The sequence below is a fragment of the Pseudomonas sp. NFACC05-1 genome (assembly GCF_900100135.1).
GTDB lineage: Bacteria > Pseudomonadota > Gammaproteobacteria > Pseudomonadales > Pseudomonadaceae > Aquipseudomonas > Aquipseudomonas fluorescens_Q.
In genome coordinates this window covers 1-55861 of sequence record NZ_FMTR01000001.1, presented here as the reverse complement: position 1 = coordinate 55861, position 55861 = coordinate 1, and the positions used below count along the sequence as shown (strand labels likewise).

General features: G+C 59.0%; 56 protein-coding genes, 3 tRNA genes and 2 pseudogenes (1 of these 61 cut by a window edge). 24 read left to right on the top strand and 37 right to left on the bottom strand.

Annotation, left to right across the window (positions count from 1 at the left end):
- Positions 1 to 698 carry the 3' portion of an AraC family transcriptional regulator gene (locus BLO97_RS00305; RefSeq protein WP_092145417.1) on the top strand. Its footprint begins 340 nt before the window's first position, so 698 of the gene's 1038 nt are visible here — the last part of the coding sequence; the start codon falls outside the window, past its left edge; it ends in the stop codon at positions 696 to 698.
- A gap of 303 nt (positions 699 to 1001) precedes the next feature.
- Here BLO97_RS00305 and BLO97_RS00300 read toward each other — a convergent pair whose 3' ends face one another.
- From BLO97_RS00300 to BLO97_RS00250, 10 genes are all read right to left on the bottom strand, one after another.
- Positions 1002 to 1895, bottom strand: coding sequence for a DUF2242 domain-containing protein (locus tag BLO97_RS00300; protein ID WP_092223873.1), 894 nt, complete (start codon positions 1893 to 1895; stop codon positions 1002 to 1004).
- Between the two features lie 375 nt (positions 1896 to 2270).
- The gene (locus BLO97_RS00295) at positions 2271 to 4142 is read right to left on the bottom strand and encodes a SurA N-terminal domain-containing protein (RefSeq protein WP_092145413.1); all 1872 of its coding nucleotides are present in this window, start codon (positions 4140 to 4142) and stop codon (positions 2271 to 2273) included.
- A gap of 224 nt (positions 4143 to 4366) precedes the next feature.
- The gene (locus BLO97_RS00285; RefSeq protein WP_002552737.1) at positions 4367 to 4639 is read right to left on the bottom strand and encodes an HU family DNA-binding protein; all 273 of its coding nucleotides are present in this window, start codon (positions 4637 to 4639) and stop codon (positions 4367 to 4369) included.
- A 148-nt stretch (positions 4640 to 4787) separates the two neighbouring features.
- Positions 4788 to 7184 (bottom strand): endopeptidase La, encoded by a 2397-nt coding sequence (lon, locus tag BLO97_RS00280; protein WP_057448844.1) that lies wholly within the window; start codon positions 7182 to 7184, stop codon positions 4788 to 4790.
- 161 nt (positions 7185 to 7345) lie between these two features.
- Complete coding sequence (gene clpX, locus BLO97_RS00275) at positions 7346 to 8629, bottom strand: ATP-dependent Clp protease ATP-binding subunit ClpX (RefSeq protein WP_063322129.1); 1284 nt, start codon at positions 8627 to 8629, stop codon at positions 7346 to 7348.
- A gap of 107 nt (positions 8630 to 8736) precedes the next feature.
- Positions 8737 to 9378, bottom strand: a complete 642-nt coding sequence (gene clpP / locus BLO97_RS00270) for an ATP-dependent Clp endopeptidase proteolytic subunit ClpP (RefSeq protein ID WP_003183177.1) — start codon at positions 9376 to 9378, stop codon at positions 8737 to 8739.
- Between the two features lie 93 nt (positions 9379 to 9471).
- On the bottom strand, positions 9472 to 10782 hold the full coding sequence (gene tig, locus BLO97_RS00265) for a trigger factor (RefSeq protein ID WP_063322130.1): 1311 nt from the start codon (positions 10780 to 10782) through the stop codon (positions 9472 to 9474).
- 422 nt (positions 10783 to 11204) lie between these two features.
- Positions 11205 to 11289 (bottom strand) — tRNA-Leu (locus BLO97_RS00260).
- A gap of 58 nt (positions 11290 to 11347) precedes the next feature.
- Positions 11348 to 11423 (bottom strand) — tRNA-His (locus BLO97_RS00255).
- A 41-nt stretch (positions 11424 to 11464) separates the two neighbouring features.
- A tRNA-Arg gene (locus BLO97_RS00250) sits at positions 11465 to 11541 on the bottom strand.
- Positions 11542 to 11822: 281 nt separating this feature from the next.
- Here BLO97_RS00250 and folD point away from each other — a divergent pair.
- Positions 11823 to 12677, top strand: coding sequence for a bifunctional methylenetetrahydrofolate dehydrogenase/methenyltetrahydrofolate cyclohydrolase FolD (folD, locus tag BLO97_RS00245; protein ID WP_003199858.1), 855 nt, complete (start codon positions 11823 to 11825; stop codon positions 12675 to 12677).
- A 314-nt stretch (positions 12678 to 12991) separates the two neighbouring features.
- Positions 12992 to 13930, top strand: a complete 939-nt coding sequence (gene pbpG, locus BLO97_RS00240) for a D-alanyl-D-alanine endopeptidase (RefSeq protein ID WP_072346585.1) — start codon at positions 12992 to 12994, stop codon at positions 13928 to 13930.
- Between the two features lie 11 nt (positions 13931 to 13941).
- Here pbpG and BLO97_RS00235 read toward each other — a convergent pair whose 3' ends face one another.
- Positions 13942 to 14136: a DUF6021 family protein gene (locus BLO97_RS00235; RefSeq protein ID WP_060738326.1), complete on the bottom strand. Its 195-nt coding sequence runs from the start codon at positions 14134 to 14136 to the stop codon at positions 13942 to 13944.
- 100 nt (positions 14137 to 14236) lie between these two features.
- The gene (locus tag BLO97_RS00230; protein WP_092345076.1) at positions 14237 to 14914 is read right to left on the bottom strand and encodes a hypothetical protein; all 678 of its coding nucleotides are present in this window, start codon (positions 14912 to 14914) and stop codon (positions 14237 to 14239) included.
- Between the two features lie 224 nt (positions 14915 to 15138).
- Here BLO97_RS00230 and BLO97_RS31515 point away from each other — a divergent pair, with 224 nt between their 5' ends.
- Positions 15139 to 15303: a hypothetical protein gene (locus BLO97_RS31515; RefSeq protein WP_170862005.1), complete on the top strand. Its 165-nt coding sequence runs from the start codon at positions 15139 to 15141 to the stop codon at positions 15301 to 15303.
- Between the two features lie 71 nt (positions 15304 to 15374).
- Here the strand turns inward: BLO97_RS31515 and BLO97_RS00225 are convergent, their stop codons facing one another.
- A complete protein-coding gene (locus BLO97_RS00225) occupies positions 15375 to 16124 on the bottom strand; it encodes a TerC family protein (protein WP_092145405.1) in 750 nt (249 codons plus the stop codon).
- Between the two features lie 26 nt (positions 16125 to 16150).
- Entirely contained in the window at positions 16151 to 16402 is a 252-nt protein-coding gene (locus tag BLO97_RS00220) for a hypothetical protein (RefSeq protein ID WP_063322134.1), read from the bottom strand.
- A gap of 139 nt (positions 16403 to 16541) precedes the next feature.
- On the opposite strand from BLO97_RS00220, the gene nhaR reads away from it, so the two are divergent.
- Positions 16542 to 17438, top strand: a complete 897-nt coding sequence (gene nhaR, locus BLO97_RS00215; RefSeq protein WP_092145403.1) for a transcriptional activator NhaR — start codon at positions 16542 to 16544, stop codon at positions 17436 to 17438.
- Here the strand turns inward: nhaR and BLO97_RS00210 are convergent.
- Entirely contained in the window at positions 17435 to 18586 is a 1152-nt protein-coding gene (locus BLO97_RS00210; RefSeq protein ID WP_092344359.1) for an MFS transporter, read from the bottom strand. The genes nhaR and BLO97_RS00210 overlap by 4 nt on opposite strands.
- A 282-nt stretch (positions 18587 to 18868) precedes the next feature.
- On the opposite strand from BLO97_RS00210, the gene sstT reads away from it, so the two are divergent.
- Positions 18869 to 20101, top strand: coding sequence for a serine/threonine transporter SstT (sstT, locus tag BLO97_RS00205; RefSeq protein ID WP_092223871.1), 1233 nt, complete (start codon positions 18869 to 18871; stop codon positions 20099 to 20101).
- Positions 20102 to 20318: 217 nt separating this feature from the next.
- Here sstT and BLO97_RS00200 read toward each other — a convergent pair whose 3' ends face one another.
- A complete protein-coding gene (locus BLO97_RS00200) occupies positions 20319 to 20828 on the bottom strand; it encodes a DUF1993 domain-containing protein (protein WP_063322138.1) in 510 nt (169 codons plus the stop codon).
- 130 nt (positions 20829 to 20958) lie between these two features.
- On the opposite strand from BLO97_RS00200, the gene BLO97_RS00195 reads away from it, so the two are divergent.
- Positions 20959 to 21606 (top strand): YceH family protein, encoded by a 648-nt coding sequence (locus BLO97_RS00195; protein ID WP_092145395.1) that lies wholly within the window; start codon positions 20959 to 20961, stop codon positions 21604 to 21606.
- Positions 21607 to 21612: 6 nt separating this feature from the next.
- Here BLO97_RS00195 and BLO97_RS00190 read toward each other — a convergent pair whose 3' ends face one another.
- Positions 21613 to 22434, bottom strand: a complete 822-nt coding sequence (locus BLO97_RS00190) for a shikimate 5-dehydrogenase (protein WP_092223869.1) — start codon at positions 22432 to 22434, stop codon at positions 21613 to 21615.
- Between the two features lie 260 nt (positions 22435 to 22694).
- Between BLO97_RS00190 and BLO97_RS00185 the strand changes: the two genes are divergently transcribed.
- Positions 22695 to 23045 (top strand): hypothetical protein, encoded by a 351-nt coding sequence (locus tag BLO97_RS00185; protein WP_063322141.1) that lies wholly within the window; start codon positions 22695 to 22697, stop codon positions 23043 to 23045.
- A 110-nt stretch (positions 23046 to 23155) separates the two neighbouring features.
- Here BLO97_RS00185 and BLO97_RS00180 read toward each other — a convergent pair whose 3' ends face one another.
- From BLO97_RS00180 to BLO97_RS00155, 6 genes are all read right to left on the bottom strand, one after another.
- Entirely contained in the window at positions 23156 to 24676 is a 1521-nt protein-coding gene (locus tag BLO97_RS00180; protein WP_092145391.1) for a nucleobase:cation symporter-2 family protein, read from the bottom strand.
- A gap of 124 nt (positions 24677 to 24800) precedes the next feature.
- Entirely contained in the window at positions 24801 to 25625 is an 825-nt protein-coding gene (locus BLO97_RS00175) for an arylamine N-acetyltransferase family protein (RefSeq protein WP_092223865.1), read from the bottom strand.
- Positions 25626 to 25742: 117 nt separating this feature from the next.
- Positions 25743 to 26537: an exodeoxyribonuclease III gene (xth, locus tag BLO97_RS00170; protein WP_063322144.1), complete on the bottom strand. Its 795-nt coding sequence runs from the start codon at positions 26535 to 26537 to the stop codon at positions 25743 to 25745.
- A gap of 69 nt (positions 26538 to 26606) precedes the next feature.
- On the bottom strand, positions 26607 to 29183 hold the full coding sequence (locus tag BLO97_RS00165) for a bifunctional diguanylate cyclase/phosphodiesterase (RefSeq protein ID WP_092344357.1): 2577 nt from the start codon (positions 29181 to 29183) through the stop codon (positions 26607 to 26609).
- Positions 29184 to 29388: 205 nt separating this feature from the next.
- Positions 29389 to 30960, bottom strand: a complete 1572-nt coding sequence (locus BLO97_RS00160) for a sensor domain-containing diguanylate cyclase (protein WP_092223862.1) — start codon at positions 30958 to 30960, stop codon at positions 29389 to 29391.
- A gap of 335 nt (positions 30961 to 31295) precedes the next feature.
- Complete coding sequence (locus BLO97_RS00155; RefSeq protein WP_092223860.1) at positions 31296 to 31955, bottom strand: ribonuclease T2 family protein; 660 nt, start codon at positions 31953 to 31955, stop codon at positions 31296 to 31298.
- A gap of 179 nt (positions 31956 to 32134) precedes the next feature.
- Here BLO97_RS00155 and chrA point away from each other — a divergent pair, with 179 nt between their 5' ends.
- A complete protein-coding gene (gene chrA, locus BLO97_RS00150) occupies positions 32135 to 33493 on the top strand; it encodes a chromate efflux transporter (protein ID WP_092145381.1) in 1359 nt (452 codons plus the stop codon).
- Here the strand turns inward: chrA and arsN2 are convergent.
- The gene (arsN2, locus tag BLO97_RS00145; RefSeq protein WP_256571493.1) at positions 33490 to 33957 is read right to left on the bottom strand and encodes an arsenic resistance N-acetyltransferase ArsN2; all 468 of its coding nucleotides are present in this window, start codon (positions 33955 to 33957) and stop codon (positions 33490 to 33492) included. The two genes, chrA and arsN2, sit on opposite strands and share 4 nt — an antisense overlap.
- A 99-nt stretch (positions 33958 to 34056) precedes the next feature.
- Here arsN2 and BLO97_RS00140 point away from each other — a divergent pair, with 99 nt between their 5' ends.
- The gene (locus BLO97_RS00140; RefSeq protein WP_092145379.1) at positions 34057 to 34545 is read left to right on the top strand and encodes a hypothetical protein; all 489 of its coding nucleotides are present in this window, start codon (positions 34057 to 34059) and stop codon (positions 34543 to 34545) included.
- A gap of 30 nt (positions 34546 to 34575) precedes the next feature.
- On the opposite strand, the pseudogene BLO97_RS32070 reads toward BLO97_RS00140, so the two are convergent.
- Positions 34576 to 34887 (bottom strand): annotated as a pseudogene (locus BLO97_RS32070) (winged helix-turn-helix transcriptional regulator).
- On the opposite strand from BLO97_RS32070, the pseudogene BLO97_RS00130 reads away from it, so the two are divergent.
- Positions 34853 to 35038: pseudogene (locus BLO97_RS00130) on the top strand (helix-turn-helix domain-containing protein); the annotation flags it as partial. The pseudogenes BLO97_RS32070 and BLO97_RS00130 overlap by 35 nt on opposite strands.
- A gap of 143 nt (positions 35039 to 35181) precedes the next feature.
- Here BLO97_RS00130 and BLO97_RS00125 read toward each other — a convergent pair.
- Both BLO97_RS00125 and BLO97_RS00120 read right to left on the bottom strand, forming a co-directional pair.
- Positions 35182 to 36696, bottom strand: coding sequence for a cysteate racemase (locus tag BLO97_RS00125; protein ID WP_092223857.1), 1515 nt, complete (start codon positions 36694 to 36696; stop codon positions 35182 to 35184).
- Between the two features lie 10 nt (positions 36697 to 36706).
- Positions 36707 to 38002 (bottom strand): dicarboxylate/amino acid:cation symporter, encoded by a 1296-nt coding sequence (locus BLO97_RS00120; protein ID WP_072346540.1) that lies wholly within the window; start codon positions 38000 to 38002, stop codon positions 36707 to 36709.
- 184 nt (positions 38003 to 38186) lie between these two features.
- Here BLO97_RS00120 and BLO97_RS00115 point away from each other — a divergent pair, with 184 nt between their 5' ends.
- Positions 38187 to 39134, top strand: a complete 948-nt coding sequence (locus tag BLO97_RS00115; RefSeq protein ID WP_092223855.1) for a LysR substrate-binding domain-containing protein — start codon at positions 38187 to 38189, stop codon at positions 39132 to 39134.
- A gap of 10 nt (positions 39135 to 39144) precedes the next feature.
- Here the strand turns inward: BLO97_RS00115 and BLO97_RS00110 are convergent, their stop codons facing one another.
- The 3 genes from BLO97_RS00110 to BLO97_RS00100 all read right to left on the bottom strand — a co-directional run bounded on the left by BLO97_RS00110 (position 39145) and on the right by BLO97_RS00100 (position 40844).
- On the bottom strand, positions 39145 to 39981 hold the full coding sequence (locus BLO97_RS00110) for a nickel/cobalt efflux protein RcnA (protein ID WP_092344355.1): 837 nt from the start codon (positions 39979 to 39981) through the stop codon (positions 39145 to 39147).
- A 7-nt stretch (positions 39982 to 39988) separates the two neighbouring features.
- Positions 39989 to 40276, bottom strand: coding sequence for a metal-sensing transcriptional repressor (locus BLO97_RS00105; protein ID WP_053183374.1), 288 nt, complete (start codon positions 40274 to 40276; stop codon positions 39989 to 39991).
- 292 nt (positions 40277 to 40568) lie between these two features.
- Positions 40569 to 40844 (bottom strand): hypothetical protein, encoded by a 276-nt coding sequence (locus BLO97_RS00100; protein WP_013692639.1) that lies wholly within the window; start codon positions 40842 to 40844, stop codon positions 40569 to 40571.
- A 508-nt stretch (positions 40845 to 41352) separates the two neighbouring features.
- Between BLO97_RS00100 and BLO97_RS00095 the strand changes: the two genes are divergently transcribed.
- The 3 genes from BLO97_RS00095 to BLO97_RS00085 all read left to right on the top strand — a co-directional run bounded on the left by BLO97_RS00095 (position 41353) and on the right by BLO97_RS00085 (position 42937).
- Positions 41353 to 41523, top strand: a complete 171-nt coding sequence (locus BLO97_RS00095) for a YhfG family protein (RefSeq protein WP_092344353.1) — start codon at positions 41353 to 41355, stop codon at positions 41521 to 41523.
- Entirely contained in the window at positions 41523 to 42122 is a 600-nt protein-coding gene (locus BLO97_RS00090; protein WP_092223851.1) for a putative adenosine monophosphate-protein transferase Fic, read from the top strand. Before BLO97_RS00095 ends, BLO97_RS00090 begins: the two co-directional genes overlap by 1 nt.
- 92 nt (positions 42123 to 42214) lie before the next feature.
- Positions 42215 to 42937 (top strand): metallophosphoesterase, encoded by a 723-nt coding sequence (locus BLO97_RS00085; RefSeq protein ID WP_092145364.1) that lies wholly within the window; start codon positions 42215 to 42217, stop codon positions 42935 to 42937.
- 13 nt (positions 42938 to 42950) lie between these two features.
- Here BLO97_RS00085 and BLO97_RS31510 read toward each other — a convergent pair whose 3' ends face one another.
- A complete protein-coding gene (locus BLO97_RS31510; protein ID WP_175489818.1) occupies positions 42951 to 43310 on the bottom strand; it encodes a hypothetical protein in 360 nt (119 codons plus the stop codon).
- A gap of 241 nt (positions 43311 to 43551) precedes the next feature.
- Positions 43552 to 43863 (bottom strand): hypothetical protein, encoded by a 312-nt coding sequence (locus BLO97_RS00075; protein ID WP_092145360.1) that lies wholly within the window; start codon positions 43861 to 43863, stop codon positions 43552 to 43554.
- 427 nt (positions 43864 to 44290) lie between these two features.
- On the opposite strand from BLO97_RS00075, the gene BLO97_RS30455 reads away from it, so the two are divergent.
- The 5 genes from BLO97_RS30455 (at position 44291) to tal (ending at position 47699) form a co-directional block, all read left to right on the top strand.
- Complete coding sequence (locus tag BLO97_RS30455) at positions 44291 to 44731, top strand: hypothetical protein (protein ID WP_139197630.1); 441 nt, start codon at positions 44291 to 44293, stop codon at positions 44729 to 44731.
- 277 nt (positions 44732 to 45008) lie between these two features.
- Positions 45009 to 45251 carry a CopG family ribbon-helix-helix protein gene (locus tag BLO97_RS00065; RefSeq protein WP_092145358.1) on the top strand — a complete coding sequence of 81 codons (243 nt, stop codon included), beginning with the start codon at positions 45009 to 45011 and terminating at the stop codon, positions 45249 to 45251.
- Positions 45241 to 45525 (top strand): type II toxin-antitoxin system RelE/ParE family toxin, encoded by a 285-nt coding sequence (locus BLO97_RS00060; RefSeq protein ID WP_092145355.1) that lies wholly within the window; start codon positions 45241 to 45243, stop codon positions 45523 to 45525. The genes BLO97_RS00065 and BLO97_RS00060 overlap by 11 nt, the downstream gene beginning before the upstream one ends.
- Before the next feature lie 82 nt (positions 45526 to 45607).
- Entirely contained in the window at positions 45608 to 46594 is a 987-nt protein-coding gene (gene dusA / locus BLO97_RS00055; protein ID WP_092344349.1) for a tRNA dihydrouridine(20/20a) synthase DusA, read from the top strand.
- Positions 46595 to 46772: 178 nt separating this feature from the next.
- Positions 46773 to 47699, top strand: coding sequence for a transaldolase (tal, locus tag BLO97_RS00050; RefSeq protein WP_003199698.1), 927 nt, complete (start codon positions 46773 to 46775; stop codon positions 47697 to 47699).
- A 196-nt stretch (positions 47700 to 47895) separates the two neighbouring features.
- On the opposite strand, the gene rssC is transcribed toward tal, so the two are convergent.
- From rssC to BLO97_RS00035, 3 genes are all read right to left on the bottom strand, one after another.
- Positions 47896 to 48378, bottom strand: a complete 483-nt coding sequence (gene rssC, locus BLO97_RS00045; RefSeq protein WP_028237685.1) for an anti-sigma factor antagonist RssC — start codon at positions 48376 to 48378, stop codon at positions 47896 to 47898.
- On the bottom strand, positions 48378 to 49559 hold the full coding sequence (gene rssB / locus BLO97_RS00040; RefSeq protein WP_053120765.1) for a two-component system response regulator RssB: 1182 nt from the start codon (positions 49557 to 49559) through the stop codon (positions 48378 to 48380). Before rssB ends, rssC begins: the two co-directional genes overlap by 1 nt.
- 344 nt (positions 49560 to 49903) lie before the next feature.
- Positions 49904 to 50593: an MlaA family lipoprotein gene (locus BLO97_RS00035; RefSeq protein WP_092344347.1), complete on the bottom strand. Its 690-nt coding sequence runs from the start codon at positions 50591 to 50593 to the stop codon at positions 49904 to 49906.
- Between the two features lie 203 nt (positions 50594 to 50796).
- On the opposite strand from BLO97_RS00035, the gene BLO97_RS00030 reads away from it, so the two are divergent.
- On the top strand, positions 50797 to 51417 hold the full coding sequence (locus BLO97_RS00030) for an HAD superfamily inactivated hydrolase PcrP (protein ID WP_063322164.1): 621 nt from the start codon (positions 50797 to 50799) through the stop codon (positions 51415 to 51417).
- A gap of 104 nt (positions 51418 to 51521) precedes the next feature.
- Entirely contained in the window at positions 51522 to 51785 is a 264-nt protein-coding gene (locus BLO97_RS00025) for a DUF4404 family protein (RefSeq protein ID WP_018609983.1), read from the top strand.
- A 90-nt stretch (positions 51786 to 51875) separates the two neighbouring features.
- Here the strand turns inward: BLO97_RS00025 and queF are convergent, their stop codons facing one another.
- Entirely contained in the window at positions 51876 to 52706 is an 831-nt protein-coding gene (gene queF, locus BLO97_RS00020; protein WP_013692631.1) for an NADPH-dependent 7-cyano-7-deazaguanine reductase QueF, read from the bottom strand.
- A 61-nt stretch (positions 52707 to 52767) separates the two neighbouring features.
- Positions 52768 to 53313: a copper-resistant cuproprotein CopI gene (locus BLO97_RS00015; RefSeq protein ID WP_092344345.1), complete on the bottom strand. Its 546-nt coding sequence runs from the start codon at positions 53311 to 53313 to the stop codon at positions 52768 to 52770.
- A 157-nt stretch (positions 53314 to 53470) separates the two neighbouring features.
- Between BLO97_RS00015 and BLO97_RS00010 the strand changes: the two genes are divergently transcribed.
- Both BLO97_RS00010 and BLO97_RS00005 read left to right on the top strand, forming a co-directional pair.
- Positions 53471 to 54151, top strand: coding sequence for a heavy metal response regulator transcription factor (locus BLO97_RS00010; RefSeq protein WP_063322168.1), 681 nt, complete (start codon positions 53471 to 53473; stop codon positions 54149 to 54151).
- The gene (locus tag BLO97_RS00005; RefSeq protein ID WP_092145346.1) at positions 54148 to 55506 is read left to right on the top strand and encodes a heavy metal sensor histidine kinase; all 1359 of its coding nucleotides are present in this window, start codon (positions 54148 to 54150) and stop codon (positions 55504 to 55506) included. Before BLO97_RS00010 ends, BLO97_RS00005 begins: the two co-directional genes overlap by 4 nt.
- Positions 55507 to 55861 lie beyond the last annotated feature (355 nt).

Below are 55861 nucleotides of genomic sequence, written 5' to 3'. Positions count from 1 at the left end.
CCAACTATCGCGGCCAATCGAGTTTCCATGAAGATGCCCGAGGCGCTTGGCTACGGTTCTATTCCATCAGCCCGTATAACGCCTACAACCGCTTTGTCGTGGACTCGATCATTGCCGGCTGGCTTGCGCAACTGTCCAGCGTCAGCGGCATCGCGCTGCGGCCAGAACGCATCGAAATCGAATTCGAGGAGCCGGCATACGTGGAGGCCTACCGCACGCTCGGTGACTGCCCGATCCAATTTGGCGCCGAACAGAATCAACTGCGACTGGGCCTGGACAGCCTCGCCCAGCGCAACCCACAGCATTGCCCCAGCACCTGGCACCATCTGCTTCAATTGTGTGAACGGGAACTGGAACAACTGACCCGCACCCGCAGCCTGCGCGAGCGCATCATCCAACTGCTGGGACCGTTGCTCAACGGCGGCCGGGAACCCGACCTGGAAGAAGTGGCGGCTCGCCTGAAGCTGCCAACCTGGACCCTGCGTCGCAAGCTGGCCGAGGAAGGCACGCAGTTTCGCGCCATCCTCAACGACACCCGCCGCGACCTGGCCATGACCTACATACGCGATACCGAACTGGCGTTTGGCGAAATCGCTTATCTATTGGGATTCGCCTCAGCCGAGGCATTTCAACGAGCCTTCAAGCGCTGGAACAACCAGACACCCGGAGAGTTTCGTCGTAGTCACCGAGGGGTTTGAGCTTCAAGAACCTGGCTGGTGCTTACCATTTGTAGCTTGTCGCGATCCTTACAACTCCGTCGCATCTTCGGCGGGTTCCAACGGGTCCAGTTCATACGCCTGGTATTCCAGCAGCTCTTCCTGATAATCATCCATTACGTGTCCTTCCCCTGTCATTGAAACCGATGCCTTATGGCGCTGGCATCAGCATAAAGCTGCTTTATGAATAAAACATGAAGCAAAGGCTTCATGAATTAAACGTAGCACAGGGTCGGGAAATTACTGTGTAAAGAGTGACTGGGCATTACTCCCTGCCACTGAACCTCAGGATGACGGAAGCGGCTGGATCGGCTCGGTCGGTGCCGGTAACGAGCTGGACGGTGGTGGCGGTGGTGTAACGGTTTGCGTCGTCGGCGCAGACTCGAACGACTCGGGTGCAATCGACTCGGGTGCAATCGGCGCTGGCTCGCTCGGCGGTGCGACGGGCTCCGAGACCGTGGGAGTGGTTTCGACGGGGGCCGGCGCGGCCTCTTCCACCGGGGTGGCTGGCGCCGGGGCAATCGGCTCCGGCTCCGGCGCAGGCGCTGGAGCAGGCGCTGGAGCAGGCACCAGGGCAGCCGGTTCGACCTTGGTTTCCGGAATGCCCAGTTCAGTTTTCGGTTTCTCGGCGTTATCAGCCGCTTTCTTCGCCTCGGGAGGCAGGAACAGCTCCACCAGGGCAAAGAAGCGCTCATAGAACTTGGACGCCGACACGGTTTCGCTGGCGACCTTGACCATCGAATCATCCGAGGAGCCGATCGGCATCGATACCGAACCCAACACGCCCACGCCCAGGCTGGCGGAGTTGTTGATCTTCTTGAGGGCATAACGGTCCTGCAAGGCGTTGGCGAACATCGTCGCACGGTGGCCAGTACCGCCGTCTTCGGCACAGACCAGGTTGAAGCTGATTTCCATGTGGGTGTCGCCGGTCTGCTGGAAGCTCTTGTGACCGCTGACCAGCTTCGGATCGCTGCTGGTGATGATGTAGCCCTGGCTGAGCAACGCCCGACGCCCGGCCTCGCAGGTCGCCGCGTCGTTCACTGGATAAGTGCGCGAGAACGTGCCGGAGTCGTCGAAATTCTCGTGCTCGTAAATGGCTGCTTTCTTCGACGAGCAACCGGCTGCGGCGGCCAGCAACAGTGCAAGCCCGACGGTGCGCATGGGAAATGATTTGAACATTGAACATCCTGAGAAAAACGGTCCGGGGCGTATTGTGCAACAGAACGCGACTCGGCAGCGTGGCTAATCTTGTTTCAAGGGGGTTACAAGTTTACTGGGGGTTGTTTGCAGGAAAAAGACGCCAACCGGATAGATCGACGAACACCCGCTTTCCAGGCAACAAGCAGATACAAAAATCTGACGGTTCGGGCTAATGCTGTTCACTTCAGCGGTCAATGAAGTTTTTTATTCCGTTTCCAGAGACGTGGTTTATTTGGACATACACCCAAAATCCAAAACCCAAGCCAAAAAAAACGGCGCTTCCCATTTCTGGAGAAGCGCCGTTTTCTCTAAAGCGAACAGCATTACAATCAGGCTTGGCCAAACCTCAAGCAATTAGAAACGCTTGATATCCGCCTGGCTCTCCAACTGCTTGCGATACGCCGCAAAGTCCTGCTGACCAACACGGGACGCGAGGTAGCGGCGATATTCCGCCTTCTCTTCGTCAGTCGGTGCCGCTGCTTCGTTCACGCCATTCAAACGCACGACCATCAGGCTGCCATCAGGCAAGGTCACACTGGTGAACGTCGGTTTGTCCTTGGACTCAGGCTTAGGCATGCGGAACAGTGCTTGCAGCACCGCCGGGTCGATGCCTTCCTGGTTGCGGGTGGCCGCCTCGATGGCTTTCCAGCCTTGGCCGTCAACCGGTTTATCCAGTGCCGTCTTGCCGTCGCGCAGGCTGGCGATCAGCTCGTCGGCGCGGGTCTTGGCCGCTGCGCTGGCATGTTCCTTGGTCAATTGAGCACGAATCGGCCCTGCCACGCTTTCCAGCGGCAGTTGCTCAGGCTTGCGGTGCTCCTTGGCACGCAGCACTACGACGGTTTCCGGGTCCAGTTCGATGGCGGTGCTGTTGGCACCTTCATCCAGCACTTCCGGGCTGAACGCCGCAGTGACCACGGCGCGATTGGCCGCAATCCCTTCACCGCCTTCACGACCGAACGGGGCCGATGTATGAATGGTCAGCTTCAGGTCCTGGGCCGGCTGCGCCAGGTCGGACGCTTCGAACGAGGCATCTTCCAGTTGCTTGGTCGCCTCCACGAAACGCTGCTCCACCTGCTGAGTCTTCAGCTCGCGGGTCAGTTTGTCCTTGAGGCTGGCGAAGGTCGGCACTTCAGGCGCTTCGACCCCCAGCAGCTTGATCAGGTGCAGACCGAAATCGGTACGGACCGGTGCCGAGACCTGGTCCTTGTTCAAGGCGTACAAGGCCTTTTCGAACTCCGGATCGTAGACACCTGGGCCGGCATAGCCGAGATCGCCGCCGTTGTTCGCCGAACCCGGGTCCTGGGAAAACTCCTTCGCCAACGCTTCAAACGACTCACCTTTGGCCAAGCGAGCCTGGATCTCTTCGATCTTCGCCTTGGCCTGGGCTTCGGTCACCTTGTCGTTCACTTCGATCAGGATGTGCGCAGCGCGACGCTGTTCGGATAGGTTGGCGATTTCTTTCTGATAGGCCGCTTGCAGGTCTTCGTCCTTGACGCTGACCTGATCAAAGAAAGAGGCTTTCTTCAGCTCGAGATAATCGATGACCACCTGGTCAGGCGTCATGAATTCCTTGGCGTGTTGGTCGTAGTAAGCCTTGACCTCATCGTCGGTCAGCTTTACCGACGCAGGATCGGCCTTGATGTTCAAGGTGGCGAAATCACGCGTCTGTTTTTCCAGGCGTGCAAATGCCAGCACTTGGGCATCTGTGACGAAACCGCTGCCCGCCAGGCCGGCGCGCAACTGACCGATCAGCATTTCCTGAGCCAACATCTGGCGGAACTGCATACGGCTATAACCCAGCTGGCGGATCACCTGATCGAAACGCTCGGCGCTGAATTTACCATCCACCTGGAACTCAGGCGTCTGCAGGATGACTTGATCAAGCGCAGCTTCCGAGAAAGCGAATTTCGCATCGTGTGCACCTTGCAGCAGCAACTTGCGGTCGATCAGGCCCTTGAGCGCCGAATCGCGCAGCATTTTTTCGTCCAGCAGGGAGGCGTCGAAATCCTTGCCCAGCTGTTGCATGAGCTGACGGCGTTGCATGTCGACCGCCTGGCTCAGCTCGTTCTGGCTGATTTTTTCGCCGTTGACCTTGGCCGCGTCATTGCTGTTGGTGGTGGCTTGAAAAATGGCATCGAAACCGGTCAACGCCATCAATGCGACGATGACCCCGATGATGGTCTTGGCAATCCAGCCTTGTGAATTGTCCCTGATATTCTGCAGCATGCGTCCCCCAGAAACGGTTGAACTTCAAATTTAGGCAACCGTGGAGCGTGGGTAGAATCCGGATAGAAGAAAGGCGCATCCGAGGATGCGCCTTCTCGTAACTGGCGGAGCGGACCGGGCTCTAACCTGCAAGCCCTGGTGTGCCAGACCGGTTGCAACCGGCCGTATTACCGCTCCGCTGCCAAGCCAGGCATGACCCCGACCCGGATAAACTCAACGAAACCTTAGTTAACGGCTTCTTTCAGTGCTTTACCAGCTTTGAAGCCTGGCTTTTTGGCAGCAGCGATTTCCAGCGTCTTACCGGTCTGCGGGTTGCGACCGATACGAGCAGGACGATCGGTCACGGAGAAGGTACCGAAACCAACCAGAACAACGGAGTCGCCAGCCTTCAGAGCGCCAGTGACGGATTCGATTACAGCGTCCAGCGCACGGCCAGCAGCAGCTTTCGGGATATCAGCGGATGCAGCGATAGCATCAATCAGTTCCGACTTGTTCACTCTAAGTCCCCTTATATCTATTTGAGATGATTCTAAGTTTTTTTGGTGAAAGCAAAAACGAGTGCTGAATGGCCTGCAGACACTTAAGAGCCGCTTTATAACAAGGGCTCTAAAAAACTGTCAAGGAAGCCCCCCAGGCAAATGCGTATTAATGCGTGCTAATTCTTTCCTTAGAGTCAGACTCTCGCTTTTCTTCCTTCGCGACAATCTCCGGAGCCACATCCGGCAAGGGCTCCGGCGCGTATTGCAGCGCAATTTGCAGGACCTCGTCAATCCATTTAACGGGTTTGATCTGAAGATCTTGCTTGATGTTGTCAGGAATTTCCTTCAGGTCGCGGACATTCTCTTCGGGAATGATCACGATCTTGATCCCGCCACGGTGTGCCGCCAGCAGTTTTTCCTTCAGGCCGCCAATCGCCAGGACCTGGCCACGCAACGTGATTTCACCCGTCATGGCGACGTCGGCGCGCACCGGAATACCGGTCAATGCCGAAACCAGGGCCGTGCACATGCCTACACCAGCGCTTGGGCCGTCCTTGGGCGTAGCCCCTTCAGGCATGTGGATATGCGTATCGCGCTTCTCATGGAAGTCCAGGGGAATACCCAGGCTCCGGGCGCGACTGCGAACCACCGTCAGCGCAGCGGTGATCGATTCGACCATCACGTCGCCCAGGGAACCGGTCTTGATCAGTTGCCCCTTGCCCGGCACCACGGCGGCTTCGATGGTCAGCAACTCACCACCGACCTGGGTCCAGGCCAAGCCAGTCACCTGGCCGATCTGGTCCTGTTGCTCGGCAAGGCCATAGCGGAACTTGCGTACGCCCAGGAAGTGCTCCAGCAGGTCCGCAGTGACCTTGACCGCGAAGCGTTTTTCCAGCGCATGTTCCTTGACCGCCTTGCGGCAAACCTTGGCAATCTGCCGTTCCAGGCCACGCACACCGGCTTCGCGGGTGTAGTAGCGGATGATGTCGCGAATCGCTTCCTCGTCGAATTCCAGCTCGCCTTTTTTCAGGCCGTTGGCCTGGATCTGCTTGGGCGAAAGGTATTTCACGGCGATGTTGATCTTCTCGTCCTCGGTGTAACCCGGCAGACGAATCACCTCCATCCGGTCCAGCAACGCTGGCGGAATGTTCATGGAGTTGGAGGTGCAAAGGAACATCACGTCCGACAGGTCGTAATCGACCTCCAGGTAGTGATCGTTGAAGTTGTGATTCTGCTCAGGATCGAGGACTTCGAGCAACGCAGAGGCTGGATCGCCGCGCATGTCGCTACCCATCTTGTCGATTTCGTCCAAAAGGAACAGCGGATTGCGCACGCCGACCTTTGTCATCTTTTGAATCAATCTTCCTGGCATCGAACCGATGTAGGTACGGCGATGGCCCCGAATTTCCGCCTCATCGCGCACGCCGCCAAGGGCCATGCGTACAAATTTGCGGTTGGTGGCGTGGGCAATCGACTCCGCAAGGGAGGTTTTACCGACCCCTGGAGGACCAACCAGGCACAGGACCGGGCCACGGATCTTCTTCACGCGCTTCTGCACGGCGAGGTATTCCAGGATGCGTTCCTTGACCTCTTCCAGGCCGTAATGATCGGCGTCGAGGATGTCTTCGGCACGCGCCAGGTCCAGACGCACCTTGCTCTGGGCTTTCCACGGCACCTGGACCAACCAGTCGATGTAGGAGCGCACGACGGTGGCCTCGGCAGACATCGGCGACATTTGCTTGAGCTTGTTCAACTCGGCCTGGGCCTTAGCCAGTGCATCCTTGGGCAAGCCGGCAGCATCGATGCGCTTTTTCAGCTCCTCGATTTCGTTGTGACCTTCGTCGCCATCGCCCAGCTCTTTCTGGATGGCCTTCATCTGCTCATTCAGGTAGTACTCGCGCTGGCTGCGCTCCATCTGCTTCTTGACGCGACCGCGAATGCGTTTCTCGACCTGCAACAGATCGATTTCGCCGTCGAGCAGTGCCAGCACGTGTTCGACACGGGCCGACAAATCAATGATTTCGAGAATTTCCTGCTTCTGCTCGATTTTGAGGGCCATGTGGGCCGCCATCGTATCGACCAATCGCCCAGGCTCATCGATGCTGTTAAGCGACGACAGGACCTCTGCAGGCACCTTCTTGCCCAGTTGCACGTATTGTTCGAACTGCGACAGCAGGCTGCGGACAAACACTTCTGATTCACGCTCGGGCGCATCGACCTCTTCGATCAGCGACACCTCGGCCCGGCAATGGCCGTCCACTTCGCTGAAACGCTCGATAGCACCACGCTGCTCGCCTTCGACCAGGACCTTGACGGTGCCGTCGGGCAGCTTGAGCAATTGCAGAACCGTTGCAATCGTACCTACGCGATACAGTGCGTCTTCGCCGGGATCATCGTCGGCAGGATTTCTCTGAGCCAGCAGAAGAATCTGCTTGTCACCCGTCATCGCAGCCTCAAGGGCTTCGATGGACTTCTCGCGCCCCACGAACAGCGGGATAACCATGTGCGGATACACCACGACATCGCGCAATGGCAGGAGAGGCAATTCGATGGTTGTCTTCATGATTTCGCCTCTACGGCGGCCCTCGGGCCGGAAACAGATGGAAGTAAGCTTGAAACCAAGATGGGGGCAGCCTCGAAAAAAAACAAGCGCTAAGACACGTCTAAAACGCGCAAAAAGCAAAGGGGCCCGAAGGCCCCTTCTTTGTTCCGGCAGCGGGACGCTTAAGCGTCCGGTGCGGCCTTGGCAGCCGGCTCATTGTTTTCATAGATATACAATGGCTTGGACTTGCCTTCTATGACGCTTTCATCGATCACGACTTTACTCACCTCTGACTGCGAGGGGATCTCGTACATCGTGTCGAGCAATACGCCTTCGAGGATCGAGCGCAATCCACGCGCACCGGTCTTGCGTTCCAGGGCACGTTTTGCGACCGATTTCAGCGCGTCGGAACGGAACTCCAGGTCTACACCTTCCATTTCGAACAGCTTGGCATACTGCTTGGTCAGGGCGTTTTTCGGCTCGGTCAGGATCTGCATCAACGCAGCTTCATCCAACTCGTCCAGCGTCGCCAGGACCGGCAGACGACCGACGAATTCCGGGATCAGACCGAACTTGACCAAATCGTCAGGCTCGACTTCACGCAGGGACTCACCGACCTTCTTGCCCTCTTCCTTGCTTCGCACTTCGGCGTTGAAACCAATGCCGCCACGGGTGGAACGGTTTTGAATAACCTTTTCCAGGCCGGAGAACGCACCACCGCAGATGAACAGGATGTTACGGGTGTCGACTTGCAGGAATTCCTGCTGCGGATGCTTGCGGCCACCTTGGGGTGGAACGGAAGCGACCGTACCTTCGATCAACTTGAGCAAGGCCTGCTGCACGCCCTCACCGGAAACATCCCGGGTGATGGACGGGTTGTCGGACTTGCGTGAAATCTTGTCGATTTCGTCGATATAGACAATGCCCATCTGGGCCTTTTCCACATCGTAGTCGCACTTCTGCAACAGCTTCTGAATGATGTTCTCGACGTCTTCACCTACATAACCCGCCTCGGTGAGGGTGGTTGCGTCGGCGATGGTGAACGGAACGTTCAGCAATCGGGCCAGGGTTTCGGCAAGCAGGGTCTTACCCGAGCCTGTCGGGCCGATCAGCAGGATGTTGCTCTTGCCGAGTTCGACCTCGTCATTCTTCTTGTCACGCTGGTTCAGGCGCTTGTAGTGGTTGTACACCGCTACGGCCAGTACTTTTTTCGCACGTTCCTGACCAATCACATACTGATCAAGGATGCCGCTGATTTCTTTAGGCGAAGGCAATTTATGCGCGCTGCTCTCGGCCTGGGCTTCCTGCACCTCCTCGCGGATGATGTCATTGCACAGGTCGACGCACTCGTCGCAAATGAAGACCGAGGGGCCGGCAATCAATTTGCGCACTTCATGCTGGCTTTTGCCACAGAAGGAGCAATAAAGCAGTTTGCCGTTGTCCTCGCCGTTGCGGGTGTCAGTCATTCGATCGATCCAAATCCGATAGGCTTGCAACACAAGATGAAGGCAATTGCGGGCTTTTTCAAGCCCGCAGGCGGCCGGTCATCCCAACCACCTGCATATTGAGCGGCTTAGGCAGGCATTTGACGCTTGTTGATCACGGAGTCGATCAGGCCATATTCGGCCGCACGCTCGGCGCTCATGAAGTTGTCACGCTCGGTGTCACGCTCAATGGTTTCGAGGCTTTGGCCGGTATGATGGGCCAGCAACGAGTTCAGGCGCGAACGAATGTGGAGGATTTCCTTGGCATGGATGTCGATATCCGACGCCTGGCCTTGGAAGCCGCCCAACGGCTGGTGAATCATCATCCGCGAGTTAGGCAGGCAGTGACGCTTGCCCGCTGCGCCGCCGGCGAGCAGGAAAGCGCCCATGCTGCAGGCCTGGCCGATGCAGATGGTGGAAACGTCAGGCTTGATGAACTGCATGGTGTCGTAGATCGACATGCCCGCAGTCACCGAACCGCCAGGTGAGTTGATGTACAGATGGATATCCTTGTCCGGGTTTTCCGCTTCAAGGAACAACAGCTGCGCCGCGACCAGGTTGGCCATGTAGTCTTCAACGGGGCCGATCAGGAAGATGACGCGTTCCTTGAGCAGACGCGAGTAGATGTCATAGGCACGCTCGCCGCGGGCGGACTGCTCGATAACCATCGGGACCAGGCCGCCTGCGGCCTGGATGTCAGAGCTCTGCTGATAAAAAGAATTGCGGGACATGTCTCGCAGTCACTCCCAAATAGTTATGTCTTGAATACGCATAAGCCAGCGCGAAGGCTGGCTTATGGGTGTTTATTTCTTACCGCAGAACCATCAATCGGCTTGTGGAGCTTCCACCGGCTTGACCGCTTCTTCGTAAGAGACCGCTTTATCGGTCACGCTAGCTTTCTGCAGAACAGTATCCACAACTTGTTCTTCCAGCACAACCGAACGGACTTCGTTCAGTTGCTGGTCGTTCTTGTAGTACCAGGACACGACTTGCTCAGGCTCTTGATAGGCCGAGGCCATTTCCTGGATCAGCTCGCGAACGCGGGCTTCGTCAGGCTTGAGCTCGAACTGCTTGACCACTTCGGCGACGATCAGGCCCAGTACGACGCGGCGCTTGGCTTGTTCTTCGAACAATTCGGCAGGCAGTTGGTCCGGCTTGATGTTGCCACCGAACTGCTGAACAGCCTGCACACGCAGACGGTTCACTTCGTTGTCCAGCAGAGCCTTTGGCACTTCGATCGGGTTGGAGGCCAGCAGACCGTCCATGACCTGGTTCTTGACCTTGGACTTGATGGCCTGGCGCAGCTCACGCTCCATGTTCTTGCGAACTTCGGCGCGGAAACCTTCCAGACCGGTTTCCTTGATGCCGAACTGGGCGAAGAACTCTTCGTTCAGCTCAGGCAGTTTCGGCTCGGAAACAGTGTTGACGGTCACGGTGAACTCGGCGGCTTTGCCAGCCAGGTCCAGGTTCTGGTAGTCCTCAGGGAAGGTCACATTCAGAACGCGCTCTTCACCGGCCTTGGCGCCAACCAGGCCATCTTCGAAGCCAGGAATCATGCGACCGGAGCCCAGCACCAACTGAGTAGCCTTGGCGGAACCGCCGGCGAACACTTCACCGTCGACCTTGCCGACGAAATCGATGTTCAGTTGATCTTCGTTCTGGGCAGCACGCTCAGTCACTTCGAAACGGGTGTTCTGCTTGCGCAGGATGTCCAGCATCTTGTCCAGGTCGGCATCCGACACGTCAGCGCTCAGGCGCTCGACGGCGATGGATTCGAAACCGGCAACCGTGAACTCAGGGAACACTTCGAACGTGGCGACGAATTCCAGGTCCTTGCCTTTTTCCAACACTTTAGGCTCGACGGACGGAGCGCCGGCCGGGTTCAGCTTCTGCTCGACGACCGCTTCGTAGAACGAAGACTGGATCACGTCGCCCACGGCTTCCTGACGCGCATCAGCTTCGTAACGCTGACGGATCACGCTCATTGGCACTTTGCCTGGGCGGAAACCTGGGATTTTGGCCTTTTGGGCAGTCTGCTGCAGACGCTTGTTGACCTGAGTCTCGATGCGCTCAGCCGGCACGGTGATGCTCATGCGGCGCTCAAGAGCAGAAGTATTTTCAACAGAAACTTGCATGGATATTCCTCGTTGCACAGACGTTGGCCGGGCGTTTCCGACCCCAGAATCAAGGGCATGCATTCTAGTAGGTCAAACTCAAGAAGTCACCCTACTGAAAACGCGCTGGAAACAGGCGCCGGATTTAGGACGGGACAAACGCTCATGCCCCACCCGGATTGCAAATACAGTCGATTCAGCCCAGGGCTCTGCGCCGACGCTTCTATATATAGAAGCAGCTTGCCCGATCGCGCGACGCCCGCCCCCACAAGGGGACCGACGGACATGTCACGCATCATCGCGAAACACATTCGCGAAAACCGACCGCTACGCGCAGCGCCAAAAAACCGTACCGACGCCAAACACAGAACCACTGAAAACAAAAACGGCGCAGCCCCTTTCAGGTACTGCGCCGTTTTCTGCTATTTAAATAGCGACTTGTATGGTGCGGACGGAGAGACTCGAACTCTCACACCTTGCGGCGCTGGAACCTAAATCCAGTGTGTCTACCAATTCCACCACATCCGCGTATCAAGCTTTTAAAGCAAAGGCGCCAGATTGTTAGATCTGGCGCCTTTCTAGAATATGGGGTGGACGATGGGGATCGAACCCACGACAACGGGAGTCACAATCCCGTGCTCTACCAACTGAGCTACGCCCACCATATTGCCTTGTTGCCTTACTTGTGCCAAAGCTGCCTAATTGGCGCACCCGGCAGGACTCGAACCTGCGACCATCCGCTTAGAAGGCGGATGCTCTATCCAGCTGAGCTACGGGCGCCTTTTTAATCTGTATTCTTGGACGATTACAAACTAAGTGCTTTCAGTTTCGCCGAGTTTAAACAACCAACTCCGCTCCACCTTCTTAACCAGTGCTAGGCTGTGCCCGACAAGTGCGACGAATGTTATAGACGGCCTGATAGGTCGTCAACTCTTTTTTAAAAAAAATTCATTTAATTAAAGGGGTTAGGGGAATTTGCAGACCAAGCGCCTTTGCCCTCACGCCCCGGCATGCGAGAATGCGTTCTCTTTTTTTCCCCTCTCGATGGTTAACCACGCGCAATGACTGCACAACTTATCGACGGCAAATCGATCGCCGCCAGCCTGCGCCAGCAGATCGCCCAACGAGTCACCGAGCGCCGCCAGCAAGGCCTGCGCACGCCCGGCCTTGCGGTGATCCTGGTCGGCAGCGATCCTGCCTCTCAGGTTTATGTCTCGCACAAGCGTAAAGACTGTGAAGAGGTCGGCTTCCTTTCCCAGGCCTACGACCTGCCTTCCGAAACCACCCAGCAAGCGTTGGCCGATCTGATCGATCGCTTGAACGATGACCCGAACATCGACGGCGTTCTGCTCCAGCTGCCGCTGCCTGAACACCTCGACGCCTCCAAGCTGTTGGAGCGTATCCGCCCGGACAAAGACGTCGATGGCTTCCATCCTTATAACGTCGGTCGCCTGGCCCAGCGCATCCCGTTGCTTCGTCCCTGCACCCCGAAAGGCATCATGACGTTGCTGGAAAGCACTGGCGTGGACCTGTATGGCCTCGACGCCGTAGTAGTGGGTGCGTCCAACATCGTTGGTCGTCCAATGGCCATGGAGCTGCTGCTGGCCGGCTGCACCGTGACCGTGACCCATCGTTTCACCAAGGATCTGGCTGGCCATGTCGGCCGCGCGGACCTGGTGGTGGTGGCCGCCGGCAAACCCGGCCTGGTCAAAGGCGAGTGGATCAAGGAAGGCGCCATCGTCATCGACGTGGGAATCAATCGCCAGGAAGATGGCAAGCTGGTGGGCGACGTGGTCTACGAGACCGCCCTGCCCCGCGCCGGCTGGATCACGCCGGTACCTGGCGGCGTAGGCCCGATGACCCGCGCCTGCCTGCTGGAAAACACGTTGTACGCGGCTGAAACGCTGCACAGCTGATACGCGTCAACAAAAAACCTGTGGGAGCGAGCTTGCTCGCGATAGCGATGGACCAGCCAACATCCAGTTGACTGACACACCGCTATCGCGAGCAAGCTCGCTCCCGCAGATGTTTCCGGCGACGGACTTTAGCCGCCAAATTACACATTTTTCAGATTCGTTTCGCCAAAATCCCCCGCCATGAAACTTTATTTATTCATAAGCCTTGGCGGTACAGGCATATAGCGCTGCTGTCGCCCATACTCCTAAAATGCGACGTTTTTTTTTAAAAGTCGTTGCTCAACGGCACCTTCAACTCTATCGAGCCTACTCGCGTGAAAATCCGTCTTTCGATCATCAGCCTGTTCATCGCTTTCACAGGCAGTTTTATCACGCAGAATGTCGCTGCACAGGAAACCATCGCAGCCCCACGGGATACGGCCAAACTGCAAGTCGCCTCGGGCAGCGCGATGTTGCTGGACCTGCAGACGGATAAAGTCGTTTATTCGAGCAACCCGGACGTGGTGGTGCCCATCGCGTCGGTGACCAAGTTGATGACCGGCCTGATCGTGCTGGATGCCAAACAGAACCTGGATGAGTACATCTCCATCACCATCGCCAACACCCCAGAGATGAAGGGCGTGTTTTCCCGGGTCAAGCTCAACAGCGAGCTGTCGCGCCGGGACGTGCTGCTGATCGCCCTGATGTCTTCGGAAAACCGCGCCGCCGCCAGCCTCGCCCACCACTATCCGGGGGGCTATGCGGCGTTCATTGCCGCCATGAACGCCAAGGCGAAGGCGCTGGGCATGACCAGCACCCATTACGTCGAACCGACGGGCCTGTCGATCCACAACGTCTCGACTGCCAGGGACCTGACCAAGCTGCTGATCGCCGCGCGCAAGTACCCTCTGCTGAGCGAACTGAGCACGACCAAGGAAAAGACCGTTACGTTCCGCAAGCCTGTGTACAGCCTGGGATTCCGCAACACCGACCACCTGGTCCACAAGGCTAACTGGGATATCCAGTTGACCAAGACTGGCTTCACCAACCAGGCCGGTCACTGCCTGGTGCTGGTGACGAAAATGGGCAATCGCCCGATGGCGCTGGTGATCCTCGACGCCTTTGGCAAGTACACGCACTTCGCCGATGCCAGCCGGATTCGTAGCTGGGTGGAAACCGGAAAAAGCGCCGCGGTACCAGCGGTGGCCCTGCAATACAAGGCCGCCAAGAATCTCAAGAGCCGCCAGAGTGGCGTGGTGGAAGCCTCCCAATAACCACAGGTTATTTATGGCTTCAAGTCCCCCAGCGGATCATAGGGCTTGGGCTTGCGCTCATCCTTCTTGTCCAGGGGCGCCTTGGCCGGCCCTACCGGATCGACCTGGGGATCCTCAAGATCCGGTGAATCCGGATCGAACCCCAAATCATCGCCGCTGGAATGCTCTGACGAATGTGGCCCCGTAGGTGTTTTCGACTGCGCCATGCGTGCCTCCTCCAATCACGGTCGGAAAATGCCCAACCCTGACGATAAGAGCTTCAGACCTGCCTGGTTGTGCCCGGCAAGTGACGAACGGGGTGAGCGATCAATGCGCCGCTTCCAAGGTCTTGGTGGCCCGCGCCGCGGCTTGTTCCTGCCCTGCCCCGCCCAATTCGACCGCCGCCTTGAGCCACCGCTGCGAGTCGACATTGGCCGGCAGCTGCGTAGGTCGCTGGACCAGCACCGCCCAGCCACCCGCGCTCTGGAAGGCCGACTCGAAGGCACTGAAGCTCATCAATTGCCGCCGGTTCATGCCTGAGCGCAGCAATACCGTCTGCTTCTGACGGTTGTAGCCGGCGAGAATCCCATACCGAGGCTCGGCCCAGAACGCCGAACCGTCGATATAGCGCACCAGCACCGGATAGCCCGCCGCGACCTGTTCCAACAACGCGGGCAGCTTGGCGTCGAGGGGATATACCAGCAACCCGTATTCACGCGCCAGGGTCTGCATATTCAGTTGCAAACCGGCTTCGCCACCCGGCAGGTGCAACGGTTTCTCCAGCAGCCCCGGCGTGATCACCGTGCCTTGCAACGTCAGCAGGGCAGCCAGGGACTGCGGGGCGCCCTGGTACATTTCGCCGCGAAAGAACGGCACGCTGTTAAGTTCCACCCGCTCGGGCAGGCGCTGTACCTGCGGCGACACACTGCCCGCACACCCCACCAGGGCAACGAGGCAGGACAGCGTCAGGACCAGTGATCGAAAAGATGAAATAACCGGCGACATGATGACTCTCTTGTTCAGACGCCCGGCATCCGGGGCCAGGCTTGGGTCGACGATCATAAGGCGCGCACAGCCCTGGGTATAGCCATAACAGCAGTTTTACGAGCGCGATAGAACGAACCGATCCGTGCCCGAGCGCCACGGATCGATTACCTGCAACACTTGGACGACTAGACTGTCCATGTATTAGGTGCGTGATCCCGGACCGGGATAAAAAGGAGGCACAGATGAGCCTGACCACGACAATTCTGATGCTGATATTCGGCTGGCTGAGCGTAGCCACGGCCATGCTGTGGGGTGTGCTCCGGATCACCCGGCGCCATCATCACGCACCACCTGCGCAATCGGAAAAAACCAGAAAACCCGCGCGACACCACGCCACCGCACACTGAGCATTCGCTTTTCAAACCCTAACAAAAAAGCCACCCGGGCCTGGACCCGGGTGGCTTCTGTCTGCCTGGCATCAGGCGTTGTCGGCCAACGCCCTTTCCCTGGCCCGGCGGGACAACATGTTCAACACTTCGATCGCCGCCGAGAACGCCATGGCCGCATAGATATAGCCCTTGGGCACATGGGCACCGAAGCCTTCGGCGATCAGCGTCATGCCGATCATGATCAGGAAACCCAGGGCCAGCATCACCACCGTCGGGTTGTCATTGATGAACTTGGCGAGCGGTTCGGCCGCCAGCAGCATCACCAACACCGACACAACGACCGCGATGATCATGATCGGCAAATGTTCGGTCATGCCCACAGCCGTGATGATGCTGTCGATGGAAAACACCAGGTCCAACATCAGGATCTGACCGATTGCTGCAGCAAAGCCCAGGGTCACGGCGGACGTGGCCGACTTGGGGTCATTCGGTGCAGGGTCCATGCTGTGGTGAATTTCAGTGGTCGCTTTCCACAGCAGGAACAGGCCGCCGGCAATCAGGATCATGTCTTTCCAGGAGAACGCCTGGCCCAGGATTTCGATAACCGGTTCGGTCAACTGCACAATGAAGGCAATGGTGCTCAACAAGCCCAGGCGCAGGATCAGCGCCATGCCGATACCGATCCGCCGCGCCTTGGCACGGTGCTGGGCGGGCAGCTTGTTGGTCAGAATCGAAATGAAGATCAGGTTATCGATGCCAAGCACGATTTCCATGACCACCAGAGTTGCCAGGGCGATCCACGCGGTGGGGCTGGCGGCGAGCTGTAGAAGATAATCCATGGGTCAGTCCTGACTGATGTGACGTGTTAGATGGTTTTGGTCGGGGTTTGTGTTTCGTCAGCTTCGTCCGCCGGTTTTTTCTTCGGGCTGATCAACCCGCCGGTGGCTTCGCTGATCGCCTGTTCGGCGGCCTTGTGGGTGTCATCAATGGCCTGCTTGGCGGTTTCCGCAGCCTGGCCCATCAGTTGCTGGGCACTTTTCTCAGCCTGTTCACAACCCGCCAGTGTCGTTACGGACATCACAAGCAGGGCTGCCAGCCCCAGGGATTTGTATGTCATGGAATGAATGCCTCTTGGGAGAATAAAAGGAGCACGAAAGTGGCCCACCAATGGCAAGGCATTCTAGAGACGCGAATACTTCAGGAAAATTCGTATTTTCAGCGGTTATACTTCGGTTTTTACGAAGCAACGTGATCCCATGCTCAACTATCGACAACTGCATTATTTCTGGGTGGTGGCTAAAACCGGCAGCATCGTGCGCGCCTGCGAGCAGTTGAACCTGACCCCACAGACCATCAGCGGGCAGATTTCCCTGTTCGAACAGACCTATAACATCAAGCTGTTTCGCCGCGTCGGACGGCAGCTGGAACTGACCGAGGCCGGCCGCCAGACCTTGCCCTACGCCGAACACATGTTCCAGTTGGGTGGCGAGCTGGAATTGATGCTGCGAGCCCAGCCCAACGAGCAGCAAACCCTGTTTCGGGTCGGGGTGGCGGATGTGGTGCCCAAATCCATCGTCTACCGGCTGCTCGCGCCGACCATGGAGTTGAGTGAGCCGCTGCGCATCACCTGTCGCGAGGACAAGCTCGAACGGTTGCTGGCGGACTTGGCAATCCAGCGTCTGGACCTGGTGATTTCCGACAGCCCGATGCCGACCCACCTGGACATCAAGGGCTACAGCCAGAAACTGGGAGAATGCGGGATCAGCTTTTTCGCCACCGCCGCGCTGGCCGAACGCTACGGGCAGGATTTCCCCCACGGCCTGCATGACGCTCCACTGCTGATTCCCGGGCCGGAAACCGTGGTGCGCAGTCGCTTGCAACGCTGGTTCGCCGAGCAACAGATCCAGCCGCGTATCGTCGGCGAGTTCGACGACAGCGCATTGATGCAGGCCTTCGGCCAATCAGGCAGCGGGATTTTCATCGGCCCGAGCGTGATCGCCGAAGAGGTCAAGCGCCAGTACGGCGTAGAAGTGATCGGCCAGACCAATGCGGTGAGCGAATCCTTCTACGCCATTTCCGTGGAGCGCAAGGTCAGCCACCCCGGCATCGTCGCGATTGCCGAAGGCGCTCGTCGCGAGTTGTTCAGCGCTTAGCAGGCAACACGAGGTTTGAAGGTCATCAGCAGCAACGCCAGCAGGATCGATATGAAGATGAACCCGGCCGCCGCAAACCCGACACTGCCCAGGCCCAAGGTATCGATGACCCGGCCACCGACCATCGCCCCCAGGCCAATCCCCAGGTTGGCCCCGGCGATGTTCAACGATGCGGCAAAGGCCGGGGCCTGCGGAGCCGCCTTCATCAGCCGCACATGACTGACCAGGAACAAGGCCGCCTGGGTTACGCCCCAGATGCCCATTGCCGCCGCCAGCGCGAGGGGCGAATGAATGCTCGGCACCAACGCCACCATGCCGCCGATCAGGAACAGGCAGAAGACCATCGATGCGATCAACGGATGCCGGTCCACCGCCCGACCGCCCAGGGAATTGCCCAGCAGCCCGACGGCGCCGAAGCCCATCAGGCACCAGCCCACCAGGGTGCCATCGAACCCAGCGAGGCGTTCGAGGATATCCGCCAGGTAGGTATAGGCGGTGAACATGCCGCTGAACACCAGGATCGACAACAGCACATGCCCTTGCATCAACGGGCTGCGCAGGATCTTGAATTGCGAACGAAAGCTCACCTGATGCTGGTGCAGGTTGGTTTTCGGCAAGTAGATAAACAGCAGCAAGGCCTTGGCGAAGGCGATGACCGCCAGGATCGCGAACGCACTGCGCCAGCCAAACGCATCGGAAATCAACGTGCCCACGGGAATGCCGAACACCGTGGCACAGACGATGCCAAAGCCGATTCGGGCGATGGCCCGCCCGGCCAACTGTGGCCCGACAATGTCCACCGCCGTTTCACTGGCCAGCGCCCAGAACACCGGCAGGCCCAGGGCCGGGATCAACCGGGCAACGGCCATCACCCAGATGTTGGGGGCAACGGCGGCGAGCATGTTGGCCAGACCGAACATCACCAGCACGCCGATAAACAACTTGCGCCGCTCAAAGCGGGCGAACCAGGCCGTCAGGAATGGCCCGAACGCCGCCACCGTAAACGCGAACAACGTCACCAGTAGGCCGGCCTGGGGGATGCTGACCTGCAAGTCGCGGGCGATAGAGGGCAACAGGCCAACGATGACGAATTCCGTGGTCAGCACCGTAAAACCGGCGGCCGACAACAGGAAAATGGGTAACAGCATGCAGAACTCCAGCGAAACGACGACACCAGCGTTAGCCCAAGGGCCCGCTGGCAGTAAGAAAGTGAGAACGGCAAAGCCTAACAGAATGCGCGCGTCTTACAAACGCATGCCAGGCCCCGGATAAGGGTGACGGACTGTCACAGGTCCGTCAGATTTGTTACCGGCTGTGATAAAGTCCGCGGCCTGCAAACGCCGTACTTTCCCACGGTCCGCTCATGTGGCCTGCCCGCTTGTTGCCCTGACTCGTCGACCGTCGCACACAATAAAATCAGAGATGCCGCTATGACAGCTTCGTCCGTTACCCCTATGCAACGCCTCAAACGCACCAGCCTGGTGACGCAAATCATCATCGGTCTGATCGCCGGTATTGTCCTGGCATGGCTGGCGCCCGACGTGGCCAAGTCCACCGCATTCATCGGCAAGGTCTTCGTGTCCGCGCTCAAGGCCGTAGCACCGATTTTGGTATTCGTGCTGGTCATGGCATCCATCGCCAACCACAAGCACGGCCAGGAAACCCATATCCGCCCCATCCTGTTCCTCTACCTGCTGGGCACGTTCGCCGCGGCGGTGGTCGCGGTGGTTGCCAGTACACTGTTTCCGTCCAGCCTGGTGCTATCGACCCAAGACGTCGCGGTCACGGCGCCCGGGGGCATCAGCGAGGTGCTGCAAAGCCTGCTGCTGAGCGTGGTGGATAACCCGGTCCGGGCGCTGATGGACGGTAACTTCATCGGCATCCTGGCCTGGGCCATCGGCATGGGCATCGCCATTCGTCATGCTGGTCAGACCACCCGCACCGTGCTCGAAGACCTGTCCAATGGCGTGACTGTCATCGTGCGCGTGGTCATTCGCTTCGCCCCACTGGGGATCTTCGGCCTGGTAGCCTCGACCTTGGCCACTTCCGGCTTCGGCGCGCTGCTCGGTTACCTGCACCTGCTCACCGTACTGATCGGCTGCATGCTGTTCGTGGCGTTGGTGGTCAACCCACTCATCGTGTTCTGGAAACTGCGTCGCAACCCCTACCCGCTGGTATTCACCTGCCTGCGCGAGAGCGGTATCACGGCATTTTTCACGCGCAGTTCGGCGGCGAATATTCCGGTGAACCTGGAGCTGAGCAAACGCCTGGGCCTGCACGAAGACACCTATTCGGTGTCGATCCCCCTGGGCGCGACCATCAACATGGCGGGTGCCGCCATTACCATCACCGTACTGACCCTGGCGGCCGTGCATACCCTGGGTATCGCAGTGGATATCCCAACAGCCGTGCTGCTGAGCGTTGTCGCGGCCATTTGCGCGTGCGGCGCATCCGGGGTGGCCGGTGGTTCGCTGTTGCTGATTCCCCTGGCGTGCAGCCTGTTTGGCATTCCCAGCGAAATCGCCATGCAAGTGGTCGCGGTGGGCTTCATCATCGGTGTCCTGCAGGACTCGGCGGAGACGGCGTTGAATTCGTCTACGGATGTGCTGTTCACAGCGGCGGCGTGCCTGGGTGAGGAAGAGAAGCTCGCGCGTACGGCGTAACAACTGCGGTGGCTATTCGGTCGTCATCGTCGGATCGCCGCCCAGAGCAAGCGCTCCCACAGAGGGCAGCGGCGCTCACACAATAGCCGCTACACAACAGATCCCCTGTGGGAGCGAGCTTGCTCGCGATAGCGGCGGTATATCCGCCGAGGATGTGACAGCCACAAAAAAGCCCGGGAACGGCCCACACCGTCCCGGGCTTTTTCATGCCGGCGGGTTAGAACGCGCCCATGTAGTCGCGCTTGCCCACTTCCACGCCATTGTGGCGCAGCAAGGCATAAGTAGTGGTGACGTGGAAGAAGAACTGCGGCAGGCCGTAGGTCAGCAGATAATTCTGGCCGCTGAAGCGCTTCTCTTTCGGCGTCCCTGGACGGGTAACGATTTCGATGCCTTCCTTGCCATCGATCTGCGCAGGGCTGATGCCGTCGATAAAGGCCAAGACCTTGGCGATCAGGGCTTGCAGCTCGGCGAACGTGGTCTCGGTGTCCTCATACTTCGGCACGTCGATCTCGGCAAGGCGTGCAGACACACCTTTGGCGAAGTCCACCGCGATCTGTACCTGGCGCACCAGCGGGAACATGTCCGGGTACAGGCGAGCTTGCAGGAAGGCGTTCGGGTCGATGTTTTTCGCGGTGGCGTGGGCTTCGGCCTTGTTCAGAACGTCGCTCAACGCGTTGAGCATCTGCTTGAAAACCGGGACGGAAGCGGCGTACAGGGAAATAGTCATGGCAATCTCATGCAGGTGGCAGGAAAGAATGAATCAAACGGCTGCGATTATAGCCACGGCTTGTTGCACGACTTGTCTTTTATTGCGCAAGGATTAGGCTAGGCGGCTTCCACAGCATAGGGAACGCGCGATGAGCATCGAAGAACAACAGCAGGCTGAAGAACCACGGCTCAATAGCACGGAAATCCGCATCCTCGGCGCGCTGGTCGAAAAACAGGCCACCAACCCTGAGACCTACCCGCTGACGCTCAACGCCCTGGTACTGGCCTGCAACCAGAAAACCAGCCGCGAACCGGTGATGAACCTCAACCCGGGCCAGGTCGGCCAGAGCCTGCGGGCGTTGGAAGGTCGCGGCTTTACCAAACTGGTGATGGGCAGCCGCGCCGACCGCTGGGAACATCGGGTCGACAAAGCCCTGGAGCTGGTGCCAGCCCAGGTGGTCCTGATGGGCCTGCTGTTCCTGCGTGGCCCGCAAACAGTCAATGAGCTACTGACCCGCAGCGGTCGGATGCACGACTTCGAAGACGCCGAACAAGTGGTGCACCAGCTTGAGCGCCTGATCGCCCGGGGACTGGCGCTGCTGGTGCCACGCCAGGCCGGCCAGCGCGAAGACCGCTATGTGCACGCCATGGGCGATCCGGCGGACATCGAAGCGATTCTCGCCGCCCGCCAGCACCCATTGGAGCGTGGAGCCGGTGGCGCTGTCTCGCTGGAGCGCATCGAAGAACTCGAAGCCCGGATCGCAGCCCTGGAAGAACGCCTGTCGCGGCTGGAATAGCAGTGCCTACGCCGACCGGGCGAAGGTCACGGCTTTTTCAAATTGCTCCAGGTTGGGCCGCACGCCGGTGTACAGCACGAACTGTTCCAGGGCCTGGATCGCAATGACTTCCAGCCCGGTGATGACCCGCTTGCCTTCGGCGCGGGCGCGCACGATCAGTGGCGTTTCCGACGGGATCGCCACGACATCGAACACAGTCTCGGCCGCGACGATGGTCTCGGGCTCAAACGCCAACTGATCGGCCTCCGGGCCGCCAGTCATGCCGATCGGCGTGACGTTGATCAGCATCTGCGGCCGCCGGGTACCCAGGTCAGCTTGCCATTCATATCCCAGGGACTCGGCCAGGGCTCGCCCCGCGGCTTCATTGCGGGCAACGATCAGCCCGTTCTGGTAACCCCCATCGCGCAAGGCACTGGCCACAGCCTTGGCCATGCCGCCGCTGCCGCGCAAGGCAAAGGTCGAGTCCTTGGGCACCGCGTGGCTTTGTAACAACTGGGCGATGGCAATGTAGTCGGTGTTGTAGGCCTTCAGATGGCCGTTGGTATTGACGATCGTATTGATCGACTGGATCGCGGCGGCGGAAGGATCCAGCTCATCCACCAGGGCAATGCAGGCTTCCTTGAACGGCATCGACACACCGCATCCACGAATCCCCAGGGCACGGATACCGCCCACGGCTCCAGGCAAATCCTGGCTGCTAAACGCCTTGTAATAGAAATTCAGGCCCAATTGTTCATACAGGTGATTATGAAAACGCAGGCCGAAGTTTCCGGGACGCCCCGAGAGCGACATGCACAGTTGGGTGTCTTTGTTGGGATTGATCTGCATGCGTGTCTCCTTGCATTCACTTTCGGACAGATGGAAGGGCCGTCGCGAAAGGTCTATTCGATGATGATACCGCCAGGCCCGGCCCTATCTCAGGCCACAGGATGACCCGGCGCGGTCAATAAAAGCGCTACAGACCTTACACAATATTTACCCAACGGCGTTGCAAATCCTGAGAAAATCGCTGTCATAGCAAGTATCCCCGCGACCCTCATCGGGTCTGTTGCAGACCACAGGCGCCGGGGCCGAAACGAGGAACAGCCATGAATCGTAGACTTCCCATCATCGCCCTGCTCATGGGGGCACTCGCGGTCACCGGCCAGGCATCCGCCCACGGTCGTGGTGGTTGGGAGGGGCCCGCCGTTTTTGGTGCCATCGTCGGTTCGGCCATCGTTGGCTCAGCCATCATCAACCGTGATCGGCCGGTGTATGTGCAGCAACCGGTCTATGTCCAGCCGCAGCCGGTCTACTACCAGGCCCCGCCACCGGTCTACTACCAGCCGCAGCCGGTGTATGTAGAGCGACCGATCTACTATCGCCCGGCACCGGTGTATTACGGGCCACCACGGGGCTATTACTACGGCCCACCCCGGGGTCATTACGGCCGCTGGTAACCGGCTCCCGGGCGGCACAAAAAAGCCTGTGATCATTGATCCCAGGCTTTTTCGTGTCCACTGGATAACCCCTGTGGCGAGGGAGCTTGCTCCCTCGCCACAGGGAATTGTCAGACGTGCTCGCTGCTTTTCAGACGGATCGGCGCATGCTCCGCCGCCCCGTGAACAGGCTCAGCCACCACGGGAATCTCGTTGCCATCGCAGTCGTGCAGCTTGCCATCGCTGAAGTAATCACCTTCACGTAGCGCTGCCAGGTCCTGATAGCGCAACACTCGCTCGGTGCCGGCGGCGAAAACCGACTGCTGGTCGGAGTTACCGGCGGTGAAGTGGTTGAACGCCAGGTTCAGCGCGATCGCCATGATCGCCGAAGAACTGATGCCCGAATGGAAAATGGTCGCGAACCAGCTCGGGAAATGGTCATAGAAATTCGGTGCGGCGATGGGAATCATGCCAAAACCAATGGAGGTGGCGACGATGATCAGGTTGACGTTATTCCGGTAATCGACTTTGGACAGCGTGCGGATGCCACTGGCAGCCACGGTGCCGAACAGCACGATACCGGCACCGCCCAGCACCGAGGTCGGCACCGCCGCGATCACCCGGCCCATGAACGGCAGCAGCCCGAGTACCACCAGGAACACGCCACCGGTCGCCACCACGAAACGGCTCTTGATTCCTGTCACGGCCACCAGCCCGACGTTCTGGGCAAAGGCGCTTTGGGTGAAGGAACCGAAGATCGGCGCGATCATGCTCGACAGCATGTCAGCCCGCAAGCCGTTACCCAGGCGCCTGGAGTCGACCTTGGTGTCGATGATCTCGCCCACCGCCAGGATGTCGGCAGAGGTTTCCACCAGGGTCACCATGATCACGATGCACATCGACAGGATCGCGGCGATGTGGAAAGTCGGCATGCCGAAATGGAACGGTGTCGGGAAGCCGAACATCGGGCCTTGGCTGACCGATGAAAAGTCCGCCATGCCAAGGAACACGGCGATGACGGTACCAATGACCATCGCCAACAGAATCGACAACCGGGAGATGGTTGCGCTGCCCATTTTGCTCAGCAATAGCACCAGCACCAGGGTCACCGCCGCCAGGCCGATATTGGCCATGCTGCCAAAATCAGCGGCATGGCTGTTGCCACCCATGGCCCAGCGCGCCGCTACCGGCATCAGGGTCAGGCCGATGGTGGTGATCACGATGCCGGTGACCAACGGCGGAAAGAACCGGGTAATGCGCGAAAACACCGGGGTAATCAGCAAACCAATCAGCGACGCGGCGATCACCGCGCCCAGGATGGCTTGAAAGCCGCCTTCCCCGCCGCTGCCGACAATCGCCACCATGGTCGCCACGCCCGAGAACGATACGCCCTGCACCAAGGGCAATTGACAGCCAAAAAACGGCAGGCCGAGGGTTTGCAGCAACGTTGCCATGCCCCCCGCGAACAATGACGCGGCAATCAACAGACCGATGTCCGCGGGCGAGAGCCCGGCCGCCTGGCCGATGATCAACGGCACGGCGACGATGCCGCCGTACATGGTCAACACATGTTGCAGGCCGTAAGCCATATTCGCGCCGACGCCAAGGTTTTCGTCCTCGGGCCGTGGGAGTGAAACATGGGGCGTTTTCATGGTTCGGGGATTCCCTGTTTTTTGTTATGGGCACACTGTATTCAAAATTCAGGACAAATGTCCATATAGTTGTATACAACTTGTTGCCCTACCCAGGAACAGGTACCCCCGGCCAACAGCCTTCTTATGGCTGGAGCACCTTCACAATCGCCGGTCGCAACAGCTCGCGCGGCGGTACGCGCAGGCCAAACTCTTGTTCGAGCAAGTCAATCAACTCATCGGCATCGGCGATCACCCGGCGTTCGCTCTGCTGCCCTATCCGGTGCACCGCGTAGCTGTTGCCGTTCAAGGTCTTGCGCAACCCGTCACCGGTGCGTGCAACCATCAACCGGCCCATGAACGGGGATTCCGGGTGGCTGCTGACGTACCAATTACCGAGGGTGTAGTCGATGTCTTCCTGGCGTTGCAGATCGAACAGATACATTGGCCGCCATTCGTCGTCGACGTTGGCGCGCAGCAGGTAACCGTCCGCATGGGTTTCGATGCGGTACAGCTCATGGGGGGTGGTTTGGGCCTCACGGCTGTCCAGCAGCAACGGCGCAGTGGGCACCATGCCACCAAAGCCGACGTCGGTGATGTAGCGCACGCCGTCTAACGTCACCAGGCTCAACCGGTGGGTCCGGGCAGCCCAAGAGCCTTCAGGCGCGTTCATCACCACGCGCCCGGTGATGCCGCGGGCGTCGAAACCCAACTCCAGCAACAGCGCAAAAAATAGTTGGTTGAGTTCATAGCAATAGCCGCCGCGCCCTTGTTCGAACACTTTTCGTTCGACCGATTCAAGGTCGATGGGCACGGGTTGACGCAGCAACGTCGACAGGGTTTCAAAAGGGAACTCGGCGGTATGGCGCCGTTGCAGTTGACGCAACGTGTCGAGGGTCGGCGCTGGCGGGGTGTCGAAACCCAGGCGCAGCAGATAGCGGGCCGTGTCGCTCAGTTGGAGGTGACTCATGAGGGGTGTCCTTTTCCAGGGTCGGCGCTACGCTCACGACAAGCGCACCGGTGTTGGGCGCCAGGTATAAGGCATTCCCCTCACAGAGACAACAATCGACCGGGATGCCTCGCCTGGTCACCGCCGCTTGCGTGACGCCAGCCGGATCCAGGTGGGCGCGTGGTCGCTGGGGTGGGGTTGGTTCCGGACCCAGGCGTCCACGCCGGCCTCGCTCAGGTACGCGCTGGCCGCCGGGTTGAGTAGCAGGTGATCGATGCGCAGCCCGGAGTTTTTCTGCCAGTGCTGACGGAAATAGTCCCAGAAAGTGTAGACCCGCTCATCTGGATACAGGTGGCGCAACGAATCGGTCCAGCCCTGGTCCAGCAGTCGCTGGTAGCACGCGCGGCTTTCTGGCTGCAACAGCGCATCCTTGAGCCAGGAGCGCGGGTTGTAAATGTCCATGTCGGTGGGAACTACGTTGTAGTCACCGGCCAGCACCACAGGGTGATCGCTGGCCTGCAACCCTTGGGCGTAGTCGATCAGCCGTTCGAACCACGCCAGTTTGTAGTCGAACTTGGGACCCGGCTGCGGATTGCCGTTGGGCAGGTACAGGCAGCCCACCAGCACGCCATGCACCGCCGCCTCCAGATAGCGACTGTGGCTGTCGTCATCCCCACCAGGCAGGCCTCGGCGGCTCTCCAGCGGCTGCGCGTCACGGGCCAGGATCGCGACGCCGTTCCAGGACGCCTGCCCATGCCAGATCGCCCCGTACCCCACCGACTCCAGTTCCGCCGCCGGGAAATCATTGTCCACGGCCTTGAGCTCCTGCAAACAGGCAATGTCGGGTTTTTCCCGCTCCAGCCATTCCAGCAGGTTGGGCAGCCGGGCCCGGATGCCATTGATATTGAAGGTCGCGATCCGAAGGTTTTTCATAGCGCCAGAACTCGAAATGCCCAGTCACAGTTGTGACCGACAACCGGACTGGGTGGTTGCAACAGGTTTTCAGGAACCCGTTTTCGGCAGGGGCAGGCCACTCTCCAATAAGCGTGCAAAGGCTTGCTTGTCGATCGGCCGGCTGAGGAAGTAACCCTGCACCTCGTGGCACTGGTCCGAGCCCAGTGAGCCGAGCTGGGCCAGGGTTTCCACGCCCTCGGCAGTCACCGTCAGCCCCATGGCCTTGCCCAGGTTGATGATCGCCTGCACCACGGCGCGGTCATTGCTGCTGTTGCTCATCGAAGCAATGAAGCGCTTGTCGATCTTGATGCCATCGAATGGATAGGTGCGCAGATAACCGAGGGACGAATAACCGGTACCGAAATCGTCCATGTTCAAGCGCACGCCCAGTTCCTTCAGGGCATTCATGACCTGCAGAGCGCCATCAACGTCGTTGAGCATCACGTTTTCAGTGATCTCCAGTTCCAGGCGACTCGCCGGGAAACGGGTTTCGATCAACACCTGTCGCACATCCTCCACCACATCGCTGCGCTCGAACTGCGCCGGTGACAGGTTGACCGAGACCATCAATTCTCCCGGCCAGGTCAGTGCGGTTTCGCAGGCCTCGCGCAATACCCATCGCGAAAGCGGGACAATCAGGTCGGTTTGCTCGGCCAATGGAATAAAGGCGTCGGGGCTCAACAGGCCTTGGGTCGGATGCTGCCAGCGAACCAACGCCTCGACCGCCACGATCTCCCGACCATCGACGGTGTAGCGCGGCTGGAAATGCAGGACGAATTCGTTTTTCTTCACCGCCTGGCGCAGGTCGCTCTCCAGTTGGCGACGATGCTGGATCTGATCGTTCATCTGCGAAGCGAAATAGCACCAGGTTTTCTTGCCCTCGGACTTGGCCTGGTACAAGGCAATGTCGGCGCAGCGGATCAGTTCTCCGGGTACATACCCCTGGCGCCGGCTGACAGCGATGCCAATGCTCGCGCCGATGTGCAACGAATGGGTTTCGTAGAGGATCGGCTGCTGCAGGCTGTCGATCAGCCGCTCACAGAATCGATCGATCTCAGTGGTGTGCTCCATCCCATTGAGCACTACCACGAACTCGTCCCCTCCCAGGCGGGCCACCAGGTCTTGCTCGCGGGTGCAGTCGCGCAGTCGCTGGGCCACTTCCAGCAACACCGCGTCGCCGGCCGGGTGGCCGAGGGAGTCGTTGATCGGCTTGAAGTTGTCCAGGTCGACCATCAGCAAGGTCAGCGGCGCGGAATGCTCCTTGGCCACCAGCGCATCATCGAGGTGTCGCGCCAGCTTGTTACGGTTCGGCAGGCCGGTCAGTGCATCATGCATCGACAGGTGCTGGACCTGGGCATGGGCCGCCACTTCATCGGTGATGTCACTGGCGGTGCCGCGATAGCCCACCACCTGAGCCTTGTTAAAGATCGGGCGTGCCGATACACGGCAGAAACGCAATTGCCCGGAATGATCACGGTAGGAACAGCGCAAGTTGCTGGCGTTCTGTTCCTCCGTCAACTTGCCCAGCCAGAGGGCAATCGGCGTGGTGTCGCAATACAGCAGTTGTTCGATGTCCTGCCCCAGCCATTGCTGGTCGGAAAACCCGGTGACCGTATTGAAACGCCCCGACAGGTAAGTGATGCGTTGCTGCCCATCGATTTCCCAAATCCAGTCGGAAGCCGCCTCGGCCACGGCCCGGAAGCGCTCTTCGCTGGCCTCCAGGGCATGCGCCGACTGTTCCAGCCGGTCGTAACTGGCGTCCACATGCCGTGCCGTGCGCAACGCATAGCGAGAAAAGTAAGCGGTCAGCAATGCCAGAATCAGCAACGCGCCACCCAGCGGCGGCAACAGGGACCAGAGCAATTGCTGGCCCGGCCGCTCCAGGCGAGACACCAGGCTGAAACCGGTACTGTCCAGCGACACGGCCGGCTGGCCGGGCTCAAGCTCGGTGTCTTTCTTGAGATTCAAGTCGGTGAGGCCATAACTCTTGCCCAACTTGCGCAGCTTGACCGGCGTCAGTTGGTCGACGAACAGCAAGACCGAGGTGCCTTTGGACTCGACCTGGGGCCGTTCGTCGTTGGGCAGGATCACCGAAGCCGTCATGATGGCCGGCCAGCCCTCGAACAAGGTGTAGCGGGTCATGGACATCGTCAGGTCGGGCTGCGCCTGGAGCTGGTCGACCAGGTCCGTCAGCGATGCATTCATATACATCGCGGCATCACCTTGGACATTGCGCCCGCGCACCACGGCATATTTGGTGCGTTGCCGATCAATGACAAACACACCCTCGTATTCATCATTGGTGAACAGGGTCTTGCCCATGTTCTGTTCGGCGTAGGCCCATTGCACATCGACTTCACCGTTGAGGCGCTCGTAGCCCGTGGTCCAGTAGGCATAACTGGCAATGTAGTTTTTCGAAGCGGTAATGCGATTTTCGAGGGCACGCTCGATATAGAAATGCGTCTTGCGCACATCCTCCGCGTCCAGCTTTTGCGCAATATTGAACAACGCGGCAACCGCCACCAGAACGCCCAGGACAAATAGTGCCCCGACCGCCACCACCAGGCGACGGGTAATCGGTGTGTGGCGCGCAGTGTTTGAAGGGGTATCGGCAGCGGAATCCATTGATCTGCTCCTGTCCTGTCAACGCTGGCTCCGATCGAGAACGGTGAGGATCCGCGGCCAGTCATGCTCCCAACCTTAGCACCCGCTGCCTGATCATTTGGCGAGCCCACGGTTTTTTGCGAAAGAACCTACACACCTCGTCTATGGCACCAGCGCAGTGTCTGAACAATGGACCGTGGCACGTTGCCGATGATTCCAACCGATCTCAACGATCCGAGCGCGCCAGTGTATCGAGCCCACCTTCCGTCGATAGCACCGCCACACGGTTGCGGCCGCTGTACTTGGCCTGGTAAAGCGCCGCATCGGCCCGCTGGATGAAGACTTCGATGCTGTCCAGGCTGCTGGGCACAAAGGCATAGCAGCCCAGGCTCACCGTGAGGTAACCGGTCGGAGAGCCGGAATGGATGATGTGCTTGTCGATGACGCTGCGGCGGATCTGTTCGGCCAACGCCATGGCCCCCGAAAGATTGGTGTCGGGCAACAAAACCGCAAACTCTTCGCCGCCATACCGCACCGCCAGATCGGCCTTGCGATGGCAACAGCCCTTGAGCACCTTGGCCACTTCCGCCAGGCAATGGTCCCCGGCCACGTGCCCATAGGCGTCGTTGTAGCGCTTGAAGAAATCGATATCGAGCATGATCAGGCTCAAGGGACTGCGCTGACGGGCGCCCCGCCCGAATTCGACGTCCAAGGCCCGTTCGAACAGACGCCGGTTCGCCAGCCCGGTGAGGCTGTCATGGGTGGCAATCAGCTCCAACGCTTCCTGAGCCTTGCGCAAGTCAGCCTCGATCCGTTCGCTGTTACGTACCTGGCGCACGAATACCCAGCCGAACAAGCAAATGCCCAGCACCACCAGGCCGACAATCAGACTGGATTGGAAAGCCCTGTCATGCCACCCCAACAGGATCGCTTCTTCGGACACCGCGGCACTGACCACCAGCGGATAAGCCTGTAAATGTTGGTGCCCATACAGCCTGACGACGCCATCGATGGCTGATCGGATGATTGCATCGCTGGCCATCACGCTTGCCGCGTCATGCTTGAAGATATTCTCTTCACCCAGCGGATGACCGATTCGCGCCTGATCGAAAGGGCGACGCGCCAACAGTGTCCCGTCAGACAAGGCCAGGGCCATCTCGCCTTGATCATCCAGACTGAAGCTCCTGAAAAATCGGTCGAAGTACGACATTTTGATGCCGGCCATCAACACGCCTTGGAAGTTGCCATCCTGATCGTTCAAACGTCGGGAAACGGGAATGATCCACTCGCCGTTTTGCCGGCTGCGGATTGCCGGGCCGATATGAGCGATCAAGGAGGCATTCTGTTCGTGGAAAGTAAAATACTCCCGATCCGCCACCCCTGCGCCCCTGTGCAGGTTGTCAAAAGAGGTCACCACCCAGTGGCCGTGCTTGTCGAACAGGAACAGGCCATGCAACTGCTCAAGCGATTGCACACGTCGGGCAAAGGTTTGCTGCAAGCGCGGCTGTACGGCGGGACCATAGCCATCGACCTGGATCCAATCCGCCAGGCTGGCCAACACCAGATCAGCTTGGAGAAAGGTGTCCTGGGCCTGCTGGGCCATGGCCCGGGTAAGGGTCGCCGAAGCGACGCGGGCCGACTCCAGATCGTGGCTGCGGGACTGTTCCAGCTGCAGGTAAAGCAAACCGCACAAGCACAGGCACACCGCCGCGATAAACGTCACCGCTGCCTTGAGCAACGGCAGGCGCTTCAAGGCACCGCCAGGGGCATGGAAAGGATCGAGAATAGGGATAGGCAAGCGAATTCCTGAAGGGGGCAAAACATGAGCGAATTCGCTCAAAGCCCCCAATATTCGTGAGCTTAGCCTACCGCTTGTGAGGCGGCAATTTGCCTGTGCAGCAGAGCCGATGGGTGGCTGCAGTGGATCCAAAAAACCGCCTGCCAGCCGATAAAAATGCCCTCTTCAGAACGAAGAAATTCCCCGTGGCGAGGGGATTTATCCCCGCTGGGCTGCGCAGCAGTCCTAAAGCAGTGAACTCAATCTTCCTGGCACACCGAGTTGCCTGGTTTTTTGGGGGCCGCTGCGCGCCCGACGGGGATAAATCCCCTCGCCACAGGCCAGGTTTGTGGCTCTCACCGTACCGGGGGCACCCGGATCTCCCCGGCCCGGCATTGTGTCCTGACGCCCCTGCCACACGCGGCAAACGCCAGGTCCTTGTCCATGCACACTCGCACTTCCGACAATTGAGGTCCGCTGCAAATCACCGCAATGCCGTCGGACGCAATGCCTGGATTGCTTTGGCGGAACAGCCGGATGATTTCATCAGCCTCGAAATAATACGAGGAGTTGAGCGGTTGCAGCTGCGGTGGGATTTTCACCGCGCCCAAGGCTTTGTCGGCAACCTCCAGGTAGCCCATGGCGCCCAGGCCACTGCAAGTGCCGTGCTTGGACCATTCATGCGCCATCAACTTGCGGGTGGGAAACAAGGTCAGGCCCTTCTGCTGCTCCGCTGCCGTCAACGGCACCTGGGGCGCACAGGATTGCGGCCAGCCGCCCCGGGTGTATTGCGGCCAGAGGCCATGGAGCACAAAGCCGTAGCCCTTGCCGGAACACTGCGCATCCTTCTGGTGAGTCAGGCAAAACGTCGGCGACCAGGACAGCGCCAGCAAATAGTAATCGAATACCCCGGCCACGGATTGCGCCCGTGCATTGCCGGATTCGCGGGCATTCGCCGCGCCCATGGAACCCAGTGTCAGTACCATCAGCACGACAATGGCAAGACGTTGTTTCATTGACCCACTCCTTGGGGCGATTGTGCGAAAGCAAGATGATCGGGCGATGATTGTTCCAACCTTGTGTTTCAAATCTCTGAAGGGCTGTTTTTTACAAGCAAACCTTGCCGGGGGGCTATCTAAATTGCGTAACGCCCCATAACGTAGATCGCCTTTGACTTTTACGTGCCCCGTCGCCCATGAGCAAATCGACCCGAACCGATGACGAACAGCCCCTGACCCGACCCGACGCCGTCAGCCTGCGCGTGGCCTTCTGGTTCTGGCTCAAACTAGGCTTCATCAGCTTCGGCGGCCCTGCGGGGCAGATCTCGATCATGCACCAGGAGTTGGTGGAGCGCCGACGCTGGATTTCCGAACGACGATTCCTGCATGCCCTCAATTACTGCATGTTGCTGCCGGGACCAGAAGCCCAGCAACTGGCCACCTACCTGGGCTGGCTGATGCACCGCGGTTGGGGCGGGATCATCGCCGGGGCATTGTTCGTACTGCCTTCACTGTTCATCCTCATCACCTTGTCCTGGTTGTATGTCGCCTTTGGCGAAGTGCCGGTGGTGGCGGGCATTTTCTACGGCATCAAGCCAGCGGTAACGGCAATCGTGGCGCATGCCGCCCACCGGATCGGCTCCCGCGCACTCAAGAACAATTGGCTGTGGGCGATCGCTGCGGCGTCGTTCACCGCGATATTCGCCTTCAACGTGCCCTTCCCGCTGATCGTGCTGGGTGCCGCCGTCATCGGTTACCTGGGGGGTCGCTGGGTACCGGAAAAATTCAGCCTGGGCGGCCACGATGACAAGCACCAATCCTTCGGCCCGGCATTGATCGACGATGACACCCCGCCCCCGGAGCACGTCCGGTTCAGCGCTTTCAGGCTCGCCCGGCTGTCGATCATCGGTGCCCTGCTGTGGGCGTTGCCAATGGGCCTGCTGACCGCGGTGTTCGGCTGGGAAGGCACGCTGACGCAAATGGCCTGGTTTTTCACCAAGGCTGCATTGTTGACGTTCGGCGGTGCCTATGCGGTTTTACCCTACGTGTACCAGGGTGCCGTCGGCCACTTCGGCTGGCTGACACCGACACAAATGATCGACGGCCTGGCCCTGGGCGAAACCACGCCCGGGCCGCTGATCATGGTCGTGGCCTTCGTCGGTTTCGTCGGAGGCTACGTGATGCAGGTGTTCGGTCCCGAACAGGCGTTTCTCGCCGGGGCCGTCGCGGCCACGCTGGTGACCTGGTTCACGTTCCTGCCCTCATTCCTGTTCATCCTGGCCGGCGGCCCGTTGGTGGAGTCGACGCACAACGCGCTGAAATTCACCGCGCCGCTGACTGCGATCACCGCGGCGGTGGTCGGGGTGATCCTCAACCTGGCGTGCTTCTTCGGTTACCACGTACTCTGGCCCAATGGTTTTGCAGGTGCCCTGGACTGGCCGTCGGCAATCATCGCAATCGCAGCGGCCGTTGCGCTGTTTCGCTACAAGCTGGGGGTGATCCAGGTGTTGATCGCGTGCGGGCTGGCTGGGCTGGCGGTGCACTTGCTGCGCTAGACGAGACGTTTGCCCAGGTAGGTCGCCGAAGCCGGGCACAAGGTTTTGAATTGGGCCGTCGCACCGATCGAAGCAGGCGCCAGCGATCGGTCCCGCGCCTGATAGCCCTGGCTGGTAAAAAACGCGGCGGCACTGTCAGTCAGCAGATGGAGCTGCTCTACACCCTCACGTTTTGCAAACGCCTCGATAGCGGCCAACACCGCCGCGCCAACGCCCTTCCCCCGCTGCCCCTCGAGGACAACCAGCGAGCGCAGCAACCGGTCAGCCCCCTCCCCCTCGATGCCACCAAACGCCACAACAACATCTTGGTCGCTGAAGCTGAAGAACTGTCGACCGGGATACGCCAGATCGTCGATGGGTAGACCGGCCAGGGTGAGCGCATCGCGCAAAGGTCCCAGGTCGTTGTTGCTCAGTATTCTCATGTGCATGACTTGCTCCTCGTAAATTGTTCCGGTGATCGTCATCGCACCGAAACTCAACAACACACCACCCCATGACCCAGCGCAAATGAACCCCCCAGCCCATCAGCTAAGCTCAACCTATCATCACGACAGGGAATCGACATGAGCAAGGCAGACGAGCTAGCGGCCAAACTGAGGAAAACCCAGCAAACCCGCGCGGATACCGACAATTGCGCCGACCTGGCGATCGAACACTGGCCCGCCCAGGTCTACGAACTGTATCGCCAGATCGAAATCTGGCTGGCGCCCGTGTGCGAGGCCGGCCTGGACATTCGGCGCAACCCCACCCATGTATTTGAAAGTCATTCCAGCGGTTCGACGTACAGCTACGCCATCGATCAACTGGTGATCGAAGGCAATCATCACCGCATTTCATTCGACCCCATTGCACGTTTCTCGTCCAAGGGAGAGGGATGTATTGAAGTTCATATGAAGGGGCAGGAACACTGCATCGTACGCAAACTTGGCGAACATGGTGAATCGCTCTGGCATATCCAGGCACTGCGCCTGAGCGAACAACCGCGTCCAGAACCCGCCATGCTGGACGAGGACACCTTGCTCGCGCTGGTAGAGCAAGGCCTGGGGCTTTAACGCAAATGGGCGACCCTTGAGGTCGCCCTTTCAACGGTCTTTGGCTTTGCGTCCGCGCGAGGTCCCCTTCACAGGCACGCTGTTGCCATATTCCGCCCCAGGTCGTCAACGCCTCCATCGTCGGCCCAAGCCCTCGGGTCTTTGCGTGATTTCGTATTCCACCCGCGGCGGCACTTCTGCGAACACAGCGCGAGACACCAGGCCATCTCTTTCCAGTTCGCGAAGTTGCGCCGTCAACATGTATTGCGTGATGCCGGGAATGGCCTTTCGCAGTTCCCCAAAGCGGTAGATCCGTTGATTGAGCAGGCTGCGGTTGAACGAAGCAAAACGCTTGATGCTCAATGAGCACGTGGACGTGGCGAGTGCGGCCTTCAAGGTGGGTTATGAAAGCCCTTCCCAGTTCAGCCGCGAATACGCCCGTTTGTTTGGTGTGCCGCCCAAGCGGGACATTGCGGCGTTGCGTGGGCCGGCCAACCACACCAAGGTGGTTTGATAGATTCAGGTTTGACTTATTGTGGCCTGACTCATTGTGGCGAGGGAGCTTGCTCCCGCTGGGCTGCGTAGCAGCCCCTTTTGTGAGCGCTTCGCACTCAAGCGGGAGCAAGCTCCCTCGCCACAAGAGCCAAATTTCAACCGTCAGATAGCAGCAATATCCTTCGACGTTTTCAGAACGCTCATCGGCTTTTCAGCCCTCTGCGCCAACGTCACACACTTCAACGCCAGAATCATCGTCGGATCAACCAGCGCCACCCTGTGCCCATTGATATCGAACGCATCGCAATGCGCCAGCACCAGCGGCAACTCCGTACACCCCAGGATCAACACCCCGGCCCCCAGCTCGCACAGATGCTCGGCCGCCAGCAACAGTTGCTCTTTGCAGAGCCCTTGTGTGAAGCCAGCCTTGATACCCCGCGGTCCGTAGATGGCGTCCATGACCATCGCCTGGTAATCGACACCTGGCGTGAGGACCTGGAGCCCGGCATGGCGCGCCGCCTGGTGATAGACCTGGCTCTGCACCGTACCGGAAGTCGCCAGCAGGCCAATCGCCTTGCCCGAACCATAGGTCCGCGCGATCCACTCCACCGTCTCACTCAACATGTTCACGATAGGCACCCTCAGGTGGGCCTGGATCCGCTCGACGAAGGCATGGGCGGTGTTGCAGGGAATCGCAATGGCATTGGCGCCAGCACTTTCGAGGCGTTTGCAGGTGGCATACATCGCCATCGTCGGGTCGGTTTCATCACGCAGCAGGCTGGCCGTCCGATCCGGTATCTGCGGGTTTTGCTCGACCACCATCTTGATGTGGTCCTGGTCCTTTCCCGCCGGGGTATTGGCCACCACCTTGGCCATGAAATCCACTGTGGCGGCAGGCCCGACACCTCCCACGATGCCCAGCTTGAAAGGTGGGCGCCTGGGCTGCGGGTCCAGTGTCGCGAAGTCGGCGTAGATCTCATTGATGTCCAGCACGGTGATCCCGCGACGCTGCAAATCGGCACAAACCAGGGACAGCTCGGTCATGCCGGGCAGAATCACCGTCGCACCCTGGGTCTGCAATGAGAGACACGCCCGATAGACCGCCTCAAGCGGCACGCCTTCGAGATGACCGTCCTTGATGCCGTTGAGGCCGTACATCGCCTCCATCAACCCCACTTGAGCGTCTGCGTCGGGGTAAACAATCCGGAAGTCTTTCCCAAAATATCGCTCGAACAATCCGCAATGGCACACGAAGTCGGAGGCGATCACCCCCAACGTCGCCTGGGGCGGCACCGTGTGGCTGACGTGCCGGGTCAAGGCGGCCATCATGTCCAGCACGGGAATGCCCAGTTCCTCCTCGATTTCAGCGCGAAAGGTATGACTGGCGAAGCATGGGAGCATCACCGCATCGAAGCCACTGTCCTCGAACGACTTGCACACCTGGAACACATAAAACTTGCGCGACGTCATGCTCGCGCCCTGGTCCAGCGGCAGCAGCACGTCCTTGAACGGGTGCTGTTCGAACAGGAAATGGTAGCGCCCCTGATCCTCGAGCACCGCCCGGGACTTGACCAACTTGAAGAACAGATCGCCCCCGGCCAGAGACCCAAGCCCACCGACGATGCCCAACTTGCGCACCACAGAAGCCTTGTGACTCGACTTCGCTTTAGCCTTCATGAACGTATCCTCAAGCCACCGGCACCGGCTCGGATCGCGACCGAACCGGGGCACCTGCGCCCTCGTCCTCGTCGGCCTCTTCGTGGGGTTCGGACTTGGCGACAACCGCCGTCGCAATGCTGTTACCCACCACGTTGGTGGCGGTACGGGCCATGTCGAGGAACTGGTCGATGCCGATGATCAACAGCAGCCCCGCCTCGGGAAGATTGAACATCGGCAACGTGGCCGCGACCACAACCACCGAAGCCCGCGCGACACCGGCCATGCCCTTGCTGGTGACCATCAGCGTCAGAAGAATCAGCAACTGCTGCGTGAAACTCAAATCAATGTTGTAGGCCTGGGCGATAAACAGGATGGCGAACGCCTGATACATCATGGAACCGTCGAGGTTGAACGAGTAACCGAGGGGCAACACGAAACTGGACACGCGTTTGGGCGCACCAAATTTCTCCAGTGCCTCGATGGTCTTCGGGTAGGCGGACTCGCTGCTGGCGGTGGAAAAGGCCAGGAGAATCGGTTCGCGGATGAGCTTGCCGAGGTGGAAAACCGAGCGACCAAGGAACAGGTAACCGGCACCGAACAGCAGCGCCCAGAGAATCAGGATTCCCAGGTAGAACTCAGCAATCAGCTTGCCGTAATCCACCAGCAGGCCAAGCCCCTGGGTGGTAATGGCCGAGGCGATCGCGGCAAACACCCCAATCGGCGCAAACGCCATCACGTAGTCGGTGATCTTGAACATCACCTTCGCCAGTTCTTCGATGCAATCGGTGATCCGGGTGTAACCCGCCCGTTTCACGCCGGCCAGTGCAAAGCCGAAGAACAGCGAGAACACCACGATCTGCAGGATCTCGTTGTTGGCCATCGCTTCGGCAATGCTGCGCGGAAACACATGACCGATGAACGCCTTGAGACTGAAGTCGCCGGTGTTGACCGGCACGGCCGCCGTTGCGTGCTGGGCCACGTCCATGTTCAGCCCGGCACCGGGTTGAAACAGGTTGACTAGCCCCATGCCGATCAGCAGCGAGACGACCGAGGCGGTGACAAACCAGGCCATCGCCCGGGCCCCGATCCTGCCGACGGAACGGGAACTACCCATGCTAGCGATACCACCGACCAGCGTCGCAAAAACCAGCGGCGCGATGATCATCTTGATCATGCGCAGGAAAATATCAGTGACCATCGAGAAGTAACTGGCGATCTCTTTGGCACTTTGCTCGCTCCCTGCGAAATGGTGACACGCCCAACCAACAAGTACGCCCAGGGCAATGCCCATGGCAATTCGACGTGGGAGCTTATTCTTCTTCACGGAGCTGTCCTCAAGTAGTTCTTGGAGTTTTTTTACTTGGCAGGATCGATTCTAAGGAGCCGATTCGCAGAGATGATGAGTAATCCAGCTAACCCCATGCGCTTTTGGAATAGTTAGCGAAAGGCCGCGCTATGCCGGGAGATTGCGCAGTAAAATCGCGCTCTCACAGGGGGAGTTTCTCGATATGCAACTCAAATGGCTGGATGATCTTCAGGCGATTGGCGAATGGAAAAACTTCTCCCGCGCCGCCGAGGTTCGTTGCGTGACGCAATCGGCCTTGTCCCGGCGTATCCGCTCACTCGAGGAATGGGTGGGCGTCAAGCTGGTGGACCGGGGCACCTACCCTGTCCAGCTCACCCCCGCGGGAGTCACCTTCTGCGATGAAAGCCGAGAGGCCCTCGCCGGACTACTGAGGTTGCGCTCGACACTGCGCGACGTGGAACGAATGCCCGGACGCTCGATCCAGATCACCGCCGGCCACAGCCTGTCGATGACCTTCCTGCCCAAGTGGCTCTCGCAGTTCCAGCAACACAACGAACAGTTCAACGCCCGGGTGGTGGCCGCCAATATTCATGACGCCGTCATTGCACTGGAGGAAGGCAGTTGCGACTTGATGATGGTCTATCACCATCCGCTTGCCCCCATCCTGCTGGACCCCGAGCGTTTTGGCAGCCTGGTGCTCGGCCACGATGCGTTCATCCCCTTGTGCGCGCCCAACCGCAAGGGCGAACCGCTGTTCCGCCTGCCCGACCGCGCCGGCAAACCGGTGCCCTACCTGGCCTACACGGCAACGACGTTCCTGGGGCGCGTCGCGGACATCGTCATCAACAACGGCCCTGAACCGATCACCCTGGAACGCTGTTATGAAGCGGACATGGCGATGCTACTGATGCGCATGGCCATCGAGGGCTACGGCGTGGCCTGGCTGCCGCAGAGTGCAGTGGCCGACGAGTTGGAGCGTGGACTGTTGGTGCGGGCCGGTAGCGAGCAATGGAGCACGCGATTGGAGATTCGCTCGTACTGTGCGATTGCCAATCGCAACCCAACGATGCGTAAGCTGTGGAAAACCCTGGAAGGCGCTTCGCTGCAGCGGCCGGGCAACGCACCCACTACGTCAGAAGGTGCGAACTGATCGGTGGAGGCTACGCGTTCAAGCCGATCCAGCCGTGGATGCCCACGTAGAGACCGACGCCGATGATCAATACACTGGACAAGTAAGGTGCCCGGCGAGCAACGGTGCCCAGCCAAGGCCAGCGATTGGAAGCCTGCCGTGCACCAATGGCCGCCGCAGCCCCCACGGTCACCAAGGTAATCGCCAGGCCGATGCTGAAGCACAGGACGAGCAGGCCACCCAGCGCGACCTCTTTGACTTGCAGGCACAGCAGCAGCACGGTAATGGCCGCGGGGCAAGGAATGAGCCCGCCCGTCAGGCCGAACACGATGATCTGGCCGGTGGTGACCTGCCGATTGTTGAAGCGCTTACGGATATCGTTGGCATGTGCCTGCTCGTGGGCATCCTGATAGCCCTCCAGCGACAGCGCCAGGCCTTTGGGTTCGGGATGCCCGTTGTCATGTTCGTGGTGGTGATCGTGATGATGGTGGTGGTCATGTCCCTGCTGGAGCCTGAACATCCGCTCGCCACGCCAGGTACGCCACAGCATCCACAGCGCGATGGCAACGATCAGCGCAGCAGATGCCAGTTGGAAATAAGGCTCGGTGGTTTCAGCGTCCAACCCCTGGCCCAGGTACATGCCGCCGAGGGCGACCAGCCACACCACGACGGTGTGGGACAGCGTCGCCGCCAGGCCTAGCAACACTGCCTGTTTGACCGAGCCCCGAATCGCCACGATAAACGCCGCCATCATGGTTTTCGAATGACCAGGCTCCAGGCCATGCAAGGCGCCCAGCAAGATAGCGCTGGGGAAATACAGCCAGGCGTGCGTGCCCCCCTGTTGCAGCAGTTCAGCAAAATTGGGCATGTCAGGCCTAGAGGTACTTGGTGATTTGTTTGAAGGCTTCCAGCGGCGCGCGCTCGCCTTTATTCAACGACGAAACGGTGTCCTCCAGGCAGTGATCGATGTGATCCTGGATCAACGTCCGCTTGGCTTGGCACACCGCTTTCTCCACCGCATGCAACTGCTGGGCGATATCCACGCACTCACGGCCCTCTTCGATCATCGTGATAATGCTGCGCAAATGACCGTCCGCGCGCTTGAGACGCTTGATGATCGCCGCATGGCTTTGGTGGGGATGTTCGTGGTCGTGCTCAGTCATGGTTTGAGCCCTGGGTTTCGATGAATTTACGCTCGCCATCCTATCCCCCCAGGGGGGATATAAGCAAACCCATCGAAACGCAGATCAACCTGTGGGAGCGAGGGTGTACGCAACATTTGTGTAACCACCAAACCCTGTGGGAGCGGGCTTGCTCGCGATGACGGCAACATATCCAACATCGCCATCAACTGACCCACCGCTATCGCGAGCAAGCTCGCTCCGACAGGATTGCAAACTGCACAGGGTGATGAGCAAGACAGTGCAGGCGACCTCGTGAGGTCGCCCACTTCCCTTACGACGCCAATACCTGCGCCTGCAATCGCCGCCCAATCACATCCAGCAAATCACACCCGTCGCGCAGGGGGATCGCTAGCACTTGGGCGAAATCATGGAGTATCACGGCGTCCGTACTAATGTCAGAACGCATGGCGAGGTTTTCCAGCAACTGAGTGACAGCGGCGATGCGGTAAGCGGCGGTGTCGTGCAGCACGTCCAACGGTGCTTCTGTGTCGATCAAGAGCGCGTGGAAATTGTTTTCGATACCGGTGATGGGCATGTAACGGGACATGAGGGGTTACTCCTGCGGGGATGGGAGGTCAGTGCTGGGTTGAAGATAGGGATGCCACTGATGAAGGACCGAATCCGGGGTCGGAATTCGTAGATTGAGCAGGAGGTGGTAATTGATGTAATGGAACACAGATTGGATGAGGTTGAGATGATGCGTGCCTTGCGAACACAGTTTTAAAGCAATAGCTGTACCTTTTTTCATTGGACGATCTCAGGATTAATTGAAAAAATCCCAGGCATTAGGGCTTCCACACCCTGCCGCTGAATTTGCAGCGACGGATGAAACTTAGCGCACGAGGTCATTGGGTGGACAGTCAGCGGGGAGCGACACAACTTGAGGGAAATTTCCGATGGGGATGTCCGGCGATGGATTGGGCTGCGCTGCTAGGGGCGACAAGGACAAATCTCGAAACGAATGAGCACCCAACGGCCTTCACCCGAGCCGCAAATAGGCCATGCCAACGGGATGGGCTATAATCCGCTCACCAGCGCGATTTGAGGTCCAGCCCATGGGCAATATCAGCCTTGAAACCAAAAAGGCCTATGCCGCCAGGACGCGTAGATCCAACTACGCGGCCAGCCTCCGTCTGGAGGGCTTCAAAGTGACCTTCGCGGACGGCGAACGCAAAATGCCAACGCGTGAAGAAGTCTTGAAGGCCTTCACCCAGACCAGAACCTGATGGCTGACAAATATGGAGTCGGTGAAGACGCTTACTGCTACCCCGGCTCCACGGTCCTTCGCAACAAACTCGATATCCGTGACGAACCGACCCTAAGCGAAGCCGAACAACAGCTCTCGGCCATCGCAGCGGACAACGTCGAATTCAGCCCTCCTCCCTACAGCCTGGCCTACCTTCAGAACATTCATCGAATCCTCTTTTCGGACCTGTTCGAATGGGCCGGAGAGCTGCGCACCGTTGGCATGTCCAAACAAGCCACCCGCTTTTGCCAACCCCAGTACATGCAAGCGGAGGCCAACAAGATCTTCATGCACATGGCGGCGGCCAACTGGTTCGAGGGCATGGAGCGGGCTGAGCTGATCGTCGCCGTTGCAGAGGCCTATTCCGACATCAACGTCGTACACCCCTTCCGCGAAGGCAACGGTCGTGCGCAACGCATCCTGTTTGAACACCTCATCATGAATGCCGGGTTTGAAATCAGTTGGTGGGGGATTGAGAAGGACGAGTGGATCTTTGCCAACATTGCGGCTTATAACGGCGTCATGGGGCCTATGGAGCAGGTTTTTGAGAAATGTATCGGGCAGGCGATTCAAGCTTGACCGTACAACGTTATTCCCTCGCTCACCGCCTTACGGTTTATTTCGCCAAGTGATACAGTCGCCGTCAATTAACGTCTGCTAAAGAACTGACAATGTACAGGACGAGATCTTTCCCACCCAACAAAAAAGGTCGCGACTTTGTGGTGGGCGACATCCACGGGCATTTCAAACTTCTAACAGCAGCCTTGAACAAACTAGACTTCAACACTGAGCTGGATCGCATCTTTTCCGTGGGAGACCTTATCGACCGCGGCCCCGATTCCATGGACGTATTGAACTGGCTTGAAAAGCCGTGGTTCCATGCCGTGCGCGGCAATCATGAGCAGATGCTTATTGACTGCATCTCCGGCCATGGTGACATACCCCGACATATCCGAAACGGTGGTGCCTGGCTCTACGAGTTACAACTAACCGTCCAGCATGAGCTTTTAAAAGCTTTGCAAGCACTTCCATTGATTATTGAAATCAAATCAGCAAACGATCAAACAATTGGAATAGTCCATGCCGAAGTTCCTGTCATCCGAAGTGACGATGGATGGCAGGAAGCCAAAGACGCTATCACTGGAAATTCTGGGGAGTCACATCAACGGCAAGCCTTGAAGACAGCGCTGTATGCCAGAGAAAAAATCGAGCAAAACGACCACACGCCCATTAAAGGAATAGACCGACTCTATGTTGGTCATTCAACAGTACCCAGCATTATGCGCTTGGGCAATGTCGTATATATCGACACTGGCTGCGCATTTTCCGACGGTGCATTGAGCTTGGTAGACATCCAAACCGAAACCATAATCAGCATAAGCATGGGCCAGTGAAAATGGGGCAGTCTCATTTGCTTTGATCCTCGGTGTGTGTCTGATGCCGTATCGCGCACACGGTGATCGCCTCCAAATCCTCGGCGTATTTCACACTCGACAACGCCCCCGCACCCACTGGTGAAGTCGGCGCAATATTGCTCTCCCAACACGTCCTGCCCTTCCCTGAAAAACTGTGCCATCCGTCTCGCTGATTCAGATTCCCGCCTTCGCCATCCGGCGCCTGCCAGGAACGGTGGCACAGCACGTTGCGCAACTGTGCGGCACATTGCAGGTCCCCGATCAACTGCTCGGGATTATGGACTGGCAATTCATGGTGTTTTCGCAACGCGGTGTCGTACGCAGTGATGAGTCCGCCGAGAGGATCGGACAAGGCCCGCTCATACTGACCCAACCATTTTACGCTTCCTCCAGCTCATCCTGAGCATACTTGCGTGTGGCGATCAGGGCGAAGATAGCTCGGCCCAGTACTTGCTCCAAGAAGCCATAGGTGGCAACGGTGCGACCCAACTGCTCCCAGAATTCGTCCGTGTGTCGGTGAGTTGGGTAGTCGGCCGGCAGTTTTTATTGATCGATTCGGTAACGCTTTTGGATCATTGTCTTTCCCTGCGCTGTTAGCCCAGCTCAATAGACCATGAGCCCCGCTTTTGCTGGTTACCGTAGCGCTGGAACCACCTACCATCGTAGAAGCCACTTCCTTCCTGCTGCAGTGTCGCGGTATAGAGATAGTCCTCCTCCTCAATCTCTTGCCGTATTTCGAACTGCCCCTCAGCAACTTGTCGAGCGTGATAGGTCACACGGCTACCAAACTCGTCGACATACTCGATGATCATTGCTTCCTCGCGTACCACCACCTGACAGGGATTAAGCTTTTCACGATCAACCCCATCGGTAGTGTGGTACATGCGTGAATCTGAAAAAATCATAACGAATTCCTATTTTATGGTTTGCCAGCACCGACCACTTTATCCTCAATCCATAGACAGGACACCGTCGGTGAACCCACCAAGAGGTTCGATCAGATGAGCTACTGCCTCCCGGTCACTGCTAAAGCTAGCCCTCCATCACATCTTCAAAACTTGGAAAAGCACCTCGCCAATGAGGGCATCTGGACAGCCTTCAACTGGGGGAGGCATGGGTCGCATTAAGTAAAACGCGGCACCGCCGATATACGCTTCAGCGTAGTTCGTGAGGAGTGAAAAGGGAATGAGGCGGCCCACTAGGCTCGCCGCGCTTTGTACACGAAGCATGGACCTTAGCTCCACTCGCAGGACGATACTGCAGATTCAGTGACCACCCTCATGTTGGCGCATGGAAGGTAGTCGCTCTTTTCACATGAGAGAGTAACGAAGCATGAAAACTCTGAATAAAATTTTGATCTTAGCGTTCCTTACCCAAGTCACAGCATGCGTAAGCAAGCCTTCAAGTGCATACGACAGTGGATGGACTGAAAATACCAACGAGGACGCATATAGCAGTTGCGGGCGCTATCGATGGGATAACAAGTTCAAGGAACCTGCGGTATTACAAAATCTTGTTGCTTCAGGCGCCCTCACCAGCTCACAAGCACAGCGAGCGGAGAAGCAGGACGTACGCATCGGCGATCCAGAATGCTTAGCCTATGCTGCCTATGGTTTGAATCGAGCCCAAATTGGGTTTCAGAGGAATGAAAAAGGTCAGGTCACTGAAAAAACTGCCACCTACCTTTGCTTCAACAGTGCGCCGACCTGCTCAGGTATCCGTGTTCATTTCGCCGATGGAAAAGTCTCCCGTATCAGCATGGTGAATGAGTAGTTCATTCTGTCGTTCATGAACAGCGGGGCATCGAAGCATTGATAGGCTTCGTGCATATGAGTAAGAGCCGAACAATTTGTAGTCACTGCACAGGCCTGGCCCAAACCAGATTCACCCGCAGAAATGTACCCTTCTTCGACGGCGGCGTCTGTGAGGCTTTTCAGATCAGCGCACGAGGGGAACAATTCACGTCGAGATACACCTTGCGACGGCCTGCTGATTCAAGCGCTCGGTCAACGGTGTAAGATGCCCGAAAACGACCACCATCGAGGCTGCCATGTCCGGCATATCCCTGAATCTGCCCGAAGACCTATCAAACTCCCTCGCCGATCTGGCCAAGACCAACGGCCAAAGTGCGAGCTACCTAGCGATGGACGTTCTTCGCGACTACATCGAACACGAAAAAGCTCTGACTACACAGATCGAACTTGCAGTAAAGGAAGCTGACCAAGGCAAATTTGCTACCGATGAGCAAGTCGCAGCAATGCGCGCTCGGCGCTGGAGTCAGAATGCAGGTTGAGTGGCTGGAAAAAGCACTCAAAAACCTGGAGGACGAAGCCAACTATATTGCACTTGAAAACCCCAAGGCTGCTGACGACTTCTCCGAAGCGATCTTTGCCAGCGTAGACAAATTGGCTCAGTTTCCCGCAATGGGTCGAGAAGGACGAGTCAAACAGACGCGGGAATGGGCAGTCCCAAACTGGTCTTACCTGATTCCGTATCGCGTACACGGTGATCGCCTCCAAATCCTCGGCGTATTTCACACTCGACAACGCCCCCGCACCAACTGGTGAATCCGGCGCAATATTGCTCTCCCAACACCTCCTGCCCTTCCCTGATAAACTGTGCCATCCGCCTCGCTGATTCAGATTCCCAATGCCCCTACAAACTGCACCACTCTCCCGCCGCTTCTCCGTCGCCCCGATGATGGATTGGACCGACGCCCACTGCCGTTTCTTCCTACGCATCCTCTCCAAACACGCCCTGCTCTACACCGAAATGGTCACCACCGGCGCCTTGCTCAACGGCGACCACGAACGCTTCCTGCGCCATCACCCATCCGAACACCCCCTGGCCCTGCAACTGGGCGGCAGCGTGCCGGCCGACCTGGCTGCCTGCGCCCGTATGGCCCAGGAGCACGGTTACGACGAGGTGAACCTTAACGTCGGCTGCCCCAGCGATCGGGTGCAGAACAATATGATCGGCGCGTGCCTGATGGGGCATCCGGATTTGGTGGCTGACTGTGTGAAAGCCATGCGCGATGCGGTGTCGACTCCGGTGACCGTCAAGCATCGCATCGGGATCAATGGGCGGGACAGTTACGAGCAGTTGTGTGAGTTTGTCGGGACGGTGCGCGAGGCCGGGTGCACGAGTTTCACCGTGCATGCGCGGATTGCGATTCTGGAGGGGCTGTCGCCGAAGGAGAATCGCGACATCCCGCCGCTGCGTTATGACGTGGCCGCGCGGTTGAAGGCGGATTTTCCGGAGTTGGAGATTGTGCTCAATGGTGGGATCAAGACGCTGGAGGCCTGCCACGAGCATTTGCAGACGTTTGACGGTGTGATGCTGGGGCGCGAGGCGTATCACAACCCGTACCTACTGGCAGAGGTGGATCAACAGCTGTTCGGCAGCACCGCGCCGATCATCAGCCGGGCCGAGGCGCTGGCGCAGTTGCGGCCTTATATCGCCGATCATTTGGCCGCCGGTGGCGCAATGCATCACATCACCCGTCATGTGCTCGGGCTGGGTACCGGTTTTCCAGGGGCGCGGCGGTTTCGGCAGTTGTTGTCGGTGGATATCCACAAGACCAAGGATCCGCTGGCGTTGCTCGATCAGGCGGGGCAACTGCTGGAAGGGCGTTAACCGTCACTTGCTTTGAACCTGCGCGCTGTTTTGGCATCGTATCTACCGATACCGCCCCGGCCTTTCAAACAGCCGTTTTCAGGTTGTTGCCGCTGGGGCCCGTCGATACCCCTTCACGCCCTTGAGTGGCTGCCAGCCCTCGGGTAATGTCAACGGACCCATAGGACAGAGCACGCTCATGACTTCCAAGCTGGAACAACTCAAACAGTTCACCACCGTCGTGGCCGACACCGGCGACTTCGAGGCCATCGCCCGCGTCAAGCCCGTGGACGCCACCACCAACCCTTCCCTGCTGCTCAAGGCGTCGGCCATTCAAGGTTATGCCGAGCAACTGAACGCCTGCGTGGCGGACTGCAAGGGCGATGTGGGCCTGGCCAGCGACCGTTTTGCCGTGGCGGTTGGGCAAGAAATCCTGAAAGTGATCCCGGGGCGTATTTCCACTGAAGTGGACGCGCGCCTGTCGTTCGACACCGAGGCCATGTTGAAGCGTGCGCATCGCCTGATCGATCTGTACGAAAAGGCCGGCATTGGCCGCGAGCGCGTGCTGATCAAGATCGCTTCCACCTGGGAAGGTATTCGCGCCGCCGAGCAGCTGGAGCGTGAAGGCATCCAGTGCAACCTGACCCTGCTGTTCTCCTTCGCCCAGGCCGCCGCCTGCGCCGATGCCGGGGTGTTCCTGATTTCGCCGTTCGTGGGCCGTATCTACGACTGGTACAAGAAAGCCAATGGCAACGACTACACCGGCGCTGATGATCCAGGCGTGCAGTCGGTGACGCGCATCTACAACTACTACAAGGCCAATGACTACAAGACCGTGGTCATGGGCGCGAGCTTCCGCAACCTCAACCAGATCGAGCAACTGGCCGGCTGCGACCGCCTGACCGTCAGCCCGGACCTGCTGGAAAAACTCGCCGCCGACGAAGGCAAGCTGGAGCGCAAGCTGGCGCCAGGGCAAGCCGGGGAAGCGCGCTTGATCCTCAATGAAGCGCAGTTCCGCTGGTTGTCCAACGAGGACGCCATGGCGACCGAGAAACTGGCAGAAGGTATTCGTCAGTTTGCCCGGGACCAGGAGAAGCTGGAGGCGTTGCTGCAAGCCAAGCTTTGAGCTGATTCACAAAGGCATGCAAAAAGGGCGAACCTTGGTGGGTTCGCCCTTTTTTATGTGGCTTGGCCTGAGGGGAATGGCGGATCGATAAACGTTATCGCGAGCAAGCCAGGTGACTGCATTCCAATGAGGGAGCGAGCTTGCTCCGGGCGGCGTTCCGACGATGAGGCCGGTCAGCCTAAGCAAAACCCAGGGGTCAAGGCCCTTCCAGCGCATTCACCAGGTCATGGAAGGCTTCACGATTGGAATCGTTGAGCCCCATCAGGATCTTGTGGGCTTCGAGCACCTTGATCCGCACTTCTTCTTCGGACTGGTCCTGGTCAGGCAGGTCGTCCAGGCATTCCGGGCACGGCACAGGGTCGCCCACGATGTTGAACACCTGGTCGAAGCCCATCGATTGCAGTAGACGGGTAATGTCGTTGTGGGTGGTGACGACAGTCGGCAGCAGGCCGACCTTCTGCCGCGACAGGATCGACAGTTTGGCCAGCAGGCCCAATGTGGTGCTGTCGATGCTGCGGGTTTCGGTCAGGTCGATCACGATGGCGTTGAAATTCAACGAAGTGAAGATCCGCTCAATAGTCGCATCCAGCGCCGAACACAGGGTCAGGCGCACTTCACCGACAAACTTCAGGACAAAGGTGCCGTCCTGCTCGGCGAACTGGATTCTACCGGTACTCATCAAAGGTTCCTGCTCAACACTAACAGGGCGATATCATCCGGCATCTCCCCGAGCGTGGCTAATCCAAACACTTGACGCAAGCCTTCCAGGCTGCCGCCCGCTGCACTCACCCGTTCAGGCAAGGCCGCTTCTTTCTCTTTGAGTGTAGGTTCTGTCAAAAGGTCCAAAATGCCATCAGACATCAGCGTCAGGCTGAATGTCGGCGGCAATTCCAGTACGTGGTCTTCGTAGGTGGCCTCGTTGAACAGGCCTACCGGCAAACCACGCCCTTCCAGGTAACGCACACTGTCTGGTGTATACAACACAGGCAAAGGCAGGTGGCCGCCGATGCTATAGGTCAACAAACCAGTCTCCTCGTCGATGACTCCACCGACCATTGTGACGTGTTTGCCCAGCTTACAACTGATCAGGCCTCGGTTGATATGCCCAAGGACCTCAGAAGGCTTGAATTCTGGCAGAGTGCCATTACGCTTGGACTCGAACAACAGGCGCGTGGTCATGAACTTCAACAGCACCGTGACGAATGCCGAAGAAGCACCATGGCCGGAAACGTCCGCCAGATAGAACGCTACACGCCGCTCGTCGACCCGAAAATAGTCCACGAAATCGCCCGACAGGTACAACGACGGGATGATCTGGTGGGCAAAACGGAAATCGTCGACGGTCCAGGGGCTGACCGGCAGCATGTTCATCTGCACCTGGCGCCCAGCGTTCTGGTCTTCCTGCAACAGGTTCAGGCTGGCTTCCAGCTCACGGTTGGCGGTTTCCAGCTTCTCGCGGTAGCGCTGGTTTTCCACCAACAGGCGCGAGCGGTCCAAGGCCCGGCGCACCGAGTGCTCGAGCACCGCAAGGTCTTCAAGGGGCTTGATCAGGTAATCCGCCGCGCCCAGGCGCAACGCCTCGACCGCGTCGTTCATCACGCCTGCGCCCGAAACCACGATCACCGGGGTCTGCGAGGAAATCTCGGTGACCTGGCGAATGAGTTCGAGTCCGCCCATCTGCGGCATGCGCAGGTCGCAGATGACCAGGTCGGGCTTGTCTTGCTCGAATACCTGAAGACCCTGTTGGCCATTGCTGGCCTGCAGGACGCTGAAACCACTGTCTTCCAAGTAGGCTGCGAGACTGGCTCGCACCACTTCGTCATCATCGATTATCAGCAGCGTGGCACTGGTTTTTGGCATGTGGGCAAACGGCGCCAGAATTAGGTTGGCGTAGCGGGCTGGGCCGTCTGGCCTTGCACGCACTACTGGATTCGCTTTCTAGCCTCTCTGTCGTACCGGTTTCAGGCCATTGCCCTACACACAACTACACCAGAGGTGCCCTTCTAAGGCGCAGACGGTACTCCCATCCGCGGGGCGTTTCAAGCTCAGGCAGATAGCCGCTTGCCGTCTTTATTTGTCAAAGTACAGAGAGTTATAAGAACCGAGCGAAGCGTAACTCAATGGAAGGATCAAACCCGCTCAAACACGACGCCAAAGCACAGAGGCGGCCTTTTTGGCCGCCTTCGTGGTTTTACAGGTCGGAATTAAAAATCGTCTTCGACCTGGCCATCCTTGACCTTGAATTCGCGGTTTTGCAAGTAGGCGTTGCGGATGAAGACATACTTGTCGCCGCTCACCATCTTCTCGGCCGACAACAGGCTGGCGCGGGTGTCGACGACGTTCAGGCCTCGAATAGAGTTACGCACCGAGACGTTATCGATATAACGATACGGGGCGGTGTAGTCATCGACCAGCTTGGCCGGCGCGTCACGCAGGGTACTTGGCCCCAGCAGCGGCAGCATGACATATGGCCCGCTACCCAGGCCCCAGTAGCCCAGGGTCTGGCCAAAATCTTCATCGCTGCGCTGCAGGCCCATCTGGGTGCCCACATCAAAGAAGCCCAGCAGGCCGAAGGTGGTGTTGAAGATCAACCGGGCGGTGTCGACCCCGGCAGCGGCCGGCTTGGCCTGCAGCACGTTGTTGGCCAGGTTGCCCACGTCACCGATGTTGCGGAACATGTTGTGGATGCCGTCTTCGAGGAACTGCGGCGTCACATATTGATAACCCTGAGCCAGTGGCTTGAGCGCGTAGGTATCAATGGTGTCGTTGAAGGTAAAGATCGGACGGTTGATGCTTTCCCAAGGATCTTCTTCCGTGGCGGCCTGGGCAGCGAACGGAACCAGCACGACGCTGGCAGACAAACACAGCTGAGCTAGACGATGGCTCCAGCGCATAGGGGAAAACTCCTTGGATTAATCAGGCAAGGGCGCCGAGCCCAGGCGGTAAGGTGGCTAGTATAAGGCGGAAAAGTCCTACTGGCAGCATTCAAAAAAAGAAGCTGATTCTAGGACCCTTCTGTCATCTGCTGCCTTCATTTCGCTGTCACGGGACTGTCATGGAGGGCCGTTAGGCTGCTGGTTATTTCAAGGATGTTCCCATGGCCCGCGCCGAAGCCCTGCCCCTCCCCGTCCCCAGCCTGACCGCCGTACTGTTTGGCCTGAGTGGATGCCTGGTGGATTTCGGGGCGCGCATTCGCCAGCCTGGGGCAGCACCGGTCGAGCATGCACAGCCGACGCCTGGCGCACTTGAGAGTTTGCATCACCTGCAGGACCAGGGAATTCCTTGCGCCTGGCTCGATGAACTGCCACCGGCCACCAGTCATGCCCTGGCGGCTTCATTGCCGACGTGGATCAAACCGCCGCAACTTCCAGCAACAATTAATCCTTGGCCGGCGCCTCATGCCTGTTGGCAAGCCTTGATGGCGCTGAACGTCCAGCAACTGGACGGTTGCGTGTTGGTCAGTGGCGAACCCCGGTTGTTGCAGTCAGGGCTCAACGCCGGTTTATGGACCATCGGATTGGCGTCCTGCGGCTCGCTGTGCGGCCTGGCACCCATCGAATGGCAGGCACTGAGCCAACAGCAACGGGAAACCAAGCGCGCCAAGGCCACCGTGCAATTATTTGGCCTGGGCGTGCATTCGGTGATCGATCACTTGGGTGAACTCGACACGTGCCTGGCCGACATCAGCCTGCGCCGACTCAAAGGTGAGAAGCCATGACCGGGATCATGCAGGCAGCGCGACGGTAGATTACTCTTAGGCCATGGACTTTTGACCCAGCGTCGCGGTCCATGGCAGTGCCTATCAATAAAGGGAGTACGCCAATGCCTGCCCGCGAATTGCAAGAACAGCTCAACAAACTGCGCGAGCAATTGGAACAGAATCCACCACTTTCCGAAGTCGAGCGCGATGACCTGCACGCGCTGATGCAAAAGATCGAACTTGAGCTTGAGTTGGAAACCAAAGCGCCGGACAACAACCTCGCCGACAATGTAAACCTGGCTGTCGAGCGCTTCGAGGTGGAACACCCCACCCTTGCCGGGACCTTGCGCAACATTGTGCAAGCTTTGGGCAATATGGGGATCTAAACCCTTTAAATGCAAAAAGCCCTGCTATCAAGAGCGGGGCTTTTTAATGCAATCCATTGTGGGAGCGAGCAAGCTCCCACATTTATAGCTTCATTGGCGGACCAGGCGGTGGTTCGGCAGTTGAACGTCTTCAGTACTGCGATACGGGTTGATATCCAGCCCGCCCCGACGCACATACCGCGCGTACACCGTCAATTTCTCCGGCTTGAGCAAGCGCTGCAGGTCGAGAAAGATCCGTTCCACGCACTGCTCATGGAAATCCGAATGCTGGCGGAAGCTGACGATGTAGGCCAGCAGGCTGGCGGGATCCAGGGCCGCACCGCGATATTCCACCGCCACGCTGCCCCAGTCTGGCTGACTGGTCACCGGGCAGTTGGACTTGAGCAGATGGCTGTGCAGGCTTTGCTCGACGATGCGCGAGGCATCGCAACGCAGCAGTTCCGGGCGCGGGTGCGCGTAGGAGTCGACGCTGATGTCCAAATCGTCGATGCACGTACCGGGCAATGCCACGATACCTTCACGCTCCACATCCTTGAGGCTGCGGATCCGCACACCCACTGCTTTACCGGCAGCCGCCGACAGGTCCTGGCGCAGGGTCGCTTCCAGGCTCGCGGTATCGGCAAACGGGGTCTGGTTCAAGGAGTTGAGGTACAACTTGAAGGATTTGGACTCGATGATATTCGGCGAATCCGCCGGGATCGCGAATTCACCGATGGCCACCACCGGCTTGCCGGACGGCAGCAGCCACGACAGCTCGAAGCAGTTCCAGAAATCCACGCCCTTGTACGGCAAGGTCTCGGCCGTCAGGCCCAATTCCGCCCATTTCGCCGTGCGCGGGATCGGGAACAGCAGTGACGGCGTGTACGTGGCGATGTATTCGCTGGATTTGCCCAGCGGCGAATGTTCGGCTGCGGGATGCATGACGGAAACCTGACTGAAGAATCAGCCGATTCTATCAGCCTTTGCCGCAGCCTTTGAGTGCTTACTGACTGACTGTCAGGTCGCCCTTCATCCCCGCCTGGTAATGACCGGGGACATTGCAGGCAAATTCCAGCCGGGTAGCCTTATCGAAAGCCCAGGTCAGCTCGGCGGACTTACCCGGCTCAACCAGCACGCTGTTAGCGTCGTCGTGGCGCATCATGCCGTCTTTACCACCGTGCTCCATCGAGGCCGGATTCATCGAGGCATGGTCCATTCCCGGCTTCATCCCGGTCGGCGTCAACATGCCGCTCTGTTGCATCTTGAGCATTTCCTGCTGGTGCTGGGCATGCATCGCGGCGTTACCGAGGTTGAATTCGTGCAACAACTGGCCTTTATTGATGAGTACAAACCGCACCGTCTCGCCTGCCTTGATATCCAGCGTGCCAGGATTGAACGACATGTCGCCCATCACCACCTCGATGGTGCGACTGGCCTTGGCCGCCGGTGCGGGCTGGCCGAAATCAAAGTGCGCACCAGGAGACGCCCACAACGAGGTACTCAATACCCACGCAGAGGCGGCCAGGATCAGACGGTTTACCATCAACATATTCATACTCCGACAAGGTAAGGTTCAACTTGTCCAAGACTCTAGATCGGTGCGGCTGCCAATTGACTGACAGTTGCATTACAACTCTGTCAGGTTGTGCCACGGCGCTGGCCGCTGCGGTATAACGCCCACGTTAAAACCATGCCCTGAGCTGCCCATGAAACTGCTGATCGTCGAAGACCAAACCAAAACCGGCCAATACCTGCGCCAAGGCCTGGGCGAAGCCGGGTTCAACGCCGACCTGGTGGCCGATGGCATCACCGGCCAGCAACTGGCCTTGAGCGGTGAATACGCCCTGCTGATCCTCGACGTGATGTTGCCCGGCCGCGATGGCTGGCAGATCCTGCAAGCCGTCCGTGGCGCCGGGCTGGATACACCGGTGCTGTTTCTCACCGCGCGGGATGCGATACAGGATCGCGTACACGGCCTGGAGCTGGGCGCCGATGATTACCTGGTCAAGCCCTTTGCCTTTTCCGAGTTGCTGGCACGGGTGCGCAGCCTGTTGCGTCGAGGCAGTTCGACGCAACAGGAAACCAGCCTGCAACTGGCCGACTTGCGCCTGGACCTGATTCGCCGTCGCGTCGAACGCAGCGGCCGACGCATCGACCTCACCGCCAAGGAATTCGCCTTGCTGGAAATGCTTCTGCGCCGCCAGGGCGAAGTGCTGCCCAAATCGCTGATCGCGTCCCAAGTCTGGGACATGAATTTCGACAGCGACACCAACGTCATCGAAGTCGCGATACGACGCCTGCGAATCAAGATTGACGATGACTTCCCCAGCAAACTCATCCATACCGTGCGGGGCATGGGCTATGTGCTTGAAGAGCGCAGCCTGTGAGGGGTCGGTGGTCGCTGAGCAGTCGCCTGGCCCTGCTGTTCGCCGCCTGCACCGCGGTGGTGTCGTTGTTTGCCGGGGTGTTGTTCAGCCGCGGCAGCGAGGCGCATTTCATCGAGCTGGACCAGCAACTGCTCGAAGGCAAGCTGATCGGTCTGCGCCGGGCCCTGCAAGACCTTGACGCCGAGCAGACCCAGCGCCGCCTGGAAGATGAATTGAGCCGTCAGGCCGACCTGGCGCTGCGCATCAAGGGCAGCGACGGTGTGCGCTGGTACGACAGTTCGATCCGGATTCCGGCCCAGTTGCCGGAGCAACCCGGCCTGTCGACCCTCAGCGATGCCGACAACGATTACCGAGTGTTGAACGCGCCCTTGCACCCCAATCGAGCCGATTCGCCGCAACTGACCCTGTTGCTGGACATCACCCACCACCAGCACTTCCTGCAACGCATGCAGCGCCTGATCTGGCTGACCGTCGGGCTCTCGGCCCTGGCCACCGCCCTGCTCGGCGCCTGGGCCGCCCGGCGGGCCTTGCGCCCCTTGCGACGCATGGGCGCCATTGCCGGTAGTGTCTCGGCCCGCTCACTCAACGCCCGGCTGCCCGAAGAGCAAATGCCCGCCGAACTGGCGGAATTGGCCCACAGCATCAACGCCATGCTCGGACGCCTCGACGATGCGTTTCAGCGGCTCTCAGCGTTCTCTGCCGACATCGCCCATGAATTACGCACGCCGCTGTCGAACCTGCTGACCCACACCCAGGTCACCCTCACCCGCGAACGCCCCCTGGAGGATTACCGCGAGGCGTTGCACAGCAATCTCGAAGAACTGCAATGGATGGCGCAACTGGTCAACGACATGCTGTACCTGGCCAAGGCCGACCACGGCTTGCTGGCGCTCAATCGCGAACCGCTGCAATTGGCCGAGGAAGTGGACGTGCTGCTGGACTTCTTCGCGCCGCTGGCCGAAGACACCAACGTCCGCCTGAGCCGCGAGGGCGATGGCCGCATAGAGGGTGACCGCAACATGTTGCGCCGGGCGCTCTCCAACCTGCTGGACAACGCCCTGCGCTTCACCCCCGCTGACGGCGAAGTGCGGGTGCAGATTGTCGATGCGACTCAAGGGATGAGCGTCAGTGTGGAGAACAGTGGCGAAGGAATTGCAGCGGACTTGCTGCCGCGCCTGTTCGACCGCTTCTACCGCGCCGACCCGGCTCGCCAGGAGGGCAGCAGCGAACACGCGGGGCTCGGACTGGCCATCACCCGCTCAATTATCCGCGCCCATGGCGGGCAGATCCGCTGTGAATCGACCGATGGCTGGACGCGGTTCCTGATTGAGCTACCGAAGGCCAGCCAGCCCTGACACAAAACCCTGTGGCGAGGGAGCTTGCTCCCGCGGGAGTGCGAAGCGCTCCCAAAAATCTGAAAGCCCGCACATCATTTTGCATAAGCCGCCGCTTTGGGGCTGCTGCGCAGCCCAGCGGGAGCAAGCTCCCTCGCCACAAAAGCATCCCGGTCGACCAACCGATTTGCTCTTGAAACTGACACCGATCCGAGGCATTCCCTTAGCCCGCGCCATGCCCAATCCCCGTGGCGAGGGAGCTTGCTCCCGCTGGGGCGCGAAGCGGCCCTAAAACCCGGCGACGCGGTGGATCAGGTTGATTGAGTGAGCTTGAGAGGGGGCTGCTGCGCAGCCCAGCGGGAGCAAGCTCCCTCGC

Bases quoted from the DNA above. Each gene is read 5' to 3' on its own strand.
- BLO97_RS00300 (WP_092223873.1), bottom strand. From the start codon at position 1,895: ATGTTCAAATCATTTCCCATGCGCACCGTCGGGCTTGCACTGTTGCTG.
- BLO97_RS00295 (WP_092145413.1), bottom strand. From the start codon at position 4,142: ATGCTGCAGAATATCAGGGACAATTCACAAGGCTGGATTGCCAAGACC.
- lon (WP_057448844.1), bottom strand. From the start codon at position 7,184: ATGAAGACAACCATCGAATTGCCTCTCCTGCCATTGCGCGATGTCGTG.
- clpX (WP_063322129.1), bottom strand. From the start codon at position 8,629: ATGACTGACACCCGCAACGGCGAGGACAACGGCAAACTGCTTTATTGC.
- clpP (WP_003183177.1), bottom strand. From the start codon at position 9,378: ATGTCCCGCAATTCTTTTTATCAGCAGAGCTCTGACATCCAGGCCGCA.
- tig (WP_063322130.1), bottom strand. From the start codon at position 10,782: ATGCAAGTTTCTGTTGAAAATACTTCTGCTCTTGAGCGCCGCATGAGC.
- folD (WP_003199858.1), top strand. From the start codon at position 11,823: ATGACTGCACAACTTATCGACGGCAAATCGATCGCCGCCAGCCTGCGC.
- BLO97_RS00235 (WP_060738326.1), bottom strand. From the start codon at position 14,136: ATGGCGCAGTCGAAAACACCTACGGGGCCACATTCGTCAGAGCATTCC.
- BLO97_RS00230 (WP_092345076.1), bottom strand. From the start codon at position 14,914: ATGTCGCCGGTTATTTCATCTTTTCGATCACTGGTCCTGACGCTGTCC.
- BLO97_RS31515 (WP_170862005.1), top strand. From the start codon at position 15,139: ATGAGCCTGACCACGACAATTCTGATGCTGATATTCGGCTGGCTGAGC.
- BLO97_RS00225 (WP_092145405.1), bottom strand. From the start codon at position 16,124: ATGGATTATCTTCTACAGCTCGCCGCCAGCCCCACCGCGTGGATCGCC.
- BLO97_RS00220 (WP_063322134.1), bottom strand. From the start codon at position 16,402: ATGACATACAAATCCCTGGGGCTGGCAGCCCTGCTTGTGATGTCCGTA.
- nhaR (WP_092145403.1), top strand. From the start codon at position 16,542: ATGCTCAACTATCGACAACTGCATTATTTCTGGGTGGTGGCTAAAACC.
- BLO97_RS00210 (WP_092344359.1), bottom strand. From the start codon at position 18,586: ATGCTGTTACCCATTTTCCTGTTGTCGGCCGCCGGTTTTACGGTGCTG.
- sstT (WP_092223871.1), top strand. From the start codon at position 18,869: ATGACAGCTTCGTCCGTTACCCCTATGCAACGCCTCAAACGCACCAGC.
- BLO97_RS00200 (WP_063322138.1), bottom strand. From the start codon at position 20,828: ATGACTATTTCCCTGTACGCCGCTTCCGTCCCGGTTTTCAAGCAGATG.
- BLO97_RS00195 (WP_092145395.1), top strand. From the start codon at position 20,959: ATGAGCATCGAAGAACAACAGCAGGCTGAAGAACCACGGCTCAATAGC.
- BLO97_RS00190 (WP_092223869.1), bottom strand. From the start codon at position 22,434: ATGCAGATCAATCCCAACAAAGACACCCAACTGTGCATGTCGCTCTCG.
- BLO97_RS00185 (WP_063322141.1), top strand. From the start codon at position 22,695: ATGAATCGTAGACTTCCCATCATCGCCCTGCTCATGGGGGCACTCGCG.
- BLO97_RS00180 (WP_092145391.1), bottom strand. From the start codon at position 24,676: ATGAAAACGCCCCATGTTTCACTCCCACGGCCCGAGGACGAAAACCTT.
- BLO97_RS00175 (WP_092223865.1), bottom strand. From the start codon at position 25,625: ATGAGTCACCTCCAACTGAGCGACACGGCCCGCTATCTGCTGCGCCTG.
- xth (WP_063322144.1), bottom strand. From the start codon at position 26,537: ATGAAAAACCTTCGGATCGCGACCTTCAATATCAATGGCATCCGGGCC.
- BLO97_RS00165 (WP_092344357.1), bottom strand. From the start codon at position 29,183: ATGGATTCCGCTGCCGATACCCCTTCAAACACTGCGCGCCACACACCG.
- BLO97_RS00155 (WP_092223860.1), bottom strand. From the start codon at position 31,955: ATGAAACAACGTCTTGCCATTGTCGTGCTGATGGTACTGACACTGGGT.
- chrA (WP_092145381.1), top strand. From the start codon at position 32,135: ATGAGCAAATCGACCCGAACCGATGACGAACAGCCCCTGACCCGACCC.
- arsN2 (WP_256571493.1), bottom strand. From the start codon at position 33,957: ATGACGATCACCGGAACAATTTACGAGGAGCAAGTCATGCACATGAGA.
- BLO97_RS00140 (WP_092145379.1), top strand. From the start codon at position 34,057: ATGAGCAAGGCAGACGAGCTAGCGGCCAAACTGAGGAAAACCCAGCAA.
- BLO97_RS00125 (WP_092223857.1), bottom strand. From the start codon at position 36,696: ATGAAGGCTAAAGCGAAGTCGAGTCACAAGGCTTCTGTGGTGCGCAAG.
- BLO97_RS00115 (WP_092223855.1), top strand. From the start codon at position 38,187: ATGCAACTCAAATGGCTGGATGATCTTCAGGCGATTGGCGAATGGAAA.
- BLO97_RS00110 (WP_092344355.1), bottom strand. From the start codon at position 39,981: ATGCCCAATTTTGCTGAACTGCTGCAACAGGGGGGCACGCACGCCTGG.
- BLO97_RS00105 (WP_053183374.1), bottom strand. From the start codon at position 40,276: ATGACTGAGCACGACCACGAACATCCCCACCAAAGCCATGCGGCGATC.
- BLO97_RS00100 (WP_013692639.1), bottom strand. From the start codon at position 40,844: ATGTCCCGTTACATGCCCATCACCGGTATCGAAAACAATTTCCACGCG.
- BLO97_RS00095 (WP_092344353.1), top strand. From the start codon at position 41,353: ATGGGCAATATCAGCCTTGAAACCAAAAAGGCCTATGCCGCCAGGACG.
- BLO97_RS00090 (WP_092223851.1), top strand. From the start codon at position 41,523: ATGGCTGACAAATATGGAGTCGGTGAAGACGCTTACTGCTACCCCGGC.
- BLO97_RS00085 (WP_092145364.1), top strand. From the start codon at position 42,215: ATGTACAGGACGAGATCTTTCCCACCCAACAAAAAAGGTCGCGACTTT.
- BLO97_RS00075 (WP_092145360.1), bottom strand. From the start codon at position 43,863: ATGATTTTTTCAGATTCACGCATGTACCACACTACCGATGGGGTTGAT.
- BLO97_RS30455 (WP_139197630.1), top strand. From the start codon at position 44,291: ATGAAAACTCTGAATAAAATTTTGATCTTAGCGTTCCTTACCCAAGTC.
- BLO97_RS00065 (WP_092145358.1), top strand. From the start codon at position 45,009: ATGTCCGGCATATCCCTGAATCTGCCCGAAGACCTATCAAACTCCCTC.
- BLO97_RS00060 (WP_092145355.1), top strand. From the start codon at position 45,241: ATGCAGGTTGAGTGGCTGGAAAAAGCACTCAAAAACCTGGAGGACGAA.
- dusA (WP_092344349.1), top strand. From the start codon at position 45,608: ATGCCCCTACAAACTGCACCACTCTCCCGCCGCTTCTCCGTCGCCCCG.
- tal (WP_003199698.1), top strand. From the start codon at position 46,773: ATGACTTCCAAGCTGGAACAACTCAAACAGTTCACCACCGTCGTGGCC.
- rssC (WP_028237685.1), bottom strand. From the start codon at position 48,378: ATGAGTACCGGTAGAATCCAGTTCGCCGAGCAGGACGGCACCTTTGTC.
- rssB (WP_053120765.1), bottom strand. From the start codon at position 49,559: ATGCCAAAAACCAGTGCCACGCTGCTGATAATCGATGATGACGAAGTG.
- BLO97_RS00035 (WP_092344347.1), bottom strand. From the start codon at position 50,593: ATGCGCTGGAGCCATCGTCTAGCTCAGCTGTGTTTGTCTGCCAGCGTC.
- BLO97_RS00030 (WP_063322164.1), top strand. From the start codon at position 50,797: ATGGCCCGCGCCGAAGCCCTGCCCCTCCCCGTCCCCAGCCTGACCGCC.
- BLO97_RS00025 (WP_018609983.1), top strand. From the start codon at position 51,522: ATGCCTGCCCGCGAATTGCAAGAACAGCTCAACAAACTGCGCGAGCAA.
- queF (WP_013692631.1), bottom strand. From the start codon at position 52,706: ATGCATCCCGCAGCCGAACATTCGCCGCTGGGCAAATCCAGCGAATAC.
- BLO97_RS00015 (WP_092344345.1), bottom strand. From the start codon at position 53,313: ATGTTGATGGTAAACCGTCTGATCCTGGCCGCCTCTGCGTGGGTATTG.
- BLO97_RS00010 (WP_063322168.1), top strand. From the start codon at position 53,471: ATGAAACTGCTGATCGTCGAAGACCAAACCAAAACCGGCCAATACCTG.